The 51,729-nt window shown below is 41.4% G+C and carries 50 protein-coding genes, 1 pseudogene and 1 other annotated feature (1 of these 52 only partly in view); of the genes and pseudogenes, 3 read left to right on the plus strand and 48 right to left on the minus strand.

What is annotated here, in order from left to right:
* From priA to gmk, 4 genes are all read right to left on the minus strand, one after another.
* Positions 1 to 686, minus strand: the 5' portion of a protein-coding gene (priA, locus tag AC25Y6_RS03710; protein WP_488142115.1) for a primosomal protein N'. Its footprint begins 1,726 nt before the window's first position; only the first 686 of its 2,412 coding nucleotides appear in the window; the start codon lies at positions 684 to 686; its stop codon lies beyond the left edge, outside the window.
* Positions 676 to 1,896 (minus strand): bifunctional phosphopantothenoylcysteine decarboxylase/phosphopantothenate--cysteine ligase CoaBC, encoded by a 1,221-nt coding sequence (gene coaBC / locus AC25Y6_RS03715; RefSeq protein WP_482103921.1) that lies wholly within the window; start codon positions 1,894 to 1,896, stop codon positions 676 to 678. The genes priA and coaBC overlap by 11 nt, the downstream gene beginning before the upstream one ends.
* A gap of 100 nt (positions 1,897 to 1,996) precedes the next feature.
* Complete coding sequence (rpoZ, locus tag AC25Y6_RS03720; RefSeq protein ID WP_482100390.1) at positions 1,997 to 2,221, minus strand: DNA-directed RNA polymerase subunit omega; 225 nt, start codon at positions 2,219 to 2,221, stop codon at positions 1,997 to 1,999.
* 3 nt (positions 2,222 to 2,224) lie between these two features.
* On the minus strand, positions 2,225 to 2,842 hold the full coding sequence (gene gmk, locus AC25Y6_RS03725) for a guanylate kinase (RefSeq protein ID WP_482103920.1): 618 nt from the start codon (positions 2,840 to 2,842) through the stop codon (positions 2,225 to 2,227).
* 155 nt (positions 2,843 to 2,997) lie between these two features.
* Between gmk and AC25Y6_RS03730 the strand changes: the two genes are divergently transcribed.
* Positions 2,998 to 4,686 carry an Rqc2 family fibronectin-binding protein gene (locus tag AC25Y6_RS03730; RefSeq protein ID WP_488142093.1) on the plus strand — a complete coding sequence of 563 codons (1,689 nt, stop codon included), beginning with the start codon at positions 2,998 to 3,000 and terminating at the stop codon, positions 4,684 to 4,686.
* Positions 4,687 to 4,751: 65 nt separating this feature from the next.
* On the opposite strand, the gene AC25Y6_RS03735 is transcribed toward AC25Y6_RS03730, so the two are convergent.
* Positions 4,752 to 5,405, minus strand: coding sequence for an XRE family transcriptional regulator (locus tag AC25Y6_RS03735; RefSeq protein ID WP_482103918.1), 654 nt, complete (start codon positions 5,403 to 5,405; stop codon positions 4,752 to 4,754).
* Positions 5,406 to 5,564: 159 nt separating this feature from the next.
* On the opposite strand from AC25Y6_RS03735, the gene AC25Y6_RS03740 reads away from it, so the two are divergent.
* Positions 5,565 to 5,822, plus strand: a complete 258-nt coding sequence (locus AC25Y6_RS03740) for a helix-turn-helix transcriptional regulator (RefSeq protein ID WP_482103917.1) — start codon at positions 5,565 to 5,567, stop codon at positions 5,820 to 5,822.
* A gap of 129 nt (positions 5,823 to 5,951) precedes the next feature.
* Entirely contained in the window at positions 5,952 to 6,236 is a 285-nt protein-coding gene (locus AC25Y6_RS03745) for a hypothetical protein (protein ID WP_482103916.1), read from the plus strand.
* Between the two features lie 91 nt (positions 6,237 to 6,327).
* Here the strand turns inward: AC25Y6_RS03745 and pyrE are convergent, their stop codons facing one another.
* From pyrE to AC25Y6_RS03960, 43 genes and pseudogenes are all read right to left on the minus strand, one after another.
* Entirely contained in the window at positions 6,328 to 6,957 is a 630-nt protein-coding gene (gene pyrE, locus AC25Y6_RS03750) for an orotate phosphoribosyltransferase (RefSeq protein WP_482103915.1), read from the minus strand.
* 2 nt (positions 6,958 to 6,959) lie between these two features.
* Positions 6,960 to 7,670 carry an orotidine-5'-phosphate decarboxylase gene (gene pyrF, locus AC25Y6_RS03755; protein ID WP_482100383.1) on the minus strand — a complete coding sequence of 237 codons (711 nt, stop codon included), beginning with the start codon at positions 7,668 to 7,670 and terminating at the stop codon, positions 6,960 to 6,962.
* The gene (locus tag AC25Y6_RS03760; protein ID WP_488142094.1) at positions 7,667 to 8,581 is read right to left on the minus strand and encodes a dihydroorotate dehydrogenase; all 915 of its coding nucleotides are present in this window, start codon (positions 8,579 to 8,581) and stop codon (positions 7,667 to 7,669) included. Before AC25Y6_RS03760 ends, pyrF begins: the two co-directional genes overlap by 4 nt.
* Positions 8,578 to 9,354 (minus strand): dihydroorotate dehydrogenase electron transfer subunit, encoded by a 777-nt coding sequence (locus AC25Y6_RS03765; RefSeq protein ID WP_488142095.1) that lies wholly within the window; start codon positions 9,352 to 9,354, stop codon positions 8,578 to 8,580. Before AC25Y6_RS03765 ends, AC25Y6_RS03760 begins: the two co-directional genes overlap by 4 nt.
* Complete coding sequence (gene carB, locus AC25Y6_RS03770; protein WP_488142096.1) at positions 9,351 to 12,548, minus strand: carbamoyl-phosphate synthase large subunit; 3,198 nt, start codon at positions 12,546 to 12,548, stop codon at positions 9,351 to 9,353. The genes AC25Y6_RS03765 and carB overlap by 4 nt, the downstream gene beginning before the upstream one ends.
* Entirely contained in the window at positions 12,541 to 13,641 is a 1,101-nt protein-coding gene (locus AC25Y6_RS03775; protein WP_488142116.1) for a carbamoyl phosphate synthase small subunit, read from the minus strand. Before AC25Y6_RS03775 ends, carB begins: the two co-directional genes overlap by 8 nt.
* The gene (locus tag AC25Y6_RS03780) at positions 13,641 to 14,918 is read right to left on the minus strand and encodes a dihydroorotase (RefSeq protein ID WP_488142097.1); all 1,278 of its coding nucleotides are present in this window, start codon (positions 14,916 to 14,918) and stop codon (positions 13,641 to 13,643) included. Before AC25Y6_RS03780 ends, AC25Y6_RS03775 begins: the two co-directional genes overlap by 1 nt.
* A 1-nt stretch (position 14,919) precedes the next feature.
* Complete coding sequence (locus AC25Y6_RS03785) at positions 14,920 to 15,798, minus strand: aspartate carbamoyltransferase catalytic subunit (protein WP_488142098.1); 879 nt, start codon at positions 15,796 to 15,798, stop codon at positions 14,920 to 14,922.
* 171 nt (positions 15,799 to 15,969) lie between these two features.
* Positions 15,970 to 17,256 carry a solute carrier family 23 protein gene (locus AC25Y6_RS03790; RefSeq protein WP_482100377.1) on the minus strand — a complete coding sequence of 429 codons (1,287 nt, stop codon included), beginning with the start codon at positions 17,254 to 17,256 and terminating at the stop codon, positions 15,970 to 15,972.
* Positions 17,257 to 17,323: 67 nt separating this feature from the next.
* Positions 17,324 to 17,866, minus strand: coding sequence for a bifunctional pyr operon transcriptional regulator/uracil phosphoribosyltransferase PyrR (gene pyrR / locus AC25Y6_RS03795; protein ID WP_482100376.1), 543 nt, complete (start codon positions 17,864 to 17,866; stop codon positions 17,324 to 17,326).
* A gap of 256 nt (positions 17,867 to 18,122) precedes the next feature.
* Complete coding sequence (locus AC25Y6_RS03800; RefSeq protein ID WP_488139415.1) at positions 18,123 to 19,049, minus strand: RluA family pseudouridine synthase; 927 nt, start codon at positions 19,047 to 19,049, stop codon at positions 18,123 to 18,125.
* 2 nt (positions 19,050 to 19,051) lie between these two features.
* Entirely contained in the window at positions 19,052 to 19,525 is a 474-nt protein-coding gene (gene lspA / locus AC25Y6_RS03805; RefSeq protein ID WP_482100374.1) for a signal peptidase II, read from the minus strand.
* 137 nt (positions 19,526 to 19,662) lie between these two features.
* Positions 19,663 to 22,425, minus strand: a complete 2,763-nt coding sequence (ileS, locus tag AC25Y6_RS03810) for an isoleucine--tRNA ligase (RefSeq protein WP_488142099.1) — start codon at positions 22,423 to 22,425, stop codon at positions 19,663 to 19,665.
* A 157-nt stretch (positions 22,426 to 22,582) separates the two neighbouring features.
* Positions 22,583 to 22,800: a binding site (T-box leader), on the minus strand.
* 52 nt (positions 22,801 to 22,852) lie between these two features.
* Complete coding sequence (locus tag AC25Y6_RS03815; RefSeq protein ID WP_482100372.1) at positions 22,853 to 23,362, minus strand: DivIVA domain-containing protein; 510 nt, start codon at positions 23,360 to 23,362, stop codon at positions 22,853 to 22,855.
* A 212-nt stretch (positions 23,363 to 23,574) separates the two neighbouring features.
* Positions 23,575 to 24,351 carry a YlmH family RNA-binding protein gene (locus tag AC25Y6_RS03820; protein ID WP_488139418.1) on the minus strand — a complete coding sequence of 259 codons (777 nt, stop codon included), beginning with the start codon at positions 24,349 to 24,351 and terminating at the stop codon, positions 23,575 to 23,577.
* 26 nt (positions 24,352 to 24,377) lie between these two features.
* Positions 24,378 to 24,668: a YggT family protein gene (locus AC25Y6_RS03825; protein ID WP_488139419.1), complete on the minus strand. Its 291-nt coding sequence runs from the start codon at positions 24,666 to 24,668 to the stop codon at positions 24,378 to 24,380.
* 26 nt (positions 24,669 to 24,694) lie between these two features.
* A complete protein-coding gene (locus AC25Y6_RS03830) occupies positions 24,695 to 25,141 on the minus strand; it encodes a cell division protein SepF (RefSeq protein WP_482100369.1) in 447 nt (148 codons plus the stop codon).
* Positions 25,138 to 25,830, minus strand: a complete 693-nt coding sequence (locus tag AC25Y6_RS03835) for a YggS family pyridoxal phosphate-dependent enzyme (RefSeq protein ID WP_488142100.1) — start codon at positions 25,828 to 25,830, stop codon at positions 25,138 to 25,140. Before AC25Y6_RS03835 ends, AC25Y6_RS03830 begins: the two co-directional genes overlap by 4 nt.
* A 69-nt stretch (positions 25,831 to 25,899) precedes the next feature.
* A complete protein-coding gene (locus tag AC25Y6_RS03840) occupies positions 25,900 to 26,145 on the minus strand; it encodes a PRC-barrel domain-containing protein (RefSeq protein WP_482100367.1) in 246 nt (81 codons plus the stop codon).
* 78 nt (positions 26,146 to 26,223) lie between these two features.
* Positions 26,224 to 27,006 carry an RNA polymerase sporulation sigma factor SigG gene (gene sigG / locus AC25Y6_RS03845; RefSeq protein WP_482100366.1) on the minus strand — a complete coding sequence of 261 codons (783 nt, stop codon included), beginning with the start codon at positions 27,004 to 27,006 and terminating at the stop codon, positions 26,224 to 26,226.
* A 94-nt stretch (positions 27,007 to 27,100) separates the two neighbouring features.
* Entirely contained in the window at positions 27,101 to 27,811 is a 711-nt protein-coding gene (gene sigE / locus AC25Y6_RS03850) for an RNA polymerase sporulation sigma factor SigE (RefSeq protein WP_482100365.1), read from the minus strand.
* Positions 27,801 to 28,655: a sigma-E processing peptidase SpoIIGA gene (locus AC25Y6_RS03855; RefSeq protein ID WP_482100364.1), complete on the minus strand. Its 855-nt coding sequence runs from the start codon at positions 28,653 to 28,655 to the stop codon at positions 27,801 to 27,803. The genes sigE and AC25Y6_RS03855 overlap by 11 nt, the downstream gene beginning before the upstream one ends.
* Positions 28,656 to 29,177: 522 nt before the next feature.
* Positions 29,178 to 29,327 (minus strand): annotated as a pseudogene (locus tag AC25Y6_RS03860) (transposase); the annotation flags it as partial.
* A 739-nt stretch (positions 29,328 to 30,066) separates the two neighbouring features.
* A complete protein-coding gene (gene ftsZ, locus AC25Y6_RS03865; protein WP_488142101.1) occupies positions 30,067 to 31,263 on the minus strand; it encodes a cell division protein FtsZ in 1,197 nt (398 codons plus the stop codon).
* Between the two features lie 42 nt (positions 31,264 to 31,305).
* A complete protein-coding gene (gene ftsA / locus AC25Y6_RS03870; protein ID WP_482100362.1) occupies positions 31,306 to 32,586 on the minus strand; it encodes a cell division protein FtsA in 1,281 nt (426 codons plus the stop codon).
* A 97-nt stretch (positions 32,587 to 32,683) separates the two neighbouring features.
* Complete coding sequence (locus AC25Y6_RS03875) at positions 32,684 to 33,052, minus strand: small basic family protein (protein ID WP_482100361.1); 369 nt, start codon at positions 33,050 to 33,052, stop codon at positions 32,684 to 32,686.
* A 3-nt stretch (positions 33,053 to 33,055) separates the two neighbouring features.
* Positions 33,056 to 33,772 (minus strand): DUF881 domain-containing protein, encoded by a 717-nt coding sequence (locus AC25Y6_RS03880; protein ID WP_488142102.1) that lies wholly within the window; start codon positions 33,770 to 33,772, stop codon positions 33,056 to 33,058.
* 37 nt (positions 33,773 to 33,809) lie between these two features.
* Positions 33,810 to 34,532: a DUF881 domain-containing protein gene (locus tag AC25Y6_RS03885; RefSeq protein WP_482100359.1), complete on the minus strand. Its 723-nt coding sequence runs from the start codon at positions 34,530 to 34,532 to the stop codon at positions 33,810 to 33,812.
* A complete protein-coding gene (locus AC25Y6_RS03890) occupies positions 34,516 to 35,301 on the minus strand; it encodes a cell division protein FtsQ/DivIB (RefSeq protein ID WP_482100358.1) in 786 nt (261 codons plus the stop codon). Before AC25Y6_RS03890 ends, AC25Y6_RS03885 begins: the two co-directional genes overlap by 17 nt.
* Before the next feature lie 16 nt (positions 35,302 to 35,317).
* Positions 35,318 to 36,409, minus strand: coding sequence for an FtsW/RodA/SpoVE family cell cycle protein (locus AC25Y6_RS03895; protein ID WP_482100357.1), 1,092 nt, complete (start codon positions 36,407 to 36,409; stop codon positions 35,318 to 35,320).
* Positions 36,410 to 36,484: 75 nt separating this feature from the next.
* Positions 36,485 to 37,834 (minus strand): UDP-N-acetylmuramoyl-L-alanine--D-glutamate ligase, encoded by a 1,350-nt coding sequence (murD, locus tag AC25Y6_RS03900; protein WP_488142103.1) that lies wholly within the window; start codon positions 37,832 to 37,834, stop codon positions 36,485 to 36,487.
* Entirely contained in the window at positions 37,835 to 38,806 is a 972-nt protein-coding gene (mraY, locus tag AC25Y6_RS03905; protein ID WP_482103897.1) for a phospho-N-acetylmuramoyl-pentapeptide-transferase, read from the minus strand.
* Between the two features lie 71 nt (positions 38,807 to 38,877).
* On the minus strand, positions 38,878 to 40,716 hold the full coding sequence (locus AC25Y6_RS03910; protein ID WP_488142104.1) for a penicillin-binding transpeptidase domain-containing protein: 1,839 nt from the start codon (positions 40,714 to 40,716) through the stop codon (positions 38,878 to 38,880).
* Between the two features lie 132 nt (positions 40,717 to 40,848).
* Complete coding sequence (locus AC25Y6_RS03915) at positions 40,849 to 43,014, minus strand: penicillin-binding protein (RefSeq protein ID WP_488142105.1); 2,166 nt, start codon at positions 43,012 to 43,014, stop codon at positions 40,849 to 40,851.
* Between the two features lie 35 nt (positions 43,015 to 43,049).
* Positions 43,050 to 43,421, minus strand: a complete 372-nt coding sequence (ftsL, locus tag AC25Y6_RS03920) for a cell division protein FtsL (RefSeq protein WP_482100353.1) — start codon at positions 43,419 to 43,421, stop codon at positions 43,050 to 43,052.
* Between the two features lie 16 nt (positions 43,422 to 43,437).
* Positions 43,438 to 44,370 (minus strand): 16S rRNA (cytosine(1402)-N(4))-methyltransferase RsmH, encoded by a 933-nt coding sequence (rsmH, locus tag AC25Y6_RS03925; RefSeq protein WP_488142117.1) that lies wholly within the window; start codon positions 44,368 to 44,370, stop codon positions 43,438 to 43,440.
* A 32-nt stretch (positions 44,371 to 44,402) separates the two neighbouring features.
* Complete coding sequence (mraZ, locus tag AC25Y6_RS03930; protein WP_482100352.1) at positions 44,403 to 44,834, minus strand: division/cell wall cluster transcriptional repressor MraZ; 432 nt, start codon at positions 44,832 to 44,834, stop codon at positions 44,403 to 44,405.
* A 336-nt stretch (positions 44,835 to 45,170) separates the two neighbouring features.
* On the minus strand, positions 45,171 to 46,787 hold the full coding sequence (bshC, locus tag AC25Y6_RS03935; RefSeq protein WP_488142106.1) for a bacillithiol biosynthesis cysteine-adding enzyme BshC: 1,617 nt from the start codon (positions 46,785 to 46,787) through the stop codon (positions 45,171 to 45,173).
* A gap of 89 nt (positions 46,788 to 46,876) precedes the next feature.
* Entirely contained in the window at positions 46,877 to 47,266 is a 390-nt protein-coding gene (locus tag AC25Y6_RS03940) for a DUF3397 domain-containing protein (RefSeq protein WP_488142107.1), read from the minus strand.
* Positions 47,254 to 48,165 carry a ketopantoate reductase family protein gene (locus AC25Y6_RS03945; protein ID WP_482100349.1) on the minus strand — a complete coding sequence of 304 codons (912 nt, stop codon included), beginning with the start codon at positions 48,163 to 48,165 and terminating at the stop codon, positions 47,254 to 47,256. Before AC25Y6_RS03945 ends, AC25Y6_RS03940 begins: the two co-directional genes overlap by 13 nt.
* Positions 48,166 to 48,231: 66 nt before the next feature.
* Positions 48,232 to 49,782 carry an acyl-CoA carboxylase subunit beta gene (locus AC25Y6_RS03950; RefSeq protein WP_488142108.1) on the minus strand — a complete coding sequence of 517 codons (1,551 nt, stop codon included), beginning with the start codon at positions 49,780 to 49,782 and terminating at the stop codon, positions 48,232 to 48,234.
* Positions 49,783 to 49,942: 160 nt separating this feature from the next.
* Positions 49,943 to 50,158, minus strand: a complete 216-nt coding sequence (locus AC25Y6_RS03955) for an acyl-CoA carboxylase biotin carboxyl carrier protein subunit (protein WP_482100347.1) — start codon at positions 50,156 to 50,158, stop codon at positions 49,943 to 49,945.
* Positions 50,155 to 51,516, minus strand: a complete 1,362-nt coding sequence (locus AC25Y6_RS03960; protein ID WP_488142109.1) for an acetyl-CoA carboxylase biotin carboxylase subunit — start codon at positions 51,514 to 51,516, stop codon at positions 50,155 to 50,157. The genes AC25Y6_RS03955 and AC25Y6_RS03960 overlap by 4 nt, the downstream gene beginning before the upstream one ends.
* Positions 51,517 to 51,729 lie beyond the last annotated feature (213 nt).

Raw genomic sequence — 51,729 nt, forward strand, 5'->3', positions numbered from 1 at the left:
GGTTGAATTCCTGATTGTTCCATAAGTTGTTTCGCACTGATTGTCTTCTCAGCGCGTTCAATCATCCACTGAATCAATTCTGCTTGTTTTTTCGCTTTTAGATGAACGGAATCGTACAATTCAAGGAGTTTCTTTTCATCTGCCATACGAATCATTCGCACTTTTTTTACAGCCGTTTGCTGACCTACAGCTGTATCTACCGAAACAATTCCTTGACTCGCATAGCTTTTCAATATTTTCATAAGAGCGGATGTGTCTACTTCTTTTAGCTTAACTCGCTTCCTACCCGCTAGAAAAGCAATAAAATCTTCGTCGACGATACGTGCGAGCTCCTCGACGACAATGAACTTTTCATATTTGGCACGCATTGCGGAAGGCAGCATTACCTGTAGCGCATCTATTTCATAGGACAAAGTTTCTACTGCAAGCCATCCGGATAATTCGAGCAGTTCATGGGAAATGACAGGATCCAAATCAATAAGCTCATCAATTGGTTTCACTTTTGACAAAGCAAGGTCGCTTTCCCCTTTTAGCTTTGTTACATAACCGAGCACTTTCCTAGGTCCGAATGGTACTTTTACTCGTACTCCGGGTTCGATTACGGATTCCATTGATTCTGGAACGAGGTAATCAAACGGCCTGTCAATTGGATAAGCCGCCACATCTACAATGACTTCAGCAATCATTGAGTTGTTCACTTTCTTCTTGAATTATATTTTCCAGAAGTAGGAGCGCCAATTCTTTTTTAGGCATTGCAAGGAAAGGTTTTTGCATTCCGTATTTTGACAAGAGTGTTACGACATTTGTATCTCTTCCGAATCCCGCTTCTGGATCTGTCACATCATTAATGATTATGTAATCGAGATTTTTACTTTCCATTTTGCCCAAACCATAGTTGATTACATTTTCAGTTTCCGCAGCAAAACCGACAAGAATCTGATCTGTTTTCATTGTCCCTATCGTCTTCAATATATCAGTTGTTCTTTCAAGCTCAATGACGGAATCTCCCGCTTGCTTTTTTATCTTTTGAGCGTGAATCTCTCTCGGACGGTAATCTGCGACGGCAGCAGCTTTTATAACAATTGACGCATCATCGAATTGCCCAAGGACTGCTTCGTACATCTCTGCAGCACTTTCTACATCAATGACAGTTACACCAACCGGCTTGTCCAATCCGACAGGTCCTGAAATTAGAACGGTTTCAGCACCTAGCGCCACAGCTGCTTCCGCCATCGCATAGCCCATTTTACCGCTTGAAAAATTCGACACATATCTTACCGGATCGATTCTTTCACGTGTAGGACCAGCTGTAATTACAACTTTCTTTCCTTCAAGAGGTAGGTTTTTTTTCGTAGCAAACCGATTTTCTATCAGGTCCACAATCTTTTCTGGCTCTTCCAAACGCCCTTTCCCTACATAGCCGCATGCCAAAAAGCCAACGGACGGCTCAATGAATTTGTAGCCATCTTCGTGCAACGTTTTAATATTTCGGATAACTGCTTTATTTTCATACATGTGAATGTTCATAGCTGGAGCAATCCAAACTTCTGCCTGAGTAGCCAAAAGAGTTGTTGTTACCATATCATCGGAAATGCCATTCGCCAGTTTACCTATAACGTTCGCTGTTGCCGGAGCAACAACTACTAAATCAGCCCAATCAGCCAAGTCGATATGCGCTATAACACTAGACTCTTTCTCATCGAATGTATCAAAGTAAACATCATTCCGTGACATCGCTTGGAATGTCAAAGGTGTAACAAATTCTTTTGCAGACTCCGTCATGATGACCCTCACTGTTGCCCCGGCCTGTGATAGCTTACTAACAAGTGCAACAGCTTTATAGACCGCGATTCCGCCAGTTACACAAAGGAGGATTTTTTTATTTAACAACTTCATCTCTTCCCTTCTAAAATGACAAACTCCCAAAGAAAAACACATTTCTAAGGGAGTATCACATTTATCTATTTAGACACTAATTTTAAACCTGGAACTTTTATTACACTTCATCTTCATAAACGATAGAATCGTCCGATTTCTTTTTCGATAAAACGCCAGCAGCAACTTCTTCAAGTGCTTTGCCTACATTCTTTTTAGAGTCATAAGAAGAAAGGAGTTTAGTCCCTTCCTCCTGCATTTGACGTGCTCGTTTTGAAGCGAGTGTTACGAGTGTGTATTTTGAATCAATTTTCTCTTTTAACGAATCGATTGATGGAGTTAACATGATTTATTCCCCTCTCAGCATACCTAAATATAACTTTTCTACACGTTCTCTGCGGCAATGTTCTGCGATGACAATTGCATTAATACGTTCGCAGGCATTTGTTACTTCGTCGTTTTCCACGACGTAATCGTACAAGTTCATCATTTCAAACTCATCACGCGCTTTCAATATACGCGATGCAATAACATCGGCTTTTTCGGTTCCTCTTCCAACTAACCGATCTTCCAACTCCGACAAACTTGGGGGTGCGAGGAATATAAATAGCCCGTCTGGAACTTTTGACCTTACCTGTGCTGCTCCGACGACTTCAATCTCAAGGAATACATCTCTTCCTGCATCGAGCGTTTCATTGACATAATCAAGCGGAGTACCGTAATAATTGCCTACATACTCTGCGTATTCCAGAAGTTTACCTTCCTCGATCAACCGTTCAAATTCATCTCTAGACTTGAAAAAGTAATCAACGCCATCCACTTCGCCTTCACGTGGACTTCTCGTTGTCATCGAGATAGAGTATTCGTAGTTTGTATCCGGTTGTGTAAAAAGCTCTTTTCGAACCGTCCCTTTGCCCACACCAGATGGTCCGGACAGGACGATTAGAAGCCCACGTTTTTTATACATGCGATCCCTCTTCTTATCTAATCTGATTTACGGTGATTATTGGCATAATCAAGCCGATGTTGCACTCAATTGATTGAAACAATCTGTTCATATTATACCATATAAGGTCGTTGTAGTGCTAAAATGGGGAAAAACGATTTGAAAGAGGAATCCCTATGGCATTTGATGGTTTATTCACAACGGCAATGGTGCAGGAACTACAAGTCTTACAAAATGGACGTATTTCTAAAATCCATCAGCCTAACGCACAGGAAGTTGTATTTCTAATACGTGCAGATGGCAAAAATCAAAAACTTCTAATTTCAATTCATTCATCTTATTCACGTATCCAACTGACAGAAGAAGCAATTACAAACCCATCTGAACCTCCTTTGTTTTGCATGGTTCTTCGAAAACATCTGGAAGGTGGTTCGATTACATCTATCGGTCAATTCGGCACAGACAGGATTATCACAATGGATGTCAAGGCAAAAAATGAAATTGGGGATGAAATTAACAGAAGATTATACATCGAAATTATGGGTAGACACAGTAACTTGCTGCTTGTCGATCCGGAACGTAACATCATCATCGAAAGTATGAAACACTTGCCGCCATCGGTGAATAGTTACCGGACGATATTGCCCGGACAACCTTTCATACCCGCACCACCACAAGATAAATTAAATCCATTTACAGTCACTGAGCAACAATTTAATGAATTGTTACCTGATTTAGAAAGCGCTCGTGATGTTGTCCAGAAATTTTCTGGTTTTTCTCCGATTAATGCGGAAGAATTACTGTTCAGGTTCAAAGAAGCGAAGGCCGACAAATATTCAGTGTTCACAACTCTCCTCGCTTCATTCAATGGAGTAGGAAGCACACCAAACATTTCCGAAGTCGGGACCAAAACCATTTTCTCTGCAACTGAACTGACATACGCGGACAATAAGCTTGCACAATATAATACTCTCGGTGACTTGTTGGATAAAGTGTATTTCGCACGGGCTGAAAGAGAACGTGTCAAATCTCAAGCCGCAGACCTAGAACGTTGGCTAGACAACGAAGTAGCCAAATTGAATCTAAAAGTGAAGAAGCTTATAAAAGAAAAAGAAGCTGCCGGGAAGCTAGATACGTTTCAGCTTTATGGAGAGTTACTTACTGCAAATAGCTACGCCATTGAAAAAGGTGCAACGGAAGCAACTGTCTCCAACTATTACGATGAAGGCACTACCGTAACAATTCCGCTAGATCCTAGGAAATCTCCGATTGATAACGCGCAACGCTTTTATTCACGTTATTCAAAAGCGAAAACGGCGCTTATCATGATTGCAGAGCAACTCGAAAAAGCAGCAGAGGATATCGCTTACTTCGAAATGATAAAACAACAAGTACTGCAAGCATCCCCTATAGACATCGCAGAAATACGTGAAGAACTAGCGGAACTTGGCTTTTTAAAGGCTCGTAAGTCAAAAAAGAAGCTTAAACCGAAAAAACCAGTGCCTGAAACATTCATTTCATCTGCAGGCCTGAAAATTTCTGTTGGTAAAAACAATAAGCAAAATGATTATTTAACATTTAAGCTTGCTTCTAGAGAACAAACTTGGCTTCATACAAAAGATATACCGGGATCACACGTTGTTATCCATGACGCTAATCCCGATGATGAAACGATTCGCGAAGCAGCAATTCTATCTGCATACTTCAGTAAAGCTCGCGGTTCTTCAGCTGTACCAGTTGACTATACGGAAGTGCGCCATGTTAAAAAACCAAATGGTTCGAAACCTGGATTCGTCATCTACTTTGAACAAAAAACGATATTAGTAGACCCTGATGAAGATATAGTGATGAAACTTAAAAAATAAAAAATGCTAATTCATATGGATATTCCATGTGGATTAGCATTTTTTTACAGATTGAGCATCCGTTACTAAACGGATACCCCGTACCAAACTACTTTTGCAATTATCTCAAAGTTATTCTGATTATTGAACGGCACTACATAATCGTAAAAGTTTTCATTTGTTGACTCGGGACTTAACACAATCACTTCTTGCTGTTCAATTTTTCTGTAACGTCTGACAGCGTATTCATTGTCAACACAGTAAACAGCAATATCTCCGTCTTTTATGTCATCTTGCTCAATTATTTTTGCTACGAGTGGAGAACCATCGGGAAAAAGTAAATTCATACTATCTCCTATTACTTTGAACGCTACCAGGTTCTCGTCTTGCGCGTATTTCCCTAAAAAACTAGTTGGTAGTTTAATAAGTTCTGCATCATCGCATTCTATTCCATCTGTATGAGAAAGTACACTGGCTTTAATTGAAGGCATACATCCTAAGGCTACTGTTTTAGCTAGGGGGAAAGAGTTCCCTTTAAAGAAATATTCCATCGGAACTTCAAAGTAATTCGCCAATTGTTGTAATGCCCCCGCCCTCGGAAATTTATTGCCCTTTTCCCATTCCGAAATCGTGGCTTGACTCATTCCTATTGCGTCTGCAAGTTCTACCATTGTTATTCTATTTCTATCTCTTAATCGTTTCAACCGTCTGGAAAATAGGTCTTGTACAAAATTGTTCATGAATAGGACCTCCATTTACATCTCATACTAATTGTACATCATTTTGGAAGTGATCTTAATTTAATTCCGGAAATATAGCTTGTAGTAACTATTCCCACGACACTTGTCTTTTTATATCACTTTTAGTAATATATAATCAGTATAGAAAGGGTGAACTATGTGACATCTGAAAATGAAGTGCCATTTTACCTAATTCAAACACTTCATTCCTTACGACTGAAATATGGGATGAATTCTCCTGAACTCGCAGAAAAAATTGGTGTTAGTACAACTACATACGAAGCATGGGAAGAAGATTCTTCTAACATTTCATTTACTCAAATATTGAAATTGGAAGAAGTATTTCAAATGCCTTCGAAATATATTTTTTTCGGGAAAGATATTACTCTAAGTAATCCACGAAAGTCAAATAAATAGCTAACACAAATATTAACTGAATTGTCCCACATTAAAATTAGTCTGTCAAAGAACTACATCATGAACCTTTCCTTTTAATTAAAACGTTAAGTTGTCTTAGACTATTTCTTTAAGGGGTTGCACCATAATATGGACATTAAAAACTTTCAAGGTGACGTTAAGGTACTTATTTCAAGTATCATGCATGAACAATCGAAGCCATTTCAAACTAGCATTACAGAACTTTTAGCTTCAGCTAACGAAAATAAACTTGAAGAAGCTCTTTTAAAACAATTAGTCCCTATGTATGAACTATTAGAGATTTTAAATAAAGAAAATAAAATAAATAAACAACAGTATAACCAGCGCAGAATAGCCTTACTAAAACTTTCGCAGCTCGCAGAAGAAGTCAATATCAACCATAAAAATACCTAATAAATCTTTTTTTACAATAAATAAAGTTCACTTTTCTAGTAAATAAAAAAATGCTATTCCACATGGTGATAATCATGTGGAATAGCATTTTTTATTTTAATAGACCTGCTTTTAAATTACCATGCCAAGTAAGTAAACTTGCCATTGAATCTTTATTGATCGCACCATTGTCTTTTGCCACTTCAGCAAGTGCGCCGAAATCAGTCAGACTCTTATACGTCAATCCCGCCTTAGCAAATGTTTCATCTGCACTTTGAAGTTCATATGTAAATATCGAAACAATTCCAGTCACTTCAATTCCTTCAGAGCGCAAAGCTTCAGCAGCATTTAGGCTACTACCCCCTGTAGAAATCAAGTCTTCTATAATGACCGCCTTATCTGAATCGGCAATCTTTCCTTCAATTTGACGACTACGTCCGTGTCCTTTTGCTGTTGAACGGATATAGACCATCGGCAGTCCAAGAATGTCCGCAACCCAAGCAGCGTGTGGAATTCCGGCTGTCGCCGTTCCTGCGATGACTGTTGTTTCAGGATAATTTTCACGAATCAATTCCGAAAGCCCTTGAGCTATTTTTTTACGGCCAATTGGATCTGACATCGTCAAGCGGTTGTCACAATAGATGGGGGATTCAATACCTGATGCCCATGTAAAGGGTTCGTCAGGACTTAATTCTACCGCTCCTACATTTAACAGGATTTCAGCGACTTCTTTTTTTATCATTTCTATTTTGTCCCCTTCCAAAGTTCATTTATTTGTTCATAAGCCGCCCTTGGATCAGTCGCACCCGTAATCGCTCTACCTACGACGATATGGGTTGAACCGGCGAGACGCGCTTCATCAGGCGTTGCAATTCTTTTCTGATCATGTGCTCCGCCATCTGAAAGACGTATGCCTGGCGTGACTTTGAAGAACTTTTCTCCGCAAACATTCGCAATGGCTGTTGCCTCATGGACCGAACAAACGACACCATCGAGTCCTGCCGATTTTGACAGTTTGGCATAGTGGGAAACAGAATCTTCTAGTGAGACATGAATCAACTGCTCTTCACGAACTTGCCGCTCATCCGTTGAAGTAAGTTGTGTTACACCAATTAATGAAGGACGTGCTATCCCTGAAGGGGTCCCCTTATCAAGACCTTCAAGTGCCGCTTCCATCATTGCCTTGCCGCCAGCAACATGAACGTTTAACAGGTCAACGCCGAATCCAGCAAGCACTTCCATCGCAGACTTTACTGTATTTGGAATATCATGCAGTTTCAAATCTAAGAACACATCATATCCCAGTTCTTTTAAGCGAGCCACAACTGCAGGACCTTCTTTATAATAAAGCTGCATACCTACTTTCACATTGATGTCTCCGTCAAATGCTCTGAGAAATTCAAACGTTTTTTCGGACGAATCAAAATCGAGTGCAATAATTGGGGATGATTTCATAAACGGTGGCTCCTTCCTATTAGCTCCGAAATATGACCTATTCCTAGCTCATCTAGTTTAGCAGGCAATTGTTCAATGATTTGTGGACAAACGAATGGATTGACGAAGTTCGCTGTGCCTACTGCTACGGCACTTGCGCCCGCAGACATAAAGTCGATAATGTCAGCCGTTTCTGTGACACCGCCCATTCCGATTATCGGAATACTGACCGCTTTACTTACTTCATAAACCATTCGAATGGCAACCGGTTTAACTGCAGGGCCAGACAAACCGCCTGTACCGTTCGCAATAACGGGCCGGCCTGTTTTCTGATCAAGACGCATACCAATCAGCGTATTGATCATCGTAATTCCGTCCGCTCCTCCTGCTTCGACCGCCTGTGCAATTTCCTTAATATCAGTGACATTTGGAGATAGTTTGACATAAACCGGAACTGCAGATACTTCTTTAACCGCTCTGGTCAGTTCTCTTGCAATTTCTGGATCTGTTCCAAAAGTGATGCCACCCGCCTTAACGTTTGGACAAGAAATATTGAGTTCAAGTGCTTTGACGTTCGGCGCTTGGGATACAACTTTCGCTACTTCCACATAATCAGCTGTTTCTGTGCCTGCAACGTTTGCGATAATTGGAACATCAAACTGCTCTAGCCATGGCAATTCGCCTTCTAAAACACCCTTCAATCCCGGATTTTGCAATCCAATTGCATTCAACATACCAGATGCTGTTTCAGCTACACGCGGCGTTGGATTACCGAGCCTTGTTTCAAGTGTAGTTGCTTTGATCATAATCGCACCAAGTATTGACAAATCATATAGCTGACCATACTCTTTACCAAACCCGAAACAACCGGAAGCAGGCATAATTGGATTTTTTAATGACAAACCTGGTAATTCAATAGATAATCGATTCATATTGCCACCACCCCTGCCGGGAAAACAGGACCATCTGAACATACTTTAATATATGCTTTTTCGGACCCTTCCGTTGTTTGACAAACACATGCGAAACAGGCTCCAATGCCGCAACCCATTCGCTGCTCGAATGATAGAAATCCTTTTTTCCCTACATACATCTTTTGCACTGCTTCAAGCATCGGCATTGGACCGCAGCTGTAATACGTCGAGAACTCATTATCAAGTTCTGACATAACATTTGTTACAAATCCTGCCGTTCCCTGTGAGCCGTCAACAGTCACGATATGTGTTTCACCAAGCTGGTTGAATTCCTCTTCGTAGAATACAACGTCCTTTGATTGGAAACCTAAGACGTGCGTGCATTTCACACCTTCAGCTGTTAATTGTTTCGATAGCTCATATAACGGAGGTACACCTATTCCTCCCCCGATTAAAATAGCTGTCTCACCAGACGCCGTTTCTTTGACTGGAAAACCGTTGCCTAGAGGACCGAGTACATCAATTTTATCATCAGTTCGTTTCTCTGAAAGAATTGTAGTCCCACGGCCTTCAGCGCGATAAATAATGGTCATTTCCCCAGTAATGTGGTCTATGGAAGCGATTGAGATTGGACGTCTTAACAGTGGTTCAAATGAATCAGATACTCGAATGTGAACAAACTGGCCCGGGGAAGAAATTTCCCCGACCAACTTACCTTTTAACGTCATTTCAAATATATTATGAGCTATTTGTCGTTGTGAAGTTACCGTCATTCGATCTTGTAAGATCATATAGTCTCCTCCACTTTCCCCATTTCCTCAGTTTGGAATGTCATCGATTCAATGACACGCAACATTGCATCTGCTGTATCAAGTGAAGTGAAACAAGGAATTCCATTTTCAACTGATTCACGGCGAATTCTAAAGCCATCACGTGCGGGCTGTTTCCCTTTAGTCAGTGTATTGATAATAATTTGGGCTTTTCCTTTTTGAATAACATCCAGAAGCGTTGGTCCTTCTGAACCGATTTTCCCAATTGTTTTCACTTGGATCCCTGCGTTTTCTATAACAGAAGCTGTACCTGACGTTGCCAAGATACGATAACCTATATCCGTAAAGCGCTTCGCAATGCTGACTATCTCTTCTTTATCTTTGTCCGAAACAGTCATTATAACGGAACCATATTCTTTTATTTCCATTCCTGCCGCAACAAGACCTTTGTACAAGGCTTTTTCAAGTGTAATGTCTTTACCCATAACTTCTCCAGTTGACTTCATTTCAGGTCCGAGTGTGATATCAACACGTCGTAATTTCGCAAATGAGAAGACGGGTACTTTTACGTAGACGCCTGACGGTGCCGGAGCAAGTCCATCTTTATAACCTTGTTCGATAATTGATTGACCCAGAATTGCTTTTGTTGCAATGTTAGCCATCGGAATGTTTGTAATTTTACTTAGGAAAGGAACCGTTCGGCTTGACCGTGGATTCACTTCAATTACGTATACTTGCCCTTCCGATATAACGAACTGGATATTGAGAAGACCAATTATTCCAAGTCCTTTTGCAAGGCGAGTCGTATAATCAGCAATTGTTTCTAGCTGAGAAGCCGATAAGTTTTGCGGCGGGAATACGGCAATCGAGTCACCGGAGTGAACGCCTGCACGTTCAATATGTTCCATAATACCTGGAATTAGTACATTTTCTCCGTCACATATTCCATCGACTTCGATTTCAGTTCCTGTCAAGTAGCGATCGACGAGTACGGGATGGTCAGGACTCGCTTCAACAGCATGCTCCATATAATAAAGCAGTTCCTCTTCGTGGTAAACAATCTCCATCGCACGTCCTCCCAAAACATAGGAAGGCCTTACAAGTACGGGATAACCGATTTCATTTGCAATCGCGACAGCTTCTGGTACTGAAACAGCTGTTTTTCCAAGTGGCTGTGGAATTCCAATTTCACGCAGTGCACTTTCAAACTTATTGCGATTTTCCGCACGGTCCGTATTTTCCAACGAAGTTCCTAAGATTTTCACTCCGCGCGCTTCAAGACCAGCTGCTAAGTTGATAGCTGTTTGTCCACCGAATTGTACGATGACTCCTTCAGGCTGCTCAAGATCAACGATGTGCATTACATCTTCGATTGTCAGTGGCTCAAAGTATAATTTGTCCGAAATCGAAAAGTCTGTCGACACCGTTTCGGGATTGTTGTTAATAATGATTGCTTCATAGCCAGCTTCTTGAATTGCCCAAACAGAGTGGACCGTTGCATAATCGAACTCTACGCCTTGTCCGATACGAATCGGGCCCGACCCGAGAACTATGACACTCTTTTTATCCGATTTAATCGATTCATTTTCATCCTCGTACGTGCCGTAAAAATAGGGCGTATCCGATTCAAATTCGCCAGCACAAGTATCGACTTTTTTATAAACTGGAATAAGGCCATGCTCTTTCCGCCAGTCGTATACTACTCGCTCGTCTGTGTTCCACAGTTCTGCAATCGTTACATCTGAGAAGCCCATACGTTTTGCTGTACGTAAAGTTTCATAATGGAAAGGATTTCCCTTTACTTCGACTTCAAATTGCACGATTTTTTGAAACTTGCGAAGGAAGAATGGGTCAATTTGACTCCACTCGTTAATCGTTTCAACTGTTGCGCCCCTACGGAATGCTTCACCAATGAAGAACAAACGCTCATCACCTGCACGACGAATTCGTTTTTCAATCCACTCGTCAGTCATCGTCGCCCCATTTTTCAATGACAAGCCGAATTGGCCAGTTTCTAGCGAGCGAACTGCTTTTAAGATTGATTCTTCGAATGTACGACCAATTGCCATTACTTCGCCAGTTGCTTTCATTTGTGTGCCTAGGTTCCGTTTAGCAGATTCGAATTTATCAAACGGCCAGCGTGGAATTTTTGTCACGATGTAATCGAGCGTTGGTTCGAAACATGCGTATGTCGTCCCTGTTACTGGATTCATCATTTCGTCGAGCGTGAGTCCAACCGCGATTTTTGCAGCGATTTTTGCGATTGGATAGCCCGTCGCTTTAGACGCTAGCGCAGAAGAACGGCTAACGCGAGGATTCACTTCAATAATGTAATAGTTGAAGCTAAATGGATCGAGTGCAAGTTGGACATTACATCCGCCTTCGATTTTCAGCGCTCGAACAATTTTCAATGACACATTGCGCAGCATCTGATTTTCTCGATCTGTCAATGTTTGAAGTGGAGCTGCAACAATTGAATCACCTGTGTGAATCCCAACAGCATCTACGTTCTCCATATTACAAACAATAATTGCATTGTCCGCAGAATCTCGTACCACTTCATATTCAATTTCCTTGTAGCCTGCAATAGACTTCTCTAACAAACATTGCGTAACTGGACTGTATTTTAAGCCGCCTGTGACGATTTCATCGAGATCTGAATCGTTATAACAGATTCCTCCGCCAGTTCCACCCAATGTAAATGCAGGACGAACGATAACCGGATAACCGATTCTTTCAACAAGTGCATACGCCTCTTCAAGGTTGTGGATAATATCACTATCAGGTACAGGTTCACCTAATTCGTTCATCAGTGAACGGAATAAGTCACGGTCTTCTGCTTGGTGTATTGCATGAAGCTTTGTCCCGAGAATCTCAATGTCGAGTTCATCCAAAATACCTGAATCGTGTAGCTCAATCGCCATGTTAAGACCCGTTTGTCCACCTAATGTAGGTAGAAGTGCATCCGGACGTTCTTTTCGAATAATACGGCTAACAAATTCGAGTGTAAGGGGTTCAATATATACTTTGTCTGCAATCTCTGTATCCGTCATTATCGTAGCAGGATTCGAGTTGATAAGAATAACGCGATAACCTTCTTCTTTCAATGAAAGACATGCTTGTGTTCCGGCATAGTCAAATTCCGCCGCCTGTCCGATAACAATGGGACCTGATCCAATTACTAATATAGTTTCAATATCTGTACGTTTAGGCATTGAAATTCTCCTTTCGGCTGCTCGTATTCATTAATTCCATAAATCTGTCAAAAAGATGTTTCGAGTCTTCCGGTCCTGGTGATGCTTCCGGATGAAACTGAACGGAAAATGCAGCGTATTTTGTGCTTTTCACGCCTTCAACTGATGAGTCATTAAGTGCTTTATGTGTCACTTCAAGGCCAGTACCCACGAGTGAATTTTCATCTACTGCATAGCCATGACTTTGAGATGTCAGTTCTGTACGACCCGTCGTTAAATCTTTTACTGGGTGATTGCCACCCATATGGCTGTTTTTCAATTTCACTGTCTGTGCTCCGCAAGCTATGGCAAACAGCTGATGACCCAGGCCGATTCCGAAGATTGGGGCTTTTCCTAACAGTTCTCTTATTGTTTCAACCGTGCCCTCTACATCTTCCGGATTACCTGGCCCGTTTGACAACACAATACCATCTGGTGATAATGCAAGGATTTCTTTTGTCGAAGTGTTATAAGGTACTACAATCACGTCGCAATCTCTATCGTTTAATTCACGTAAAATACCATGTTTCATGCCGTAATCGATTAGGATAACACGCTCTCCACGGCCAGGGCTTGGATACGGTTTTTTCGTTGAAACGCGGGCAACTAGATCTGTAGGCAAAGTATAAGATACGGCTTGCTCAACCATTTCTTGCACGTTCACTTGTTCCCCAGCAGCTGTCAAAATACCTTTTAGTGACCCTTTGTCTCGCAACAGCCTTGTTAATTTACGAGTATCGATACCTTGGATTCCAGGAATACCTTTCATCGTCAGCAGTTCGTTAAGTGTCATGATACTGCGGAAGTTAGACGGTTCTTCTGCCAGTTCACGGACAACTACGCCGCTTGCCGCCAGTTCAATTGACTCGTAATCGTCTCGGTTAATACCGTAATTACCGATAAGTGGGTAAGTCATAACAATAATTTGTCCTGCACCTGATGGGTTCGATATGGCTTCTTGATAACCTGTCATTCCTGTTGTGAATACTGTTTCACCGATTGAGGCTGCATCGGAACCAAAAGCAATTCCTTCAAAAATTGTACCGTCTTCTAAAATGAGCATTCTTTTTTTCATCATTGTCCATCCTCCCAGACTACTTTTCCACCGTATATTGTTTTCACCGGCCACCCTGTACATGTCCAACCGTCAAATGGCGTGTTCTTGCCATTTGAGACAAATGTCGTCCGGTCTATTTTTTCTTCCTTATTCAAATCTAGGAACACTAGATCTGCAGTAGCACCGACTTCGATTTTCCCATATGGCAATCCGAAGACATGAGCAGGTTTTTTTGTCATCCAATCGATGAGTTGTTGCAATGTCCATATTCCTGTTTTTACAAAGTTCGTATAAAGAAGCGGGAAAGCTGTTTCAAATCCTGTAATACCGAATGGTGCTTTTGCAAAGCCCGCTGCTTTTTCTTCAGCGGTATGTGGTGCATGATCTGTTGCGATGAAATCGAGCGTTCCATCAAGCAATCCTTCGCGCAATGCGATGAGATCCTCTTTTCCACGTAGCGGTGGATTCATTTTCCAATCAGCATTATCTCCTGGAATATCGTCTTCTGATAGAAGAAGGTGATGCGGACTTACTTCTGCAGTAACATGTATACCTGCTTTTTTCGCATCACGTATAACCCTAACAGATTCTTTCGTACTGACATGACAAACATGATAATGAGCGCCTGCTGCTTCAGCCAGTAAAATATCCCGCGCGATATGGACCGATTCCGCTATTGAAGGGATGCCAGGGAGACCGAGCTCCTTATTGCGTTTCCCCTCATGCATTGCGCCTCCGTAGATGAGCGTATTGTCTTCACAGTGAGCAACAATTGCCATTCCGATTTCGGCAGCATCTTGCATCGCTTCATACATCATTCCTGCCTGTTGCACCCCAACACCGTCATCTGTGAATGCAAATGCGCCATATTCTTTCAATTCCGCAAGATTCGTGCGTTCTTTTCCGGCTTCCCGAATTGTAATGGAAGCGTATGGAAGGACTCGAATTAGTGATTTCTGAGCTATCAACTCATTGACGAAAGTCAGATTTTCTTTTGTATCCGGAACCGGCCTAGTATTCGGCATTGCACAGATTGTCGTGTAACCGCCTTTTGCTGCTGCTAGCGTACCACTTTCAATTGTCTCTTTATGCTCCCCGCCTGGTTCCCGTAGATGCACGTGGACATCAATGAAACCTGGTGCTAGTAAAAGTCCTTGTCCATCGATGATTTGTGCACTCCCGGCATTTAGCTCCTGACCTATTTCCGAGATTTTATCATCCGTCATTTTTACATCTGTCGTAATAAGTTTTCCGTCTTCGTTAAGCATCTGAATCCCTTTAATCAGTTTCTCCAAGTTAATTCCTCCCTTTCAAAACTATCTCCAACACAGCCATACGTATGTAAACACCATTTTCCATCTGTTTAAAGATCCTAGATTGGTTGCATTCAATAAGTGATTCTGAGATTTCTACTCCTCTGTTGAAAGGTCCTGGATGCATGATGATGGCATTTTCCTTCATCATCTTCGCACGAGCTTCTGTCAAACCATATCGTTCATGGTAACTTTCTTCAGTAAAGATTGAGCCTACTCCGTGCCTTTCATGCTGAACACGCAGAAGCATGACTACGTCACTCGTACTAATTACTTCGTCCCACGAATCAACGCTCTCAAATTCTCCTGCCCATTTAGCTGGGCAAAGGAAAGTCACATTGGCTCCGAGTTTTGTCAATGCATCTGCATTGGATCGAGCAACCCGGCTATGTGTAATATCCCCTGCAATTAGAACATTCAGACCTTTAAACGAACCGAACTCTTCCTTGATTGTGAACAAATCCAATAATGACTGCGTCGGGTGCTGACCTGCCCCATCTCCTCCATTTATAATGGATACATTCGTTCTACCAATCAATTCCTTATAGTATCCGTCTTCAGGATGACGGATAACAAGTGCATCCACACCGATTGCTTCAAGCGTTTTCACCGTGTCATAAAGAGTTTCACCTTTTAGTGTGCTTGAGAAATTTGATTCGAATGGCAGTACTCCAAGGTTAAGTTTTTGTTCGGCCATTTCAAAACTCATTTTTGTCCGCGTACTAGGTTCAAAAAACAAGTTACTGACAAAGTATTTCCCGGGCAATTCCCGTGCACCAAGTTTTTTATATGTATCTGCACGATCAAGGATAGTCATGATTTCAGCTTCACTCAGATCTTTCATGGATAGAAGATGTTGCATTCAGTTTATCCCCCTTTTATTGGTAAGCGACTAAACTCTATATCAGGATTTTTTAAAAAACGAGCCTTCCCGATAAACGGAAAGGCTCGTTAAGTATGACTATCCTCATCCTTCACTCAGATGGGCGTCTACGAACCTTTTCCTGACTCTCGGGCAGTGTTAAAAGGTTTTCTATTTAGTTTTATCGTCCATGCTATCATTCGTTCGGCCTGGTAGCACTAAGTTGAGCAGTACACCTACAATTGCTGCAAGTGCCATTCCTTCAATTTGAAACGTATCATTGAATTTAACGGATGCTCCTCCAATACCAATTATGAGAATAACAGAAGCAATTACCAAGTTTCGCTGATTTCCGAAATCGATTTTATGATCCACTAGCATGCGTAAGCCAGACGAAGCGATAATTCCGAATAGGAGAATTGAAACCCCGCCGAGTACTGCTGCAGGAATTGTAGCGATTAACGCCATAACTTTACCTAGGAATGAGAAAGCTATTGCGAAAACTGCTGCTCCTAAAATTACATATACACTGTAGACACGTGTCAGTGCTAGAACACCGATATTTTCACCGTAAGTTGTCTTTGGTGGACCTCCGACAAAGCCGCTTATTAGCGTTCCCAGTCCATCACCCAGTAAGGAGCGATTCAATCCCGGATTTTTTATATAATCTCTTCCAACAATTCTACCGAGAACGAGCTGATGGCCAATATGTTCTGATATCGTTACGATTGCAATTGGCACCATCAGAGCTAACAGCGTGGGCGTAATGATGAATTCGTAATCTACTCCGGGTATAAGCATTTCTGGAAATTCAAACCATTTCGCTTCCAAAACTGCTGTAAAATCCAATATCCCGATGAATGCCGAGTAAATGTATCCTACTATGATGCCGATAAGTATTGGCATCAAACTAACAATTCCCTTAAAGAACATGATGCAGATTATTGCAGCTGCAAGTGTCACAATTGCCGCGGAAAAATGAAGCAGGTTGTATACCTTTTCATCCCCGACCTGAATCGTACTTGCCATGCTAACTGCAGTCGATGATAGTGCAAGTCCTATAACGATGATGACTGGTGCCACTACAATTGGAGGTAAAACTTTCATAATCCAAACATAGCCTGTTTTCCATATTAGCAGTGAAATGATACCGTAGACCAAAGCGACAAACATACTTCCAATCATCGCGCTACCAATGCCACCTGTTTGGGTCGCTACTTGAATCGGGATGATAAAAGCGAATGATGAGCCTAAGTACGCCGGGACTTGGAATCGTGTAACAATGATGAAAACGATTGTCGCAATCCCGCTTGTTAGGAGAGCGATTGCTGGACTTAACCCCACTAGTTGAGGAACTAGTATTGTCGCTCCAAACATAGCAAACATATGTTGTAAACTAAGAATAATCCACCTGGCAGTTGCTGGTTTTTCATGGACATCTAAAACTTTTTCGTTCATAGTCATTTTCCCCCGTACGATGTACTTTATTTACTTTCTAGTCTTCGGGAGATATTCCCATTCGCTTTTATTTAGAATGAATTGAAACGCTATCTTTGCCGTCGGTCTCTTGTACACTGACCACGACCTGCTCATCGTTCGATGTAGGAATATTTTTCCCAACAAAGTCGGGTCGAATCGGCAATTCACGATGGCCTCGGTCGACAAGTACTGCAAGTTGAATTGTCGCTGGTCTACCTAAGTCCATAACTGCGTCCATCGCCGCACGAACCGTTCTGCCCGTGTATAAGACGTCATCCACTAGGATCACTTTCTTATTTGTCACATCATGCTCAATGTCGACTTGCTGCACGAGAGGTTCGTTGTTGCTATGTTTAAGCATTAAATCGTCTCGATATAATGTAATATCAAGTTCACCCGTTTTAATTGGCTTTCCTTCAATAAGCTCGATTTTCTCTGCAAGTCTCTTGGCGAGGTATGCACCACGCGTCTTGATGCCGACAAGAATACATTCATCAATTCCTTTGTTGCGTTCGATAATTTCATGAGCAATTCTCGTAACTGCCCTGCCAATTGCTTGTTCATCAAGAATATTTGCTTTTTCTGCCATTTGAACATCCTCCATTTCCCAATTTTCACTGTCGATTGTCGATTATAATACCATCCTGAAGCCAAGAGGGTTAAGTGGTTTCTTTTTTTTATAAAAAAACCCTCCCAGCCAAGGACGGCGGGAGGGTATACGTGCAGAAATAAATGTACATAGAAACTGCGCGCAGCAGTTTGACTGTACTTCCGTGCAACCTTCCCAGCCTCTCTGGACTGATGTTAAAGGTATCGCTATTCAATTGCTTCGTTCAGTATACAATTCACTCTTCTGTCTTGTCAACACTTTTTCTGACTTTATCAACTAATTCTTTAAAGTCTTCTGGCAGAGGACTGTTAAACTCCAAATACTCGTCAGTTACAGGGTGCTTAAAGCCAACTGTACCTGCATGCAATACTTGTCCATTAAACTCAAGTGTTTTTTTAGGTCCGTATTTCGGATCTCCGACGAGTGGATAACCGATGTATTTCATATGAACTCGGATTTGATGCGTACGTCCCGTTTCCAATTTACATTCGACTAATGTGTAATCACCAAATCGTTCAAGTACTTTAAAATGCGTTACGGCATGTCTTCCTTTATCGACAATCCCCATGCTTTGACGCTCACGTGGGTCACGACCAATCGGAGCATCGATGGTTCCATTATCATGAGGTATATGACCATGGACAAGTGCAGTGTATACACGCGTTACTGTCCGTTTAACAAGCTGGTCGACCAATGATACGTGCGCTTTATCATTTTTTGCGACCATCAACAGGCCTGAAGTATCCTTATCAATTCTGTGGACAATACCTGGACGGAGCACACCATTTATACCTGAGAGATCCGTACAATGATGCATTAGTCCATTAACAACTGTTCCTGACGGATGACCCGGCGCCGGATGGACAACCATTCCGCGCGGTTTGTTGACAACGAGGACATCTTTATCTTCATAGACAATATCAAGATTGAGGTTTTCTGCAACGACGTCGAGTTCTTCCGGTTCAGGTTCATCCACCGTTACCGTATCACCTAGTTTTACTTTATAATTTGGTTTCACTTGCGTACCGTCTACAAGAACAAAGCCATCTTTCAGCCATGTTTGAATTTGTGTACGTGACCATTCTGGGTTGACTTCCGACAACGCTTTGTCAATACGACTTCCCTTGTGTTCTTCAGTTATTTCGATTTCAATTATTTCCATACCTACACCTTTTTCTTGTTCTTTTTTTCATCCATAATTATATGAATGATGATGATAACCACGCCGACTGTCAATGCCGCATCCGCCACGTTAAAAATGGGGAAATCATAATTGATAACCGGAATCATGACATCGACGAAATCGACAACTTCCTTGCGCCATAGACGATCAATGAAATTCCCAATTGCCCCGCCAAGCAAAAACATTAGACCAATACCGAAGAGCGGTTGACCTTTCGCTTCTTTATGAAAGTAATAAATGATGCCGCCTGCAACTACAACTGTGACAATATAAAATAACCACATTTGACCTTCGAGCATTCCCCATGCCGCTCCCCTGTTGCGGTGAGATAAAAGCCCCAAATAAGGTTCTGCAATACTGATTTTTTCACCAAGCTCCATATTTTTAACGACAAGCCATTTAGTAATCTGATCTAAAACTATGACCAATGCCGCCAATCCGTAATAAATGAACAATCCAAATACCCCCGTCCGACAGATTACGTACTATTTTACCACATAGACACCTATATGAGCGCGTTTCAACGCTAAAAAAAGCCGCTGCAGCAAGCTTAATAAAAAGACTGCAGCGGCGGCTTTCAATTTAACCCGTCTTACGAATAATGCTCTATCACGACTTCTGCACAACGCGTACATAGTGTTGGATGTGTTTCGTCAGTTCCGATTGTTTCGGAAATTGTCCAGCAACGTTCACATTTTTCACCATCTGCCTTTTCAACAAGAACACTTACCGTATCCAGTTTCAAAGTACCTTCAGGCATGTTTGTAATATCACCTTCAGCAAATTGCGATACGATGAAGAATTGTGCGAAATCGATATCGTCCGCCGCGAATACATCTTTCAGGTTTTCAGGGACAGCAACCGTTACTTTCGCTTCAAGCGACTTCCCGATCACTTTATCATTCCGCGCTTCTTCAAGCGCCTTCAGAACATTATCCCGGACAAGCATCAAGGTAACAAAACGTTCACGCAATGCTTGTGCTGTTTCCCCAAGATCTTTCGCGTCAGGCATATCTGTAAGCTGAATACTTTCTTCCGTCTTATGTTCAACAAATGCCCACAGCTCATCTGTCGTATGCGGAATAATTGGTGTCAATAATTTCAATAGCGAAATCAAGGTTTCATACATTACTGTTTGCATTGCCCGACGATGTGGATGATCTGCGCCTTCGATATATACAACATCTTTCGCAATATCAAGGTAGAACGAGCTCAATTCACCCGTACAGAAGTTATTTACTGCATGATATACATTTGCAAATTCGTAATTTTCATATGCTTCACGTACTTCTTTAATCATATCCTGCAACTTCACATAAACAAATTTGTCTACTGTACGCAGATTTTCAAATGCGACTGAGTCAGTTGCCGGATTAAAGTCCGATGTATTCCCGTGAAGGAAACGTAGTGTATTACGAATTTTTCTATATACTTCAGAAACTTGTTTGAAATTTGAATCCGACACTCTGACGTCCGCTGTATAGTCAACAGAAGATACCCATAGACGAAGAATATCTGCACCCAGCTGATTCATCACTTTCGCAGGAACGATGACGTTACCGATTGATTTACTCATTTTACGTCCTTCGCCATCCAGTGTGAAACCATGGCTTAGCACGCCTTTATAAGGCGCATGGCCATTAATCGCAACACTCGTCGTAAGGGATGAATTAAACCATCCACGATATTGGTCAGATCCTTCAAGATAGAGATCAGCCGGATAGACAAGATCATCTCGTTCTACAAGTACACCCTGATGCGTCGAGCCTGAATCGAACCAGACGTCCATGATGTCTGTCTCTTTTGTGAAAAGACCGTTTGGACTTCCAGCATGTGTGAAACCTTCTGGAAGTAAATCTTTTGCATCGCGTTCGAACCAGATGTTAGACCCATTTTCACGGAACAATTCCGAAACGTTGGCAATTGTATCATCCGTAATGATTGGTTCTCCATTTTCAGCATAAAATACTGGAATTGGTACTCCCCATACGCGCTGACGTGAAATACACCAGTCGCCGCGGTCGCGAACCATATTATACAGTCTCGTTTCACCCCATGATGGTGTGAATTTCGTATTTTTTATTGCGTCGAGCAATTCTGAACGGAACGATTCAATTGAAGCAAACCATTGTGAAGTCGCTCGATAAATTACCGGTTTTTTCGTACGCCAGTCATGTGGATACGAGTGAGTGATAAATGATAACTTTTGAAGTGAGCCCACTTCTTTGAGCGCTTCAGTAACTGCTTTGTTTGCATCTTCATAAAAGAGCCCTTCAAAGCCAGGTGCCTCGTCCGTCATAACGCCACGGTCATCAATTGGTGAAAGCGCATCAATTCCGTATGACTTAGAAACATAGAAGTCATCTTCCCCGTGACCCGGTGCTGTATGGACACACCCCGTACCAGCTTCAGCTGTGACGTGTTCACCGAGCATGATAAGTGAGTCGCGATCATACAATGGGTGTTTGGCAATGACACGGTCTAGCTCAGTACCTTTTAGTTCACGTTCAACCGCATAATCTTCCCATCCGAGCTCTTCAGCTACAAATGTAAGTAAGTCTTTAGCGATTAGGAATTTTCCTTCTCCTGTTTTAACAATGACGTATATAAATTCAGGATGGACAGAAATTCCCAGGTTTGCAGGAATCGTCCACGGAGTCGTCGTCCAGATTAAGAAATTAACATCTTCATCAATCACACCAAGTCCATCTTTAACAGGGAAACTAACATAAATAGATGGAGATTTCTTGTCTTGGTATTCGATTTCTGCTTCAGCTAGTGCAGATTCACTCGAAGGAGACCAGTAAACCGGTTTTAGTCCTTTATAGATATAACCTTTTTTCGCCATTTCTCCAAAAACTTGAATTTGACGCGCTTCAAATGATGGCTTCAGCGTGATATATGGGTTATCCCAATCGCCCCTTACACCAATCCGTTTAAACTGGCTACGTTGGCTGTCAATCTGACTAAGTGCATATTCTTCACACATCTTGCGGAATTCAGCTACAGTCATTTCTTTTCTCTTTACACCTTTGTTAACTAATGCTTGCTCAATCGGTAGTCCATGTGTATCCCAACCAGGAACGTATGGAGCATGGAATCCTGACATTGACTTGTGGCGGACAATCATATCCTTCAACACTTTGTTCAAAGCGTGGCCCATATGGAGATCGCCATTTGCATATGGAGGACCGTCATGTAAAACAAAAAACGGGCGCCCCTCAGTTCGTTGTTGTACTTTTTTATAGATGTCCATCTCTGCCCATTTCTCTTGCATTAAAGGCTCTTTGTTAGGTAAGTTTCCTCGCATTGGGAACTCTGTTTTTGGCATAAGAAGTGTATCTTTATATTCCATATTGTTTTCCTCCTTTAAAATTGAAAAGCGTAATCAGTTCGCACATTTAAAAAACGCAGAGTACCCAGAATCCAAGTTTAGCCAACGACTTTCGTAGATTATCCTCTGGCGAAAAATTTTATGATTTTCCGAGCAACAAAAAAAATCCCCACCCCTAAAAAGGGACGAAGAATTAATCTCGCGTTACCACCCTACTTGCAGCAAACAGATTTGCTACCACTCAGACACCATAACGGGGTGTGTCCGGGATTACGTAAATCATTCCGTAATCCGGCTCAAGAGTGATCTTCATTTCCAATTTGTTGACCGGGCTTCCACCATCCCCGGCTCGCTGTACACAATTTTGGAAAGTACTTTCTCTTTCAACGCCTGTTCTAAATATATGCATATAATTATATGTGTGCATTAAGACCAAAGTCAAGTTTACTTACGAATCTAGGTCAGCAACCATTTCTAAGCGTTCTGCGTCGATTTCATATTCAAGCAAAACATCCCAGTCATCTGACTGGATAAGGTCAAGTTGCGCTTCAATAAGCATTTTAAACCGCGCACGGAAAACCTTCGATTGTTTTTTAAGATCTTCTACTTCCACAGAAATCTGGCGTGCACGTGAAAGTGCTTCATTAACGATTCGATCCGCATTTTTTTCAGCTTCTTTGATTATCAATTTCGATTCTTTCATTGAGTTACGTCGTACATCCTCCGCAGCTTCTTGGGCGATAAGAATTGACTTATGAAGCGTTTGTTCAATTGTGTTAAAGTGGGAAACTTGTTCCGTTGATTGTTGTAAACTGGCTTGTAATGTTTTGTTTTCCGCAAGAACGTTTTCATAGTCTTTCATGATTTGTTCCAGGAACTCGTTTACCTCATCTTCATTATATCCACGGAACTTGCTTGCAAACTCTTTATTATGTATATCAAGTGGTGATAAAGCCATTTAAAGCATCTCCCTTTTAACGTATTCATTCTCTATTATACATGTTGGAACATCAGATGACAGTTCTTTTTTTAAACTATTGTCTGATAAAGTGAAACTTCAATTAACAGAGACTCTTCATTCCATTGATTGTAAAAGAACTCAGATTACGAACGCCGCGTGATGGTTAAGTCTTAAAGTAGGAGGCATACTGCCCGTTAATGAAGAATAATTCATTCTAACTTCCCAACGACGAGTCTGATTTTATCTTTGCGGGTTCTTCCTTCAATTGCAATCACTTTAAAACGACCTGAACCTCTAATTGATATCATATCCGATTCTTGTAGTTCAAAAGTGGGTTGATCACGTATAGCCCAGTTCACTTTCACTTTTCCACTATGTATAAGTGAAGCAGCTTTCGGGCGTGCAACATTCAATAGAGCAGCCGTTACAACATCGAGTCTTAAGGAGCTGACAATATACATTTCCTCTGTCCATGTATCTGTCGTGTCTATCCAATCTTCAGAATTATGACTTTCTTCAACCGTCACTTTCGCTTTTCCAATCGATATAAAGTTCGCAGTCATATAATCATTTAACTCGTCCACAACCGCAAACTGTACCTCATCATTATCCACTCGAATGTCTCCAAACTTCGAACGATCAATGCCTAATGACATCATCGAACCAAGAATATCCTTATGATCTAGGGACAGAAACTTTGAAGCGTATTTGACATTGAACATGGCGATACGATAATCATCCATTTCAGGTACAAAATAATCAGGGTAAATAAGTACTCTTCTACGTTCCGCATCAGGAAATGCGCCACTCGATCCGACAACTAAACTAGAACTTCCCGCGAGCGATTCAACAATACGTAGCTGCCTTGGATCTAAGAATCCTGTTAATTTAGGTGAATACGTATCCTCCACTTCACGAATCCAGCCTATTGCCGTTTCGATGAAAGGTTGTTCGTCTTTTCTAAAGTGTTGCAATATTGTTTCCATTTGTTTCTCTCCTTATAGAAAAATCCTCACATAAGTGAGGATAACATAATCATTTTATATACTTCAAAAATCCCCTTTGAGATTAAGCTCAAAGCGAATAAACCTACGATTGGTGAAATATCAATCATACCTAGTGATGGAATGAACTTTCTGAAAAAACCTAAATAAGGCTCTGCAATCTTTTCAAGCATTTTACCAAACTTAGTTTCACGTGAAGCTGGTACCCAAGACATAAGGATATATATAATAAGTAGTATTGAGTAAATTTGAATTAGCCATGCTATACCTCTATAAAGTAATGTTATGATCTCTGCCATTCTATTCCGTACACCTCATTCAATTTCTATCTTTCAAAATAATCGGAGATTGCGCCATCAACTTCTACATTTTCAGGAACGCATAGGAAAATATCCGTCCCAATCCGTTGAATGTCTCCGCCTATTGCATAAACTGTACCGCTCAAGAAATCGACAATTCGAATTCCCTGGTCCCGTTCGATTCGCTGTAAATTCACTACAACAGCGCGTTTATTTTTCAAGTGTTCGGATATATCTTGGGCTTCTGCATAAACACGTGGTTCGATAAGAACGACTTTTGAAGACTTCTGGAGACTTTGCAAACTGACGACCGTAGCAGATTGCTGTGGTTCTCCGGTTGTTTGTTTTCGGGCAGGTACTCTGCGAGGTTGCTCTTGTACTGGTCGCTGTTCTTCACGAATCGGTTGTTCTTTAACGTCGCTTTCTTCATCTTCCAGATAAAACCACTTCTCAAATTTGTTTTTGATGCTCATGTTTCTCCCCCGTTTTCTGCTCCGACTAGTGCGGTACCGATTCTAACATGGGTTGCCCCTTCTTCAATAGCGACTGTGAAATCGTTCGACATTCCCATTGATAGTTGAGTACAAGGTGCATGTGTCAGTTCTTTAACTGAGATGCTGTCTCTGAGTTCCCTTAATGAACGGAAAACTGTACGGATTGCATTCATATCCTCAGTGAATGGAGCCATTGTCATAAGGCCTATAATTCGGATTTTATCAAAAGCCGCAGCTTCATCAATGAAGCTTTCAAGCTCATCTGGCATGACACCAGATTTAGTTGTTTCACCAGAGACATTCACTTGAATAAAACACTCGATTGTATGGTTTGCACGCTTTTGAATCTCTTTTAGTAAACTAAGTCTGTCTACTGAATGTAGGTAATCAATCTTGTTTATGATATCTTTTACTTTTCGACTTTGAACATTACCAATAAAATGCCATATCGCATCATTTTGAATTGTTACCTGCTTCTCAAGAAGAACTTCGGGACGATTTTCACCCAGATGTTGAATACCTGTTTCCAAAATTTCAGAGGTTCTTGCTACCGAAACTTCCTTTGTGACGGCAACGACCGTTATTTCCGACCTTTTTCGACCTGCTCGATCACACGTAATTTGTATAATTTGTTCAATTTCTTCTATCCGACTTTGAAGGTTTTCCATTATTATCACTACTTTTCATATATCTTTCATTTCATTGTACCAACCTAGCCCGTACATATCAATTATAAATCATTTTCCTGATACCTTTTTACCTACAAGTACGATATCTTTTCCTATTGTTGTAATGTCTTTTAGATTGACACTTTTAGTATCTTTGTCTTTTCCATCAAAAAAACTGCTTCGATCTCCACCTCCGACAAGCAATGTTTCGACTTTTCCCGTAACAATATCAATTGTGGCATCTTGAACAAAACCTAGGAACGAACCCTTAGTTGCATCAATAACTTCTTTTTTTTGCATTTCTGAAAACTTCATAAAACCCCTCCTATGATTGAATATATGCACACGAACAAAAAAATAACGCAATGCAATCGCTGCATTGCGTTACTATTATCAATTTTGTTCCATTCCTTCTCGTATCGTTTTAACTGCACTCTTCTCTAATCTTGATATTTGCGCTTGAGAAATGCCCAATTCTTTTGCAATTTCCGTCTGCGTCTGTCCCAAATAAAATCGTTTGGATAGGATGGATTGCTGCCTCTCATCCATTGATGATACCGTTTCTTTTACAGATACATATGTCAACCACCGCTCTTCTGACACGGTTTTGTCTTGTATCTGATCCATCATGAACACGGGATCCCCACTGTCTCCATTCATAGGTTCATGAAGTGACATGGGATCTTGAATTGCGTCTAGTGCAAATAATATATCGTCCGCAGGAATCCCGGTTGCTTCTGACAAATCTGAAATTCGCGGTTCTCTTTGATTGTCGTTAATGAATTGTTCTTTGGCTCTGATGGCCTTATATGCAATGTCTCGTAGTGATCTTGATACCCGTATTGAATGATGGTCACGCAAATGTCTTTTTATTTCTCCGATAATCATTGGGACTGCGTAAGTTGAAAATCTGACGTTATGTTTCAAATCAAAGTTGTCAATCGATTTAAGTAAGCCAATGCAGCCGACTTGAAATAAATCATCCGCCTGTTCTCCCCTGTACGCGAACCTCTGAACTAAGCTAAGGACAAGACGCAAATTACCAATAACAAGTTCTTCTCTTGCTGAATGATCTCCACTTTGAAGCCTGACAAACGTTGCTTTCATCACATCATTTGTTAGTAATGGCAATTCGGACGTATCAATTCCACAAATTTCTACTCTAGTACGTACCATTCGCTTTTCCTCCGCATTCTGTAGATGACTGTACAAGATAGTCTGTCCGCAGTTGTCCAGAATATGCGGGAATCCGCTTCGCCAATTTCAACCATTATGCAATGGGTTGATTTAAACTTTCACGTAATTCCGAGATTATTTTCTTTTCAAGTCGGGAAATATAAGATTGTGAAATCCCAAGCAGTTCTGCAACTTCTTTTTGTGTCATTTCCACTTGTCCCGTCAAGCCAAATCGGCATTCCATAATATAGCGCTCCCGTTCGTCAAGGCTCGTAATCGCTTCAATCATGTGTTGGCGTTCTATTTTCTTTTCTACGTCATCAATGATAATGTGCTCATCTGTGCCGAGTATATCCGACAATAGCAATTCATTTCCGTCCGCATCAGAATTGAGTGGCTCATCAAAAGATATTTCTGACCGCGTCTTATTCGTTTTACGGAGATGCATTAAAATTTCGTTTTCAATACAACGAGATGCGTAAGTAGCCAATTTGATATTTTTGTCAGTTTTAAATGTTTCAATCGCTTTTATAAGTCCGATCGCACCGATGCTGATAAGATCCTCGATATGTGTGTTGGTGTTATCAAAGCGACGTGCAATGTAGACAACGAGGCGAAGGTTTTTTTCTATAAGCCTATCACGCGCGTTCATATCGCCTTCCATGAATGCTTTGATTGTTTCAGCTTCTTCTTCCCGTGTTAATGGCTTTGGAAGAGATTCGTGTCCTCCAATATAGTATGTGCCATTTTTCTTTTTAAAAAAACTGGCAATAACCGACATCCACTTCTTTAGTTCATGTAGCATAAGCAGTTCCCCTTTCCCCATTTAATATATCCATTGCGGATACGTGCAAAATAGCCTCAGCACCATCAGGATAACGGCGGTCATTTTTAGTCACGACTATATAACCTGGTTGCATTGTATCTTCATCACCAAGCACCCATCGATCGAACTTGAAGCCGACAGCCCAGGACTGTCCCTGAAGAGTGACCAAACGTATTAACCGTATTTGTTTTTGATAAGCTTTCGGAAATGCAGACATTGAGGGTGTACTTTGTGGATCCCAAGCAAGAAGCGGTTCTAGTAGATCTTTCGGAATATGTCTTTCAAGCACTTTAAAAGATACAAAGTGAACTGGAGCTCCGGACAACGGCTCAGTACAACCGTTCCCTGAATCGATGAACACATCAATTTCAATGTTTGCATTCCATATGTTCAATATGGATGACTTACGAAGCTCCGATACATGGCGAGCAGTTCTGACATCTAGCCACTTCTTTTTCATGAAGTATAGGGAGACATATGCCACAATCGCATAAGTTAGAACGTTTATTGAAGAACTGAACATGTTGATGCGATAGTGAAAAGCGGTAAGTAAACCACCTGCAAATACTGCACCGATTAAAACCATAACCGAGGACTTTTTCCAAATGCCAAAGTTTCTTCCAAATGCACAGAAAGTCATACAAATAAAGGAAAAAATTAAAGTGACGATTGAAGATGGCAAGATGGTGACAGCCAAAGCACCTACAAAAGCGGCTAACACTAGTCTTCTGCGAGCGGCTTGGACGTTTCCTGCTTTGTTAGCGAATGAAAGGATAGCATAATTGAACAGCATATTCACTCCGACAATGAGTTCTCCGTACATAAACCGCCCTCCCTGAAAACAACGATATCATCTATGCCATGAAATGTTTGTCGGAACGAGGGTTAAGTAAAAAAAAGAAATCGACAGAATTCGATTTCGGTTTTCGGTACATATGGTTGTTTACTGAATAACTGGGTTCTTTGTCAAATGACGTTGGTGAAGTATTTTAGCCGCCTATAATTGATTTTTTTGTCGCCGGATTGTCCAGAAAGTCAGTAAAACTGATTTTTTGCGGCAATCCTTTATTATATAGGTTTCCAAATATCTCGTTGCTTTCCGTTCCAGATGGACGCTTTCCGCGGGCACGGCTTCAGCCAGGGAAGAGTGAACTTCTTTCTCTTCCTAGCTGTTCCCGCCGGAGTCGCCATCTTGCACTCCAAGCAACTAAAATTGCACTTTAAAATTAGATATATGTATACAAAAATTGCCCAATCCCATAAAATGCTCGACAGTTAGATTGTGCTGCTTTAGAGCGTGATCGTTTTTGTTCGCTATGTTTATCAGATGGTTTAAACTTAAGTGTAAAATAATACGGTTTTTGTAATTCTGGAGATTCCTGTATGCATATGCGACACGATTCAATACTTTAATTTTATTGTTAATCCCTTCAATCCTTCCGGTATTGTAAGGGTAAATAAAGATGTTTTCTATGAACGGAAGATGTTTTCGGAGTGCAATCTTTAACGTCTATTGCAAGGGATTGTTCTTTTTCAAAAGTAAATAGGTTGGATTTACACCCGTAATCGGTAAAGTAGCTCGAGACGATTGAGTCCCATTTTTATAAACCGTCTAGTCAATGTTTCCGACACCGCACCCTTCGCAATGTGTAGGATTATATGTCAATTTACCAAGGACTTTTTTTTCATACTTTTCCTTTAAAAGTCCCTTCTTTTATGAACTTTTCTTCAAAAGTGATGTTTGAGTCTTGAATATCGAGTAGGGATTTAAAATATTAGTGTATGACAAGTGAGTTCCCTCCTGGATGATGGCTTTAGTCGACTTTAATGCTACAAGGAATCTTACTTGTTCTCTATTTATATTGAACTTACGTTCCCTACACTTTTAGCTGATTGGAGTGCAGAGAGGCGACTCCGGTGGGATTAGCGTGACAGGTGAGACCCCGCAGGAGCACGGTTTTCGCGACGAGGAGGCTCACCGCACGCCCCACGGAACGCATCCGCTCGGAACGGAAATCAGCGTGTAGTAGGATTCTTTAGTTCAATTTACATTTATAAAAAAATGACGTAAGTAAAATTTTATCCCTTTCTCCTGTTTTGTGGAGATGGGGATTTTCTTTCACCAACGTCATATATTGTACAACTAATAGTTGTGGATTGTTTATAGTATTTCCACACAAAAAAACTTACCAAAAATGCAATTGCATCTTTGGTAAGCTTTTAATTTCTCATTATTATCTGCGTCGATTACGTAAGAAAGTCGGAATATCGAGCGCGTCATCTTGATGATTATTTTGAGGTTGGCGTGGAGGTTCCTGTTGTTGGAACTGTGGCGCTTCCTCCCTGCGTTCCCGCGTTGGCGGTTGTTGTACAGGAGGTTGTTGTTGTTGTTGTTGTTGTTGTTGTTGTTGTTCACGTGCCTGTGGACGTCCTGCACCGAAACCAGCGCTTCTAGACGGACGTGATACCGTTAGTTGCTCTTCGGTAAATCCAGTTGCAATGACTGTCACAATAATCTCGTCTTTCAAGTTATCATTGATGACCGATCCGAAAATCATATTCACATCTTCATCTGATGCTGAAGCTACGATATCTGCAGCTTCCTGCACTTCGAACAAACTCAGGTTAGAGCCACCTGTGATATTCATAAGTACGCCTTTGGCACCGTCAATCGAAGTTTCAAGTAGAGGACTCGAGATAGCCTTTTTCGCAGCTTCTGACGCACGATTTTCTCCCGTTGACATACCGATTCCCATTAGAGCAGAACCTTTATTGGACATAATTGTTTTAACATCCGCAAAGTCCAAGTTAATAAGTCCAGGTACAGCGATCAAATCAGAAATACCTTGTACCCCTTGACGAAGTACATTATCAGCCTCGCGGAAAGCTTCCAACATAGGTGTATTTTTGTCTACGATTTCTAGTAACTTATCATTTGGAATGACTATTAGCGTATCGACAGATTCTTTCATTGCCGTAATACCACCGATTGCCTGTGTCTGGCGTTTGCGGCCTTCAAATGTAAATGGTCTTGTTACGACTCCGACCGTCAGTGCACCAAGATCCTTCGCGATTTGTGCGATGACCGGAGCAGCACCCGTTCCTGTTCCTCCACCCATACCTGCAGTGACAAAGACCATATCCGCTCCACGCAATGCCTCTTCCAGCTGCTCTTTACTTTCTTCAGCGGCTTTTTTACCAACTTCTGGATTTGCACCTGCTCCAAGTCCCCGTGTCAGTTTACCGCCAATTTGCAACTTCACTTCTGCAGTAGAAAGATTCAAAGCTTGCGCATCTGTGTTTACTGCAATAAACTCGACTCCCTGTACCCCATGTTCAATCATTCTATTTACAGCATTGTTCCCACCGCCACCTACACCAATTACTTTAATGACGGCTAACGCGTCAACATTCGTGTCAAATTCCAGCATCGTTTCTCCTCCTAATCCATTACATACAATTATTTAATACCCTTATTCGAAGAAATTATCGAAAACTCTTTTAGCCTTATCCATTAATCCTGGTTTCTTCTCTTTGCTGCGTTCTGCCGATTTTTTCTTATTAACAGGAGCCGCCGAATGACTATCCGATTCTACTGTCGGTGAATCTGGTACATGGCCAAAATAAGAATCTTGCATATGCGCATAACGGATAAGACCAACCGCTGTCGTATACATCGGTTCTCTAACCCCGATGTATTCAGGTGTATGAATTCGAACTCTCGTTTTCAGCACATGTCTGGCAAGTTGAAGTAAACCATCCATTTTCGTTATTCCACCGGTCAACACGACACCACCGGGTAGATCCCTTACACCCATCCGATACAGTTCTTCCAGGATGAGATCGAAAAGTTCCTCAAGTCGTACACCGATGATTTCAGATATGTATCGTTGACTGTATTGATCTTTTGAATCAGCACCGATCACAGGCACTTCAAACAACTCATCATCAGATGCATCATCAGAGAATGCATGTCCATACTGGTGTTTAATTTTTCTTGCTTGTTCGGTTGGGGTTTTTAAAATAATTGATAAATCCTTTGTAATATGATCCCCACCCACAGGGATAACAGCTGTCGACATGAATCTGTTTTGACCGAAAATCGAAACTGTCGTAGACCCGCCGCCAATATCAATGTAAGCAGTACCATGGTTTTTTTCATCATCCGTTAATGCGAATGTACCAGCCGCAAGCGGTTGTAGGTAAATTTCTCGTATCACAAGTCCTGCACGTTCTACACAGCGTAATATATTATGAACCAATGTTTTTGATGTAGTAATTAGCGTGCCGTCCATTTCCAAACGTACGCCTATCATTCCACGTGGATCCGTTATTTCATCATAATCGTCAACAATGAATTGTTTTGGAATAATATTAACAATTTCTCGTTCAGGTGGAACAGACATAACTTGTGCTGATTTCATGACTCGATCCAGATCATCGTCAGTGATTTCACGATTTTCCGAGTTAACTGCAACAACGCCTTTGACATCCTGTAATAGTACGCCATTTGCAGGTATACCAAGTATGACTTCACGAATTTGCATTCCTATCATTCTTTCAGCCTGTTCTACAGCTTTTCGGATAGTCTGAACGGTTGCATCTATATCGATAATTGTTCCTTTTCGGATTCCCGCGGATTGTACATTACCAACTCCGATAACATGTAGGGATCCACCATCTACTTCTCCGATTAATACTTTAACCGATGAAGAACCTATATCAAGTGATACATATAGTTCTGATTGGCTCAATTGCTGGCACCTCCCATATCAACTCTTAACTCCCATTCTATTGTATCAGGAGCGTATTGTCTAAATATTTTCGACATACTTTGTTCAAACCCTTTCATTACAATACATTAGTATTTGAAATCTTACCTCGTTCCGTCCACTTTACAAGTAAAATTCTTCTAATGACGGCGATATTTTGGAATAACCTGACCCCAAAGGCAAAGATTGCTGCCAGGTACAGATCGACTCCAAGGTGCACTCCTAGAAATGCCAGTGCTGCCGCTAGAGCGATGTTAAAGAAGAATCCCGATACGAACACCTTGTCATCGTATACTTGCTGTAAATGCGCCCTAATGCCTCCAAATAACGTATCTAAAGCGGCAAGTACTGCAATTGATAAATAATTATCGTATATTTGTGGAATTTGAATGTCTGACAAGAGTCCAAGCGAAATTCCAATTATGAGACCGAGTATAGGTAACCACATAAGTCATTCCCCTTTCGGCAATTCTTCTAAAAATTGATTATCAAATCTGTCTGGATAGCCTCGTATCTCAAGATCCATTTCGGGTTTCCCAACCTCGAGGATTAAATCGTCGATATAAAAGTCATCATGAATGGTCGAAGCCAATAAATAATTATACAACTTTTCACTTTCCGTAAACGTCGGGGAAATGATTTTAATGGTAAACGGGGGGGTAGATACATTTAGTCCATTTACAGTTGTCATACCGTTAATATCCCTGATTGAACTCAATATCGTAAACCGCTTACCATCTATTTCATAAGTAAGCCCATTAAACCTATTTAGCTCATTGACAAAACGTGTTAGCAAATCAGGTGATATCCCCGTTATCGGAATCCCAAATGCCACACTCTCCGGTGAAGGCTTTACCTTGATGACAATGCCAGGACCTTGAATGTCCGTGACGCCCGCTTGACGATAGAGTTTGTCCACTGTTTGGGTTAAGGCTGTTCCAGTATTTTCATCGTTCAACGATTTGTATGTAATAATCGTTTGGTCCAATTCACGAATTTCAGACAGCAATTCAGAATGAAATTGCTTTTCAGTTGCCAAGTCTTGACGGATTGCCCAAATATCCCTCGTATCCCTTTCTTCGGGACTTTTCAACGAATTGAATTGGACGGCAGACATGAATCCAACTAGGAGCAGGATTAAAGTAAATCTCCAATGTATTTTCTTCATCCGTCCAACCTCCTTTCGGATCCTCCTAGACCGTTATTCAACCTTCATCCAGTAATGCCGATAGTTGAATATCTTTTAATTGTTCAGTTGTAACCACAATATTATCCCGTATTAAACTGTCAATCACACCGCCTTTTAAATGGAGTGCGGATGCCAGTACATTCATATCCCCAATTGCTTCTATAACGAATGGTGCAGGAAATGTCTTGCCGTCCACCGTAATAACTGGTCCTGTGCATTTGATGTAAGAGTTTGATGTTATTCTTTGCCCATTTATCGCTAATCCTTGCGCTCCAGAAATCCTAAGTTCATTAATAACGCGAAGAATATGGCTTTCATGAACAATATAATCATTCGGATTCTGTTCAACCGGATCGTAATCGGCATCTTTCATGGTAATTTTGACACCTTGTCCGGCAGCAGGGATTACGCCAAGCAGCAAGCGGAGATCTTTGGCTTCTTCCACGAGATTGGCATGATTTTTCTCCCCTGTAGAGAATGAACGTTCATACTCACGTATCTCTTCCTGCTTGGCGGCGATTTCATCTGTCAATTCCTTATTCCGTTCCTGCTGACTAATTAAATTTTCCCGGTAATCCTCTTCTTTTATAAATGCAGGAGATTTAAAATTTGCGTCCTCCTGATTTATACCAAGAGTCCGATATGAAAACGCGAGAATGAAACCGAGTACGAGAAAGACAACAGAAAAAAGTATGCTCCTACCCCTCTTCTTGTAATCCTCATTAGTCTTCTTCGCCAATCGTATCCTCCTCCTCAATTAACCCGTACACTTTGCTGAAGGGAGTGAAAAATGTGCCGACTTCCATGTCTATTACACCTTTTTCATAGTCGTTCAATTGTGCAGTGATGTCGGGATAATAAGACATCTTTTCAGCGAAAGTTGAGATGAAGGCACGGACTTCAAATCCATCATCCATATAGATTGTAATACTATCCGTATCTGACTTATCTCCAGTGAATATTATTTCGGAAATGGAATGGAAGACTTCGTCCTCCATTTTTAACAATTGCTTTGTCATCCTTTTCCGTATCTTGGCAGACTTGAAGTTGTTCAAAACTGGAGATTTCGCATCTGGAAGCAACAAATCGTTCGGAAATGTTTCCCCACTTTCCAGCAGAAGACTATATTGCCCTGCATCTTCCATATAAGCAACAGTCTCCCACTCAGTCACAGCGATTTCAACATTTCTAAACCATTTCCGAGAAACCGAGACTTTTTCTACACCGATAATCTTCTCCATTGACTCTTCAACTTCCCCCGTATTGAAGCTCCAGATAGACTTGTCCTTTAATAAACCGCTTTGTTCCTTATAAAATTCCGGTTGTTGGAGAACCGCTCCAGTTACAGTAATCTCTTCTACCTTACTGAATCGTGATTGGAAGTAAAGGATAGCCAGGAGCGCAAGGATGAACACGGTCAACATGAAAAGGAATTTTTTATTCGTTTTCTTGCGGCGTTTTTCCCGCATGGATGGAATTCGCTCTTCAATATCGATGACTTTGTCCATTTCGGCTCCTCCTTTATCATGACGATTTTTTTACAACTGTAAAATGCATAATTGTTCCAGCCGCTATCCAGGTAGTCATTAATGATGACCCTCCGTAGCTGATAAACGGCAAGGTGACACCGGTGACAGGCAATAGCCCAGAAACGACGCCGACATTTAAGAAGGTTTGAAAGATGATCATGGAACCCATGCCTGCTACCATTAAAAATGCATATTTACCTTTCGTTCTGATTGCTATTCCGAAAGTTGCTGCCAAAAGGACACCGAACAGGAACAAAACCACCGCGGCTCCAATAAATCCCGATTCTTCTGCAATTATTGAGAAAATGAAGTCATTTTGGGGCTCCGGCAAATAAAGATACTTCTGACGGCTATTCCCGTAACCATGACCAACCAACCCTCCTGGTGCAATGGCAAATAACGACTGAATCCCTTGAAAACCCGTACCAAGCGGATCATTCCAGGGATCAATGTACGATTTAATGCGATCTAACCTGTAAGGTGCCGCGGCAATCAACGCGATAAATGCACCTATTCCACCCAATCCTAAAAACATGAAAAAACGAAGCGGATATCCTGCAATAAACAGAATAACAAATGCAGAGACAATCATTATGACGGCGGAGCCTAAATCTGGTTGCAACATGATTAAAGCGGCCGGCAAGAGTATCAACCCGATATGACTAAACTGGAAAACTCTTTTTCCAGTCGAATTAGCGATACTACAAGCTAGTTTTCCGATCAATGCGACTTTGATGAATTCTGCCGGTTGGAGACTGAATGGTCCAAATGCAATCCAACTTTGGGAGCCGTTTCGTACTGCGCCGATTCCAGGTATAAGAACCGCAATGAGTAATAAAATCATCGCAATATAAAATACCGTCCACGTTTTCGGATTCGATGTTAGTGGACTTTTCATGATAATGATTCCAATACCAATAGAAACCGCCATATAAATGGCTTGTTTTACAATGAAAGGGGAGGAATCAGCATAATGGACAGCTCCCCAATAAGAACCGGCGGAATGGACAAAAGCCAATCCGATGAGCGACAGCGTCACGGCAGAAATAATAAAAGACGTTTTCAACTTAGCTTCCAGTGAACGCATCCTTCCGCAAATTTGCTAGATCAAGCAAGGATTTTTATTAAATCCCATGCGAATAGCATTTAATCATTTAAAAACCTACAATTTCATGACTGCACTTATGAATTGATCGCCCCGGATTTCAAAATTAGGGTATTGATCCCAACTTGCGCAAGCCGGCGACAGTAAAATAATATCGCCTGTCTCTGAAAGCGGATATGCTTTTCGTACTGCATCTTCCATATCTTCAGCTTGAATAATAACTGAGACATCACAGGATGCTGCAAACTCTGAAAACGTCTCTGCGGTCTCTCCGACTGCAATGACCGATTTTACATTTGTCATGTAGGGTCTTAATTCTTCAAATGATTGACCTCGATTCAGTCCCCCCGCAATCAGGATAGTTGGGACATTGAAAGCTGCCAAAGCACTTTTTGTAGCAAGCGTGTTCGTTGCTTTCGAATCGTTATAAAACTTTCGTCCATGTAATTCTTTCACAAACTGCATTCGATGTCGTACACCTGTAAAGGAACTTAGAACACTTTCGATTGCTGATTTATCACAACCTAATAGAATAGCTGCAGCAGTTGCCGCAAGAATATTTTCTAGATTATGCTGTCCAGGTAACTTGATGACGGAACGCTTTACATAAAGTTCCCCATTCCAGTATATTTGCTGATCATCAGCTGATATTCCATGCTCTTTTTTTCCAGTTAGTGAAAAAGGAATTTTCCTAGCACTTGAACGGGCAGCATACTTACTCAGTTCCGGCTGATCGTCATTGAATATAAGATAATCTTGCTCTGTTTGATTTTTTGATATTCCATACTTTGCTTCCGCGTATGCTTCAGATGTCCCATGGTAATCTATATGTGAGTCATATAAATTTGTCCAGATGGCTATTTCAGGGCGGAATGAATCTGTTCCCATTAGTTGAAATGAAGATGCTTCAAGAACAATAATGTTTTCTTTCGTAGCTTTCTCTGCGACAGTGCAAGAGACTGTTCCGATATTGCCAGCAATCAGTGGATGTTTACCACCAATACTAAGCATATGGTACAGCAAAGTCGTAGTCGTTGTTTTACCATTGGATCCTGTAATTCCGACGATTTGCGCTTCACTTATCCTGGATGTAAGTTCAATTTCCGTCCATACTGGAATTCCTTTGCGGAGTGCCTCTTCAACAACAATATTGCTATAAGGGATTCCCGGATTTTTGACAACGAAGTCATAGCTTTCATCAAGGATATCGGCTGGATGGCCGCCGCAAATAACACGTATTCCAAGTGCTTGAAGTTCTATTGTCTCCGCATCCCCTTTCGACGGCGCTGCATCATTAACAGTCACAATCGCCCCGGATGAATGCAATAGGCTTGCCGCGGCATAACCGCTTTTCGCAAGACCTAAGACAAGAACATTTTTCCCCTTAAACTGATTTGGATTCTTCAATTACATCACCTCCAACAAGACAGGGAGAATTGCTGCGAAGAAAGCAACACCCCAAAAAACAATTACAATTTTCCACTCGGACCAACCCGATAATTCAAAATGATGATGGATCGGACTCATCTTAAATACCCGTTTACCCGTCGTTTTGAAACTAATTACTTGGATAATAACAGATAGCGTTTCAACGACATAGACAATTCCAATAATAATAAGAAGGAATTCCTGTTTGATTAAAACAGATATCATCGCGAGTGCACCGCCGAGCGCCAATGACCCTGTATCACCCATGAAAACTTTGGCTGGCTTAACATTGAATACAAGGAAGCCAAGCATTGCTCCCGTAACCACGAAAGCAAAGATTGCAATATCATGTTGTCCGTAAACCAATGCATGGACTCCAAATGCAGCAAAAGCAATTGATGAGGTTCCTGCCACGAGTCCGTCTAGTCCATCTGATAAATTCACTGCATTGGAAAACCCGACAAGCCAAAAAATGAGAAAGGCCACATAGAATATACCAAGTTCTATTTTAAAGTCGGTAAAAGGTATTTGAACCGCAGTATCAAACGGCCCCAGCTTCAATAGGAAGAATGCTGCAATTGCAACTATAATTTGCCCAATCAGCTTTTGAATGGACGTCAGTCCTAAGTTCCTTTTTAAAACAACGATTATGAAGTCATCCAGGAAACCGATGACCCCAAAACCAATCAGAACAAGCAAAAGGACTATCGTCTGAGTCGTCAGTACATCGTATATGTATGAAAGGCCAAGTGTTGTAATGATAATCGAACCGATAAAGATGAGCCCGCCCATTGTAGGTGTACCCGCTTTTTTCTGATGGGTTTTAGGCCCTTCCTCTCGGATACTCTGCCCAAACTTCATTCTTCTGAGAGCTGGGATGATTAAAAACCCTAAAAGTGTAGATATGATAAACGCGACCACAATGGCCGTCAACGTAGTGACAAGTGTCATGATTTTTTCTCCTTCTACCTTCTGAGACAGTTTGTAAAAATACACCGTCACAGACTTTGCTTTTATATGTGTTATTCTGTGTAAACGTGGATAATATCATCAACCGTAATCAATGTATCCGCTGTGGGGAACTGATATTTCACTTTTTCTCCTGAACCATGCCACTCGATACGGTACGTATACAATTGACTTGTGAGCTTACTTTTCTTCATTCCCGTTAGATCGGGCACTCGGTGTGACAATGAATCTCCCCACCTGTATTCTTTGTCAATTTGACCTTCCCTATGCGTAATTCCAGCAAGCGGAGCAATCTCCTCAATAATGCGTCCTACGATAGGAGCCGCAATAACGCCTCCGAACTGAACTGAGTTTTTCGGGCTGTCAATTGCAATATAAACAAGCAATTCAGGATCATCCGCTGGTGCAAATCCGATGAATGATACGATATAATCTCCATCTTTATAAGCTCCATCAACAACTTTTTGTGCAGTACCTGTCTTTCCACCAACACGAAGTCCGTCTGTAAATGCATTACGTCCAGATCCATTTGCCACCACTGATTCCAATGACTCCCTCACCTGTTTGGAGGTTTCTTCACTAATCACACGTCGCTGCATTTCAGGCTCAAATGTTTGGATCGACTTTCCTTTATCATCCATGATTTCTTTAACAATGTATGGACGATACAGATAACCGCCGTTAATCGCTGCGGCAACCGCTTGAACTTGTTGGATAGGAGTTACTGAAATCCCTTGACCAAATGCCGTTGTCGCTTGCTCGACGGGACCAAACGCTTTTTCGGAAAATAAAATCCCTTTCGATTCGCCTGCAATGCCTGAACCAGTCGACTGGCCAAAGCCGAAGTCTCTAATATACTTATTCATTTTTTCCGGTCCCAATCGCTGGCCAATTTCAACAAATCCAGGGTTGCATGAATTTTCAACGACTTCAAGGAATGTCTGTTCCTTATGGCCTTCTCTTTTCCAACAGCGCAACCTCGCTTTTCCAACCATTACATAACCTGGATCATAAAACTGTTCCTTTTGAAGATCTATAACTTTTTCTTCAAGTCCCGCGGCGAGTGTCAGAATTTTGAAAGTCGAGCCAGGCTCGAAAGTCATCCAGACAGGCAAGTTCCGATTATAAATACTCGGATCTACATTTTGAAAGTCTGCAGGATGAAATGTCGGGGCAGAGGCAAGTGACAGCAATTCGCCCGTTTTCGGATTCATGATGATTGCAAGTGCTTGAGTCGCATCATACTTTTCCATGGCTTGCATTAGTTCCCGCTCCACTATTTCCTGCATGCGTAAATCGATTGTCAACTCGACATTAGCACCTTTTACCCCTGTTTTAAAACCATCATCCACATGGGGAAGCGGAAGCCCTTTTGCATCTGTATACAATCGGATGTTATCGCCAGTTCCTTTCAAGATTTCGTCATATGCGTACTCGATACCTGCAAGTCCTTGGCTATCATATCCCGTAAAGCCTATCAATCTAGATAACAGCTCGCCATTCGGATACTCCCTGACAAAATCGACACCCGTATACAATCCATCTATTTGCAGTCGAGCAATTTCATCCGCCTGCTCTTTCGTAATGTTTTTTCCTTCGGGCGCCAATTTAACCATAACTTCTCTTTGCGCCATTTTCTTTTCCAGTTTAGCAGCGTCTACTTCTAAAACACTTGCCAGCGCAATCGCTGCACTTTTCACTTCACGATTTTGAGATGGCATAAAGTACAGTGTTGGTGCCAATTTATTGCCAACAATTAAATCCCCATTCCGATCTACTATGTTCCCGCGAATCCCGCCGAACGGGATTTCACGATCCCAATTTGCTTCTGCGCGTCCCTTCAGTAATTCATGTTTTATAATTTGCACATGGAATAACTTGACAACGACCATTGCAAGGCAGATAAGAAAAATAACAAATACCGCTCGTAATCTCTTTTTAGATTGTAATTGTATAATCGTCCGCAGCGGTTACACACCTCTCGTTTTTATATCAACGTATGATGTGACGCGGTTCGCTATTCGTTATCCGCCTACTTTACTCTCTTCTTCTTCGGTCTCTTCTACGGGTTTATAGATTTCAGAAGGTGATTCTAAGTGAATCACTACGGGCTCATCATCCCCAATTACAGACCCTTTTGAAAGGCTTTGTTCAGTAACATAACCATCCCCGTTAATCCGAATATCAAGTCCAGATAACATTTTATACGAAAGAACCATTTTTTTCGACCATCCCATAAAGTCAGGTAATGTATTCGGTCCCTTTGTGCGCAATAGGACGACTGAACCTTTAACTAGTTTCGTTCCTGCCTGTGGATATTGGATGTCAATTTCCCCACCCTCACCAATTATTTCCGGAACAAAGCCATCTTTTGTTAATTTTTCAATTGCTACTTTCGAATCTTTCCCAGTATATTCACTGAGAACTGTCGGTTCAACGATATCATCTCCGCTTGGAACAATGTTCTTGTAGCGCAAACTGTTGTCCATAATTGAAGTAAATAGTTTTGAAACAGTATCTGAACCGATTTCCCCCGCTTTTAGTTTCGGTTGCTGAACTACAATATACGTTAGCAATTGCGGATCTTCAGCTGGCGCCATCCCAAGGAATGAATACAAGTAATTACCATTACCAGATAAATAGCCCGCTCCAGATGGATTCGGTATTTCTGCGGTGCCTGTCTTACCACCGACTGTATAGCCATCGAGGGCAAATTTTCTGCCTGTACCTTTTTCAGAAGTCACAGTGGTAGCGAGCAACTCCCTCACTTCTTTTGCTGTCTCAGCAGAAATCGGGCTTCCATGCTCTTCAGGTTTTTGATCTTGAATGACTTTACCTGTATTTGGATCGGTAATTTTATCAATCACATACGGTCTCATCATGACACCATCATTGGCAATTGCAGTACCTGCTTGGATCATCTGCATTACTGTAACTGTGGAGCCCTGCCCAAAGGCAGTTGTCAATCGTTCAATCGGCCAATCGTCTAGAATTTTCCCCGATGCTTCATGTGGCAAGTCAATTCCGGTCTTTTCCCCGAATCCGAATTTCCTCATATACTCGATGAATGTTTTATCACCCATTTTTTCCAGTAAATAAGCCATGGATACATTCGAAGACCTTTGGAAGCCTTCAAGGAATGAAATATAACCCCATCCTACTTTATTATGATCGCGTACTGTCACATCATGTAGTTTATATTGTCCCGATTTATAGAAGTCAGTAGGATTCCATTTCTTTTCTTCAATTGCCCCAGCTACTGTAAACATTTTAGTTGTAGAACCCGGTTCAATCGTTGTTTCAACAGCCTGATTTAACCAATTCTCCGTAAGTCCTTCACGAGTAGATGGATGAAATGTGGGTCTCTGACTCATCGCAAGAATTTGCCCCGTTTTAGGATCTGCAACAACAGCGAGTATACTTTTCGGTGAATACTCTTTTTCTACGCGGTTCATCGCATCTTCCACGAAGTTTTGAATCGTTTTATCAAGCGTCAGTTGAATTTCATAGCCGTCTTTAGGCGCAACAATTGCTTTTTCCGCTTTTGGCAACATAAACCCGAAACCGTCCGACTTAAAGTTCACTATTCCATCGGTCCCGTTCAACTGTTCATTATACGTCTTTTCAAGTCCCATTTTACCGACAGTTGCAATATTGCCGTTGGTATCTTCTTCCTTCATAGCAAATCCAATTAAATACGATGCAAAAACACCGTTCGGATAATACCTTTTCAGGTCTTCAATAAACAGGACTCCTGGTAGTTTTTTCTCTCTAATCGCCAACACTGTTTCGTTGGTGATGTCACGACCAGCATTCCCAAACTCTACTTGATATTTATCATTGTCTTTTGCTTCAGTCAAGCGAGAAAGAATTGCATCTTTTTCAAGCGGAATGTATTCGGCGAGCACTTCAGCAGTCTTTTCATAATCGACAACATGCAATGGTTTTTTCGATCCTTTACTCGCGCTTTCACTCAATACAACTATGAGCCGGTAACTCAATGTATCGGAAGCTATTAACTCACCATTACGATCTACAATCGTTCCTCGGTCTGCTTTTAAAACCGATTCTCGAGCGTATTTCGTTTCGGCAAGTGTCGCCATCACTTTACCTTCCGCTTGTCCCGTCACTTGAATGAACAAAATTCTTCCGAACAAAAGAAAAAAGAGCCCTCCGTATACCAAAAACATCAGAAAGGCTCCCCATTGGAATCGAAACTTTTTTTTCATCGTCCCGGCACAACCTTTACGTTGTTCTCGTTCGGCTTCAAGCCAAGTTCCTTCGCTTTCTCCCATATCTGCTCATATGTGGATTTTTCTTTCACTTGGATGGACAATTCCATATTCTTTTTTGATGTTTCTGTAATATCTCTTCCAAGCAATTGCACTTCCCTGTTGGTATCATTAATTTGGGCTTGCGTATGTAAAATCATAGTTGAGAAAAGAACCAGAACTGTTGAAAACAGCACGAATAAGAATTTCTCCCCGAAAGAAAAAACTTTCCGGGAAGGACGTATTTGAGGTTGTTTCCTAGGAATATCCGGTGTTTCTAGTTCTCGTACATATGTCGTCTGGAATTTTCTTTGTTCTAATGCCATTCACACATTTCCCCCTCTACTTTTTTTCGACAATCCTTAGTTTTGCGGAACGTGCCCGCTTATTCACATCTAACTCTGTTTCACTTGGTACAATAGGTTTTCTTGTCACCAATTTCAATATAGGTTCCATGCCTTCCGGTATAACTGGTAAGTTCGGTGGAAGATCCGGTAAAGAGGATGCTTCTTTAAAAATTGTTTTACATAATCTATCTTCCAATGAATGGAATGTAATTACGCTTATACGTCCGCCAGGATTGAGCAAAGTGATTGCTTCCGTTATCGAATCTTCGGCTGCACCAAGCTCGTCATTCACTGCAATCCGGATCGCTTGGAATACCCTCTTCGCTGGATGCCCACCAGTCCGTCTTGTAGCCGCTGGAATACTCATTTTGATTAATTCTGCAAGTTCCGCAGTTGTCTCAATTGGGGCTTGCTGTCGAACTTCTTCAATTTTACGTGCTACTCTTTTTGAAAATTTCTCTTCACCATAACGGAAAAAGATTCGTACTAGGTCTTCATAGGACCATTCATTAACAACTTCATGAGCAGTTAACAAAGCATCTGTGTCCATCCGCATATCAAGAGGGGCATCCAAATTGTAGCTAAATCCACGTTCAGGTGTATCAAGCTGTGGAGATGACACGCCTAAGTCATAAAGGATGCCATCAACTGTATTGATACCAATCTTACCCAGCTCAGATTTCAAGTTTCTGAAATTCGAATGCACAAATGTAACTTGGGGAAGATAATCCTTCAATCGTTCTTTTGCAACTTCTATCGCCGTAATATCCTGATCAAAACAAATCAGTCTGCCTCCAAGCGATAATTTTTTGGCAATTTCTAAACTATGACCTGCCCCACCTAGTGTGCAGTCGACATAGATGCCGTCATTTTTTATAGCCAAACCCTCGACGGCTTCGTGAAGTAAAACTGTAGTATGGTTAAAAATTGAAACCGCCCACTTTCATAATTTCATTTTCATTAAAAATCAAAGTCGATAATATTTTCTGCAATTTCATTGAATGATTGTTCAGATTCATCATAATAGGCATCCCACAATGCTTTAGACCAAATCTCAATACGGCCTGAAACACCGATTACGACACAATCCTTTTCAACCTTCGCATATTGGAGTAATGAAGAAGGAATATTGATGCGGCCTTGCTTGTCCAATTCAACTTCCGTTGCACCGGAGAAGAAAAACCTTGCAAATGCGCGGGCATCTTTTTTCGTCACTGGCAACGCTTTCAGCTTTTCTTCAAGGAGTTCCCATTCTTTCATTGGATAACCGAAGAGACAGTTGTCCAGGCCACGAGTCAACACAAAGCCTTCTCCCAAGTGTTCCCGAAACTTCGAAGGAACAATCAGACGACCTTTTATATCGACAGTATGCTGATATTCGCCCATGAACATACTCTTCACCCCACTATATGAAATAAATGTACCACATCCCCCCACAATCCTCCACTAGTATCCTAAAATTAATCCAGATTCGTATTAAAATGTGTCAATAGTACTTGTTTCAATGAGATTGAATACAAGAAAAGCGTAATGCGCCGTCCAGCTCCGACAGGCATAAGACGGGTCGGCGGAGCGGCGTCCTTTGCCCGGGAAGGATGCAGTTCAATCCTTCCTAGCCAAACCGACTTACGACCCGAGGAGTTGGCGCCTGGAGCTAGACAACAAAAAAACACAAAACACTCTTGCCTGCACATTTATGCAAGCAAGAGTGTTTTGTGTTGTCAGTCTTTACAGATATATAATTTTGTGTGTCCCATCCATTTCGTAGGGCAATTGAAGAAGGTCATTTATAAGCGTCGGTCCGTAACCGTTCAAATAAGCATATGGCGGATAAAGCCGCTCTTGTAGTACGCCTTCAGGGAATAATTCTCCTTCTAGAATACCGTATGTACGGAGTGCAGTGGCGTGTTTCAATAGCACCGCCTCTTCAGCTTTCCCTTTTAAATAACCTAGTTGTTTTTTGTGGAATTGTAAATTCTTTGTTAGCAATTCTTGCATAGTTGGTCCTTGCCGATCTGTGAATTCAGCAATTTTTTCATACTGTTTGCGAAGGATTTCTTCTGTTTCATCCATCACTGAATCGAAACCTTCATCAGTCAATCCGCTTATGAATTGTTCCCGCGCAGTTAGTACCGCTCCTGACATGACTTCTTCAACAGTCAGAGACTTCTCTTTCAGCGCATGTTGCACTTGTGTAGTTACCAGCGTCATGGACATGCGTGGAACAATAATAGGCATTTTTATGTCTAGATGATGAAACGCCTCTTTCAAGACTGACCAATATGCGATTTCTCCCGGTCCACCAACGAAAGCGAGTACCGGGAATACCATGTCCTGCATAATCGGTCTGGTCGCAACATTATTACTCAATAGCCACGGCGTTTCTTCAGCAATTCGCAGCATATCTATTTTCGAAAATTGCAAGCCTGAACTGTCATTTACAAAATAACCATCTCTTCTAGATAAAAGAACTCGACCTGTATCATGCACGTAGAATAAGTTTGCAGCATCTGATTCAGCGCCAAGCGGAGTACCATATCCTTTTTCAGCAAACAATTCTTCCTTACTCTTGACTGCTTCTGCAATACGCTCGGATTCTACAATAAGTCGAACAAAATGTTTCTTTTCGAGCTCCCGTAGCTGTTTAGCAGCCGAATCTATAAATAACAGTCCTTCATTTTTAAAAAGGCCATTCATCAGTCTGACAAAGAAGTGTGTAAACGTATCTTCTATCTCTACCGCACTGAGGACTTCGTCCAATAAAGCTTTCGTATTTGAAGTTTCACCAAATTTACCAAACGTATCTTTGACAAACGACGACAGCATTTTCTTGTCATATACCGCATCTGATGCCATAAGCTTAAGAACGAACTTTTCACGGTATTGATTTTTCGTTGCCTGTCCATCCATTTCAGTGTAAATATGATTGATTTCATTTAAGTCATGGTCTTCACCTGCAACCCAAAAGACAGGTACTACCGGAACGTTTAGTTTTTCCCTTTGCTTACGTGCAAGTAAAATAACTGTGATCGCTTTATGAACAGAGTATAAAGGTCCAGTTAAAATACCGGCTTGCTGACCGCCAATTACAGTGACTGCATTTTCTGCAAGTTCATTGATATGCGAATTTGTAACCGCGGAAATACCAAATGGTTCCATGAATGTACGAATTGCATCTGCTAGCTGAGCTCTTTCGAAATTACGGCCCGCGAGTTCATTAAGTCTTGCAGGATAGGAACTCTCTTCGTTTTTATAATCGAAAAACATATGTAAAAATTCTTTATCGTTATTATACGATTGCATCACTTTATTCTTTTCTTGTAATGCCAATACTTCCAATTCCATTATTCATGCCCCTTTGTAACTATCGGTATGAAGAGAGTATAACATTCCAAGTTACAGGATTGAAAAATATACGCTTATACAAAATTCGTTTAATTAACATACTCGACAATTCTCAGTACAGTTCCCGTAACTAAGAGGCTCAAATAGATAACCATTAAAACTAGGAAATAAAATCTCCATATTTTCCGTAACAGCCGGCCAACACGAAATTCCTTCACTCTACTGCGTTCTATGAATGAAAAAATAATCGCGAGAATGATTGCAAATCCTCCAATATAAAACCCTAATCCCTTCCCGAATATGGTATAAGATACAATATAAACAGCAATGAACAAGAACGGAGTCGTCAAATCCGCGGCGAACCCAATAACGGAAACGGGCGCTTTCCCAAGCTTTCTCATAATAATTAGGATGACAATTGTAACAATGAAAGGGAACAAAATGATTGTCCCTAAAAGTGCAGGAATCACTCCATCCATGTCCCTTCCCCTTTCCAATCAATTGCATACAGCATCTGTTCCAGCGCCGATAGGAGAGGTAACGACTTTCCCTGTCCTCTTGCCTTTCGGATAGTTGCAGAAACGATTGTATCTATTTCCATAGGATTTCCGGACATACGATCTGACAGCATTGAAGATTTGTTGTTTGCCGTTTTTTTGCAGACATCCGCTACTTCTTCATAAGATAGAACCGATTGTATTTCTGGAAAGGCGTACATCAATTCTTTATATAGGGTATTAAGTAAAGTAAGGCAATGAGCGTTTGTAAGTAACTCTCCGTTTTCCACTTTAAGAATGGCAGTCAAAGGATTGATCATACAGTTGATCATTACTTTTCGCATTAAAATCAGTTCTGCATCAGTATGGTAACTGACCGGGAATATATCTGAGCGTGCCTGTCCGATTAAATCAAATACGCCGTCCTCACCATTTAAAGTAGCGATTGTAAGCATCCCAATCCCATTATGAGAAACCGTTCGATCGTCTATTCGACGCGCTCCTTGTTCCACGGTGGCGAAAGCGATTTCCAAAGAATTAATGCTTTCCACAATTTCCAAATGACCAATTCCATTTTGAACGAACAATAGCGGATTCTTCAAACCTGCATCCTTTATTTCCATTAGAAGATTTTGAAGACCTGCAAATTTGACCGCAACAATACATAGTGCTGTTGGAGAAATCACTGTGATGTCCGTCGTAGATTTCGCGTGAAACACAAATTTAGTTCCGTCCTGGTTAATGCGCTGAATACCTTCTTTGCGAATGAGCTCCGCCTGCTCTTCTCTTCTGACGTAAAAAGTCACGTCCATTCCAGCCTCCGACAAGAATGATCCAAGCAACAACCCAATTGAACCCGCCCCAGCAATGACTACATCCATGTTTACCCTCCCCCAAAATGAAAAGGCCTACCTGAACAGCGGTAGACCTTTTTGTTCTTTATCTGATTATACAGGATACACTGGATGTTTTCTTGGTGGTTGAGGAATATCTTTTGTACTGTAGAAACGGAATCTATCTGCAAGTACACCTCTTAGACTGGATGGCGCTACAATTTCATCGATGATGAGTTCAGATGCCATCTTGTAAATATCAATTTCTTCTTTATACTCATTATGTTTTTCCAACACGAATGCAAGTCGTTCTTTCGGATCTTCAATCGCTTCGATTTTATTTGAATAGACCGCATTGACCGCAGCTTCAGGTCCCATGACTGCAATTTGAGCTGTGGGTAAAGCGATACAGACATCTGGTTCGAATGCAGGACCCGCCATTGCATAGAGACCCGCTCCATAAGCTTTACGAACAATTACAGATATTTTTGGAACAGTCGCCGAACTCATTGCCATAATCAATTTCGCACCATGACGGATGATTCCTGCACGCTCAACTTTTGTTCCAATCATAAAGCCAGGTACATCAGCTAAGAATAAAAGCGGAATTGAGAAAGCATCACAAAGATTAATAAACTTTGTAGCTTTGTCTGCAGAGTCAACAAACAGCACTCCGCCTTTCACTTTCGGCTGATTGGCAATGATTCCGACTGGCTGCCCCTCGATTCTGGCCAAACCAGTTATTATTTCACCAGCAAAAAGTTTTTTGATATCAAAATAACTTCCTTCATCAATCAATGCATCAATCGCCTCATACATATCGAACGGTGCATTTTGGTTTTCTGGAATAATTGCTTCAAGCGTCCGTCCAACTTTTGCTTCCACAGCTTCTTTCAATGCGGGTTTCTCCGTGAAGTTCGCTGGGAAAAACGCTAAGTAACGACGGGCTTCTGAAATTGCTTGCTCTTCATTTTCCGCAAGAACGTCACCGCAACCGCTCACTGAGCAATGCATGCGTGCGCCGCCCATTTCTTCCAATGTCACTTTTTCACCGATGACCTTTTCAGCCATTCGCGGTGAGCCCAAATACATTGATGCGTTGCCTTCCACCATAATAACAATATCGCAAAATGCGGGAATATACGCACCACCTGCAGCAGAAGGACCAAACAAAATACAAATTTGCGGAATGAAACCTGACAGTCGCACTTGATTGTGGAATATTTTCCCTGCACCGCGACGGTTCGGGAACATATCAAGCTGGTCTGTAATACGAGCACCTGCTGAATCTACGAGATATAGCATCGGTACACGGTTTTTTTCAGCAATTTCCTGTATTCGAATAATTTTTTCAACAGTACGGGCTCCCCATGACCCCGCTTTGACTGTAGAATCATTTGCCATAACACAGACTGTCTGGCCATTCACTTTCCCCATCGCCGTCACGACGCCATCTGCCGGCAAATCTCCTGCCTCACAGTTAGCAAACCTACCGTCTTCTGTATATTCCCCATCGTCAAACAGAAGCTCGAGACGATCACGAACAAAGATTTTGTTCTGTTCTTTTAATTTCTCATGATATTTCGGTTGTCCCCCAGCAAAAATCCCTTGCAATTTTTCTTCAAGTTTCTCATTGTAAGCTGGCTGTTCTGTAATTTTAGTCATTTATAATACCCCTTTCGTCGAGCGTTTTTACCCATTTCCCCTTGTTTCAAGCTACAAGCATCTTCTGCGTTTCTATGCGATCCAGCAAAAGGCGCCAACTCCTCGGGTCATAAGTCAGTTCGGCTATGCCTATCGGAGCTGGGCGGCGCCTTTTGCTTTTCTATGCTTCGATTGTCGCAAGAACATCTTCTTCATTTACGAAATCGCCGACTTGCACTTTTATCTCTGTAATTTTCCCAGCTATTTCTGTTTCAATTGGAATTTCCATCTTCATCGATTCAAGTACGATAATTACTTGTCCCGCCGTTACTTCTTCGCCCACTGCTGCGTTTACTGTAAACACTGTGCCTGCCATCGTTGATTTTAATGCTGTCATTTTGTTATTTCCTCCTTTTGTTTTGCGCTCCACGTAGTTAAAACGGATGTTGAATAATCACCTGAATTAAATTCTTCAGATTTAAGGAAGTTATTGAATAGCGGTATATTCGTTTTTAAGCCTTCAATTTTCACTTTAGAAAAAAATTCTTCAGATTTCTGAATCGCTTCTGCCCTCGTTTGTGCATGAACGATTACTTTAGATATGAGTGGATCATAAAATGGTGTCACTTTGCCGCCTTCGATATATCCGGAGTCAATGCGGATTCCCTCTGTATTTCCCCAATCCAGCGTGTTAATCGTTCCTGGTGAAGGCATAAACTTAACCGGATCTTCCGCGTAAATACGGAATTCGATTGCATGCCCCTTCGACTTGATTTCATCCTGATTAATGACGGGCAATTCATTCCCTTTAACAATTTCAATTTGCCATTCAACTAGGTCAAATCCAGTCACTTCTTCAGTCACAGGATGTTCAACTTGTAGTCTAGTATTCATTTCAAGGAAGTAGAGTTCATTGTTTTCATCGACAATAAATTCGACAGTTCCAGCGTTCTTGTAGGAAACTGCTTTCCCGGCGTCAACTGCCGCTTTAAAAAGGCGTTTGCGCGTTTCTTCGGGTAAATGCGGTGAAGGTGATTCTTCTATTACTTTCTGATTGCGCCTCTGAACTGAGCAATTCCGTTCATACATATGGACAACGTTTCCGTAATTATCGCCGAATATTTGTACTTCGATATGGCGTGCATCAGAAATGAATTTTTCAAGAAAGACAATATCATCTCCGAAGTATGCTTTTGCACGTGTTTTTACGGATTGAAAATGTTGACTGAGCGCTTGCTCATCTTCACAGCGAATCATTCCGATCCCTCCGCCACCTGCAGATGCTTTTAACATGATTGGATAACCAATATCTGCCGCCGCTTGAATTGCATCTTCCAACGAAACGATTCCCTCATCTGTTCCAGGTACAACTGGTACTCCTGCGGCTTTCATCGTTACTCGGGAACCAATTTTATCTCCCATTTTGTCAATTGTATCCGCATCAGGTCCTATGAAACGGATTCCCGCCGCTTGAACTTTACGTGCGAATTCAGCGTTTTCCGATAGCAGTCCATAACCGGGATGAACGGCTTTTGCTCCGGTTTGTAATGCAATATCAATTATATTGTCCGCTTTCAAATAAGATTGTTGAACTTGCGCCGGTCCCAACAAGAAGGCCTCGTCCGCTTCTTTTACAAAGGGCATATCTTGGTCAGCCTCCGAATAGACCGCCACAGTTTTAATACCGAGACGTTTGCACGTTTTTATGATTCTAAGAGCGATTTCCCCACGATTCGCGATTAGTATTTTATCCATTATAATCCCCCAGACTTATTATGAAGTGAACTTACATTCCTTCTTTAGTTTATACGAAGAATGAAAGCGATTTCAACCTTTGTCCGAAAAAAACATATTTTCTTGCTATTTCACATTTTGTAGAATAGTAGAATTATAACATTTATTAAGGACATCCACCCTTTTGCAATCGAGTAGGAGGCTAATCATTAGTTGATTAGCCGACCTCTCACA

The sequence above is a fragment of the Sporosarcina sp. Y1004 genome, assembly GCF_057669665.1.

Excerpts from the sequence above, each read along its gene's own strand:
- AC25Y6_RS03945 (WP_482100349.1), bottom strand. The coding sequence starts at position 48,165 with ATGGATGTAGTCATTGCTGGGGCGGGTTCAATTGGGTTGTTGCTTGGA.
- AC25Y6_RS03785 (WP_488142098.1), bottom strand. The coding sequence starts at position 15,798 with ATGCAACATCTTCTATCCATGAAAGATCTGAGTGAAGCTGAAATCATG.
- sigE (WP_482100365.1), bottom strand. The coding sequence starts at position 27,811 with ATGCTACATGAACTAAAGAAGTGGATGTCGGTTATTGCCAGTTTTTTT.
- AC25Y6_RS03910 (WP_488142104.1), bottom strand. The coding sequence starts at position 40,716 with ATGGTCGTTGTCAAGTTATTCCATGTGCAAATTATAAAACATGAATTA.
- AC25Y6_RS03880 (WP_488142102.1), bottom strand. The coding sequence starts at position 33,772 with ATGAAGAAAATACATTGGAGATTTACTTTAATCCTGCTCCTAGTTGGA.
- AC25Y6_RS03895 (WP_482100357.1), bottom strand. The coding sequence starts at position 36,409 with ATGCGTTCACTGGAAGCTAAGTTGAAAACGTCTTTTATTATTTCTGCC.
- AC25Y6_RS03835 (WP_488142100.1), bottom strand. The coding sequence starts at position 25,830 with ATGGAAAACCTTCAAAGTCGGATAGAAGAAATTGAACAAATTATACAA.
- bshC (WP_488142106.1), bottom strand. The coding sequence starts at position 46,787 with ATGGAATTGGAAGTATTGGCATTACAAGAAAAGAATAAAGTGATGCAA.
- AC25Y6_RS03950 (WP_488142108.1), bottom strand. The coding sequence starts at position 49,782 with ATGACTAAAATTACAGAACAGCCAGCTTACAATGAGAAACTTGAAGAA.
- AC25Y6_RS03775 (WP_488142116.1), bottom strand. The coding sequence starts at position 13,641 with ATGAAAAAAAGAATGCTCATTTTAGAAGACGGTACAATTTTTGAAGGA.
- AC25Y6_RS03960 (WP_488142109.1), bottom strand. The coding sequence starts at position 51,516 with ATGGATAAAATACTAATCGCGAATCGTGGGGAAATCGCTCTTAGAATC.
- sigG (WP_482100366.1), bottom strand. The coding sequence starts at position 27,006 with ATGGTACGTACTAGAGTAGAAATTTGTGGAATTGATACGTCCGAATTG.
- AC25Y6_RS03760 (WP_488142094.1), bottom strand. The coding sequence starts at position 8,581 with ATGAATCGATTATCTATTGAATTACCAGGTTTGTCATTAAAAAATCCA.
- AC25Y6_RS03735 (WP_482103918.1), bottom strand. The coding sequence starts at position 5,405 with ATGAACAATTTTGTACAAGACCTATTTTCCAGACGGTTGAAACGATTA.
- pyrR (WP_482100376.1), bottom strand. The coding sequence starts at position 17,866 with ATGGCAGAAAAAGCAAATATTCTTGATGAACAAGCAATTGGCAGGGCA.
- AC25Y6_RS03940 (WP_488142107.1), bottom strand. The coding sequence starts at position 47,266 with ATGGATGGAGTGATTCCTGCACTTTTAGGGACAATCATTTTGTTCCCT.
- rpoZ (WP_482100390.1), bottom strand. The coding sequence starts at position 2,221 with ATGTTAACTCCATCAATCGATTCGTTAAAAGAGAAAATTGATTCAAAA.
- AC25Y6_RS03830 (WP_482100369.1), bottom strand. The coding sequence starts at position 25,141 with ATGAGCATCAAAAACAAATTTGAGAAGTGGTTTTATCTGGAAGATGAA.
- AC25Y6_RS03825 (WP_488139419.1), bottom strand. The coding sequence starts at position 24,668 with ATGGCAGAGATCATAACATTACTTTATAGAGGTATAGCATGGCTAATT.
- mraZ (WP_482100352.1), bottom strand. The coding sequence starts at position 44,834 with ATGTTCATGGGCGAATATCAGCATACTGTCGATATAAAAGGTCGTCTG.
- AC25Y6_RS03890 (WP_482100358.1), bottom strand. The coding sequence starts at position 35,301 with ATGGACAAAGTCATCGATATTGAAGAGCGAATTCCATCCATGCGGGAA.
- AC25Y6_RS03840 (WP_482100367.1), bottom strand. The coding sequence starts at position 26,145 with ATGAAGTTTTCAGAAATGCAAAAAAAAGAAGTTATTGATGCAACTAAG.
- gmk (WP_482103920.1), bottom strand. The coding sequence starts at position 2,842 with ATGTATAAAAAACGTGGGCTTCTAATCGTCCTGTCCGGACCATCTGGT.
- AC25Y6_RS03820 (WP_488139418.1), bottom strand. The coding sequence starts at position 24,351 with ATGGAAACAATATTGCAACACTTTAGAAAAGACGAACAACCTTTCATC.
- AC25Y6_RS03790 (WP_482100377.1), bottom strand. The coding sequence starts at position 17,256 with ATGAACGAAAAAGTTTTAGATGTCCATGAAAAACCAGCAACTGCCAGG.
- AC25Y6_RS03730 (WP_488142093.1), top strand. The coding sequence starts at position 2,998 with ATGGCATTTGATGGTTTATTCACAACGGCAATGGTGCAGGAACTACAA.
- AC25Y6_RS03855 (WP_482100364.1), bottom strand. The coding sequence starts at position 28,655 with ATGTACGGAGAACTCATTGTCGGAGTGAATATGCTGTTCAATTATGCT.
- AC25Y6_RS03800 (WP_488139415.1), bottom strand. The coding sequence starts at position 19,049 with ATGGAAATAATTGAAATCGAAATAACTGAAGAACACAAGGGAAGTCGT.
- AC25Y6_RS03915 (WP_488142105.1), bottom strand. The coding sequence starts at position 43,014 with ATGTTTTTGGTATACGGAGGGCTCTTTTTTCTTTTGTTCGGAAGAATT.
- ftsL (WP_482100353.1), bottom strand. The coding sequence starts at position 43,421 with ATGGCATTAGAACAAAGAAAATTCCAGACGACATATGTACGAGAACTA.
- AC25Y6_RS03765 (WP_488142095.1), bottom strand. The coding sequence starts at position 9,354 with ATGATCTTACAAGATCGAATGACGGTAACTTCACAACGACAAATAGCT.
- AC25Y6_RS03745 (WP_482103916.1), top strand. The coding sequence starts at position 5,952 with ATGGACATTAAAAACTTTCAAGGTGACGTTAAGGTACTTATTTCAAGT.
- coaBC (WP_482103921.1), bottom strand. The coding sequence starts at position 1,896 with ATGAAGTTGTTAAATAAAAAAATCCTCCTTTGTGTAACTGGCGGAATC.
- ileS (WP_488142099.1), bottom strand. The coding sequence starts at position 22,425 with ATGGAATATAAAGATACACTTCTTATGCCAAAAACAGAGTTCCCAATG.
- mraY (WP_482103897.1), bottom strand. The coding sequence starts at position 38,806 with ATGACACTTGTCACTACGTTGACGGCCATTGTGGTCGCGTTTATCATA.
- ftsZ (WP_488142101.1), bottom strand. The coding sequence starts at position 31,263 with ATGCTGGAATTTGACACGAATGTTGACGCGTTAGCCGTCATTAAAGTA.
- carB (WP_488142096.1), bottom strand. The coding sequence starts at position 12,548 with ATGCCTAAACGTACAGATATTGAAACTATATTAGTAATTGGATCAGGT.
- pyrF (WP_482100383.1), bottom strand. The coding sequence starts at position 7,670 with ATGAAATCATCCCCAATTATTGCACTCGATTTTGATTCGTCCGAAAAA.
- AC25Y6_RS03955 (WP_482100347.1), bottom strand. The coding sequence starts at position 50,158 with ATGACAGCATTAAAATCAACGATGGCAGGCACAGTGTTTACAGTAAAC.
- pyrE (WP_482103915.1), bottom strand. The coding sequence starts at position 6,957 with ATGATAAAAAAAGAAGTCGCTGAAATCCTGTTAAATGTAGGAGCGGTA.
- AC25Y6_RS03815 (WP_482100372.1), bottom strand. The coding sequence starts at position 23,362 with ATGGCTTTATCACCACTTGATATACATAATAAAGAGTTTGCAAGCAAG.
- AC25Y6_RS03875 (WP_482100361.1), bottom strand. The coding sequence starts at position 33,052 with ATGTGGTTACCTATACTCGGTCTCATAATTGGAATTTCGCTTGGACTC.